The sequence below is a fragment of the Ruminiclostridium hungatei genome (assembly GCF_002051585.1).
Classification (GTDB): domain Bacteria; phylum Bacillota; class Clostridia; order Acetivibrionales; family DSM-1351; genus Ruminiclostridium; species Ruminiclostridium hungatei.
On record NZ_MZGX01000003.1, the window covers coordinates 173,015 to 230,685 of the forward strand.

Consider the following 57,671-nt stretch of genomic DNA (forward strand, 5'->3'; position numbering starts at 1 on the left):
CTGTTTTTGCTTCGATGCCATTCCTGGCCTTTTTCAGTTGTTCATCCACCTCTGCTATGGCCAAGGCCTTTCGGGAATACTGAAGGGCAGTTTCTTTGTGTACATACTCCAGAGCGCCCTCCAGGGCAGTGGCATAGTCAAGCCTTAAGCGCTCCCTGGCTTCAAGCTTTTTGTTGTTTTCCTGCTTTTTAACAATGTCCTCTTTCAGAGTTCCCAGCTTCTCAGTGTTCAAAGCCAGCTCCGCACCGATTTTACTCATTCTGTTTTTGTCATTTAAGGATTCATTTTCAAGCAGCTCAATAAAAAGCTCAAGATTTACAGCTTTAGCCTGTCTGGCCTCTTCCAGGCTTTGGTTTCCGCCTGAATCCACATGTCTGATGTGGGTTTCAAGCTGTGTCTGTATATCGTGCACAGCCTTGTACAGCTCTCTGCTCTCATCCTCCAGCCTTCTTTGGATTTCAGCAAAGCCCTCCGTTCCGAAAATTTTCCTGAATATCAATTCTCTGTCGGCGCTGTCAGCCTCCAGAAGCTTTCTGAACTCACCCTGGGGCAGCATGACAATCTGTTTGAACTGAGCTTTGTTTATCCCCAGCAGCTCATTAATCTTTTCATCAACATTCGCAATTTTAGTTATAAGTGCACCGTCAGGAAGCAGGAGTTCAGCATCGGCATTTCTGACCGTATACCCTTCCCCCCTCTGTTTTTTTTGCTCCTGTTGGGGAGCTCTCTTTATTTTGTAGCACAGCCCTCTGAGTTCAAATTCCAGTTCAACATATGTTTCAGTGTCCGAAGAAGCAAAATCGCTTCTGAGGCTGTCCCTGTCCCTGCTGCTGCCTGAGGCCTCTCCGAACAAGGCAAAGCTGATGGCATCAAATATGGTGGTCTTGCCTGCTCCTGTAGGGCCTGAAATAACAAATATCTGCTCCTGCAGAAGGGTAAAATCAATGTGCTGCTCTTTGGCATAGGGGCCAAAGGCACTCATAGTCAGTTTCAACGGTTTCATTTTAACAACCTTCCGTACAGCTTTTGCCGCTATACTCCTTCCTTTTCAACTTCTCCTATTATTCTTGCAATAACCTTTTCCGCTTCCTCTCCCAAGGTTTCTCCCTGAATGGAATTATAAAATTCCCTGAAGAGCTCCAGTTTTGATTTTGATTTATAGCCCTGAGAGGCGGAGGTTTTTGACCCTTCCCTGGGGCCTCCGCCTTCTCTTGAGAGCCCCATGACATTGGGATATACCGCTCTCAGCTTTGACATGGGGTCAATCAGTTCACCCTTATCTGTTATAATTGCATATATGTAGTCCTCAGTATTTGCACTCTTATATACCTCAGGGCTTATAAGTTCATTTACAGGCCCTTTTATTATTCTCATATCTCTTCTGGGAACAAGCTCTATGTGTCTTGCAGCCGCATTTCCCTTCTGATCCAGTTCTGCAACGGTTATGCCTTTTTTATGGTTTACCTCAGAAAAAGAGTATTTGAGAAGTGAGCCGGAATATCTTACATTATCATAACCGGCCTTTTGCGGCGCATGAAGATGCCCCAGCGCCGTATAGTTGAAAATGCTGAAATAATCCGAGCTGACAAAATCCGTCCCCCCGATGCTTAAAGGCCTCTCCGAGTCGCTGATGTACTCCGCCGGGCCGCCCAGCCGTGTAATATAGCCATGGGTGACCATTACATTCCTCTGTTTCGGAGCAAAAACCTGTCCTATCTTTTCTATTATTTTTTTTGCCGCCTGGTCATGGGTGCATATCTGATCGTCCTTATATATGTGACGTATGTTCCTTGGGTCGGTATAGGGCACAAGATAGAAATTTACAGGTCCGAAGGAATCCTCCAGCGATATGCAGGATATATTGCCGTCAAAGGTCCCCTGTATGTGTAATCCGTTGTTTGTGAGAATCCTGTTGGCAAAGGAAAGTCGTTCCGCACTGTCATGATTGCCCGCAATAGCCAGGATGGGCACCTGCATTTCCATGAGCAGCCTGTAAAAAATCTCGTCTACCAGTTCCACCGCCTCCACGGGCGGTATGCTCCTGTCAAATATATCTCCTGCAATTACCAGGGCATCCGGCTTCTCCTGTTCTACAACCGATATAAGCTGCTCCAATATATACTTCTGATCTTCCAGCATGCTGAAATCATTTACAATCTTGCCTATATGCCAGTCTCCCGTATGTATTATTTTCATGCCATTCTTCCTTCTATCTTTTGATTTTTGCATATAGCTTGAACCCTGCTGCCGGCGTGAAAAGCCTAGCAGGGCAGGATAACCCTTATGCCCGACTGGATTATTTCAAAATCGGCGCATTTGGCGGTTAATATTTCCCCGTCAATATTCAGACTGAACTCTGTTTCACTCAGAATTTTAACTTTTTTGCATTTTTTAAAGCTTACCTGCTTTATAACTCCATGCCGCCCTTTAATATACTTTGGGAACAGACTCAGTATCTTCAGACGGCTTACCTCACTTACCAGGCACACATCCAGCAGCCCGTCGTCAAGCTGGGCTTCAGGTGCGGGCATAATCCCCCCGCCATAGTATCTGCCGTTGGCAACAGCCACCAGCAAGGCATTCATGGCGGTCTTTTCTCCGTCAATGTCAACTTCTATGCTGCAAATCCTGTGTTTGAAAACAGTGTATATGATGGAAAGAAGGTATGCCATGCTGCCGGTAATTCCGGGCTTTTTCTTGAATAATTCCGCATTGTACACAACATTTGCATCAAAACCTATGGATGCTATGTTTATAAAATATTTATCATTTACCCTTGCAAGGTCTATGCTTTTCTCCATTCCTTCGATTGTGCGGGTTATAACCGTTTTTACATCTGTCTCCGAATGCAGGCTGCGTATAAAATCATTTCCGGAACCGGTTGGTATAACGCCAAGGGCAGATGACGACCCTGCCATTCCGTTGACAATTTCATTTACCGTACCATCTCCTCCGATGGAGTATATCCGGCAGGGGCCGGCTTCAGAATGTTTCCGTGCAACTTCCGCCGCATGCCCGGGATACCGGGTCACTTCAATAAGCAGCTCCTCCTGTTCTCTGGCTTTGAAGTATTCCTGTATAAATGGAACCAGCTCCACGGATTTGCCCTTGCCTGCCGCCGGATTTATAATAAAGATATGTTTCATGGGACCCCCGATATATATGATAAATACAATATATTTCCGCGTTTACTCTGCTTATATATTCTATTATACAGCAATTGTTTTAGTAATAATATTATCAAAAACAGGAACAGGTGCAGGTCAAAAAGCCTGGTGCAGACGCACCGGGCTTTTTGACCATAATGATTATAAATTAAGCCAGTTTTTCCAATCTTATAACATTCCAGGACTGTCTGTTAAGTCCTGCCTTAACCTTTCCATCCTCCATTGCCGCGTTGCCTCCCGGAGCAGGTGCCACATTGAAAGGCTTCTGCCTTGTGTTTACGGCCTTGAGATCAGGGTGGTCCATTACTATGTGCTCCAGAACCCGGAAATTGCCCAGGCCGTTGAGTTCTATCTCCAGATTGATGCTTTCCTCCAGGTTTTTGTTAACAGCTAGTATTGTAAGCTCCTTTTCATCCTGGCTGATAACTGCGGCAGCATCAATATAAGGTACATCGGTAAATTCCTTTGTATCATGCAAAGGTGCTTTGACAGTGGCATTTAAAACCGTGCCCCTGGCAAATACGGAAGTATGCATGAACGGATAGTAAATGGTCTGTTTCCATGCAGCTCCGTTGTTTTCAGTCATAATGGGCGCAATAACATTGACAAGCTGTGCCAGGCAGGCCAGTTTTACCCGGTCCGCGTTTTTCAGCAGCGTAATAAGCATGCTTCCCACCATCAAAGCGTCTTCAAAATTATATTCATCCTCCAACTGGTGCGGGGCAACTGACCATCTCTCAAGCTTTTTATCCGCATCATTTGAGTGGAACCACACATTCCATTCGTCAAAAGAAAGGTTTATGTTTTTCTTGCTGCGTTTTTTTGCTTTTACATAATCACAGGTGGAAATAACGGACTTGATGAAGGCATCCATGTCCATTGACCTTGCAAGAAAGTTTGCCGTGTCATTGTCACGATTTCCATAGTAGGTATGAAGTGATATATAGTCAACATGTTCGTAGGTGTGTTCCAGAACTGTTGCCTCCCATTGGGGAAAGGTAGGCATGCCGCTGCCTGAACTTCCGCAGGCTACAAGTTCAATTGACGGATCAACCCATTTCATGACCTTGGCAGTCTCACAAGCCAGTCTGCCGTATTCCTCGGCAGTTTTTGAACCTATTTGCCAGGAACCGTCCATTTCATTGCCCAGGCACCAGGTCTTTATATTGTGGGGCTGGCTGTAGCCGTGTGCTTTTCTTAAGTCACTCCAGTAGGTTCCTTGGGGATGGTTGCAGTACTCTACCAGGTTTCTGGCCGCATCAGCCCCCCTGGTTCCCAGATTGACAGCCATCATTACCTCGGCGCCTACCTCCCTGGCCCAGGTACAGAATTCATCAGTACCTACGTGGTTGGTTTCAACAGTAGTCCAGGCCAACTCCGTCCTTCTTGGCCGGTTTGCGACAGGCCCTACTCCGTCCTCCCAGTTGTAGCCTGATACGAAATTTCCTCCGGGATATCTTACTATGGGGACCTGCAGCTCTCTCACCAGCTCTGCCACATCCTGCCGAAAACCATATTTATCCGCTGTAGGATGGTCCGGTTCATATATCCCCCCGTAAACCGCCCTTCCCAGGTGTTCTATAAATGAGCCGTATATTCTTTTATCCACCTCACCTATGATGTAATCCTTATTGAGTATCATTCTGGCATTGTTCATTAGTTTACCTCCCGACAAATTAATGTTTTTATTAATTAAGTAATCGTATTGTTAATAACTATATAATATCCTTCAACCCCCACCCTGTCAATACTAATAGGTCAATTCCACAAAGTTCAGCTATTTACAAACCCTCAGAGGTTATTTATACTTATATTAATTCTTATAGAGGAGCAAACTTTGATGAAAACGGATATATCAGAAAAATGGCTGCCGGTTTATGAAGCCCTGGGCAGTGACGTACGAATTAAGATAATAAACCTGCTGGCCGAAAATCCTTTAAATATCAAGCAGTTGGCACAGCATCTGGGCCTGAGCAGCGCTATTGTGACAATGCATGTTAGGAAGCTTGAAGGGGCCGGCATTATCAGGAGTGAACGCAAAAGCATTGATGGTTCCGTGCAAAAGCTCTGCCACCTGGCTGTGGATTCCATTGAAATCGCCTTCCCGGTCAAGCAGGCTAATATAAGAAATTATCATGAATTTTCCATGCCCATAGGGCATTACTCCGATTTCAGAGCTACTCCCACCTGCGGTATCGCCACTCCGGAAAAGGTTATAGGGCAATTTGACGATCCCAGGTACTTCCTGAACCCTGAAAGGGTAAATGCCGGCATTCTTTGGTTTACGGAAGGGTATGTGGAATACAGAATCCCTAACTTTCTGCTGTCGGTCCAGCAGCCGGAAGAACTGGAAATATCAATGGAACTCGGCTCTGAAGCTCCCGGTGTAAACAACAACTGGCCTTCGGACATAACCTTTTTCCTGAATGACCATAAGCTTGGTTTTTGGACCAGCCCGGGTGATTTCGGCTACAGCAGGGGAAAATACACCCCGGAATGGTGGAGCCTGCAAGTGGGGCAATACGGCCTTTTCAAGGCCATACGCATAAATCACTCCGGAACCTACATTGATGGCTTGAAGGTTTCCGATATATCTCTTTCCACTTTGGATATCCGCCAGAAATACTGGACTTTCAGAATAGCCGTCCTGCCTGACGCAATAAATGCCGGAGGTGTGACCTTGTTTGGAAAGGGCTTTGGAAACTACAGCAGGGACATTATGTTTAAGTTGTTTTTCAGCCGGTGAATAATGTGAGCTGTCTTTTTTCCTAAATGCCTAATGCTAACGCATTTTCAGTTGGCAAATAAAACAAACTGTTGCATTTTTCCCGGATATGTATTAATATATTTAGTGCACCGTGAATTTCACGTGTGGAGCGTGCGCCCGTAGCTCAATTGGATAGAGCGTTTGGCTACGGACCAAAAGGTTGTGGATTCGATCTCTGCCGGGCGCGCCAACATTAAAACCCTCAAGTCAAAAGGCTTTGAGGGTTTTATATTTTCTCTAAATATTTGCGTGATAATTTTAGTTTGACACCATTTTGACATCATATTGTTCCAAAGCATAGGAAATTTTCCATAACCGGATATGCAAATTATCATACAATTATCCATTTTTCTAATTAAGCAATATATTAAGACGAAAATAAAAATAAATATGAATAGAATACTGTAAATAACGCACCCAGCGTTATTCCAAATATCGATCTTGGTATACCATGTTTGTTTTTATTTTTCTTAATATCTCTAATAGCAAGAACACCGAAGATTATTGCAAACGGTGCAGGTACCAATAAGACAGAAACAAGACCTAAGTAGCCGGCAGCAATAGCATATGCAGATCTGCCAACCGGCAACAACATCCTCGTTACAGCATCTGTTTGATTCACATCTGTAGGTACTCCACAACGGACACATATAACTGCTTCATTACTAATTTCTTTACCACATTCTCTACAAAACATCTGTCTCTCCTTTTAAAGTAAGTAACTTTTTTGATACAACTTTTTACATATAATACCATGCATGTATATTATTTTACAATATTAATCATTTTAATGTATATTTTTGTGTGGTAACTTAAGCATACACTGCTGGATGGATATTGTTGATTTTGTTCGCATTTTGGCATATAATGTTTGAATAATTATATATATATAAGAACAGTAATATTAGGCAAATAAGGATAGTGTGTTACAGACTTCAGAAAGAAAACAGAACATGCTAAAGTGAGTTGATTCAAACCATATTAAATGTTGCACAACTTCCTCAGATACTCTGTTCTGACGATTTTTTTTTGTTAACATTAGATAGTGACTTGGACTCAAAATTGGAGATCAAATTACGCATCATGAGTTCAAATAGATAGCTCAATTATGGAGGTCATGCAATGCCCACACTAAACGAGATTTTCTATAGACGGAAAATAACGCTATATCATAATGAGAACCTTGACCTCGACCATTATTATCAAGAGCCATATCAGGATCAGGGCGACGAAATAAAAGAAATGGATGAGCCTTATGAAACGGATAAATTAAGGAAAAAGAGACGAATAAATCTTAACTTTGAAGATAGACAATATTCCAGTTTTTCCTATTTTATGGATGGTTCAAGACGTACATATAAAATCGGGGATATGGTGTTAAATGGAAGAGAAATCTTCCCAGTTGTTGTAGCGCAAGTCAGAGCAGGTTGTACTGAGAGAAATCAATCTAGAAAAATACAGTCACATCAAGCTGTGTACAGAAAGAACTTGCTGTTACTTAGTTCCAGAATGAATGAAGTTGATTTTGAAGAAATTCGCCAGAGAATTATAAAAACTGAAGTTGCACGTAATCTTAATCTGGAAGTCGTGCAATATAAGTTTGATCATCAAAAAGATAATGTTCCGGTAAATGCAGCCATTGCCAAAGCGAATACCATCATGCACAGTATGGAAATTGATATTTTGGAGAGTATGGTTCACTCTGGAGCCTTGGAACCAGACCAGATGCTCATAGTTGATGGTCCGCTACAATTTATTCGGCAAGATACTGGGAAGCCGGATTTTGCAGACTTATTTTACAATGTAGTAGGGGTATCTAAAAGTTTTGACCCAATGTTGCCAACATCCGGGAAAGCTCGACGTGGTGGTACTCAAATTGGTGCTGAGTTATTGAAACTTGAGCATGGAGAACGAACGCCTGTGTTCCTGAAAATCAATTCAAGAGGTAGAAAATTTGGATGTTGGTATCTTCGTATACGTCCTAAAGACAGAGTGTCTAACCCATTAGAGGGGATTGTCAAATTGGAAAAGATGGCCCTAGTGGAAGATGAAGAGGGCTTACATAGCTCCGTTGTCGATAATATATCGCTGTCCATTTTAAACGAGGGTTCTCCTACTTGTTACGGACGAGACGAGCGTTGGTCAAGTCATTTATACCCTGTTTATTTAACCGAGGCACTGATTAAATCATCTTTTGAAAGTGATCTTGTTTTTATAAATAACTTCAAACGTGACTTTAGATAGGAGGTTTACAAATGAGCGTAAGTAAATTGATTGGTAAAGTTTCAGCCACTGAGAAATATCCCTCGTCTTGTGATGAATTTCAGTTTTGGCTCTCTGATGATACCATTCTGAGCCCTTTTGATATAGTAAAGGTTGTTAACAAAGCTGATGACTCCGTTACCTATGGTGTCGTACAAGATATTTTGCACATCACTGATGGGATGGGACATATCAGCAACTACGTATCCTCTGATTTTGGGAATGTTGAAACTATGCCGCTTACCAGAAGACTTTCACTCTCGTACGCAAAAGTGTCGGTGATTCATAATACAAAAGAGAATTTTATGCCTGTTTTTGAAGGGGTGCCTGTCTATACGGCTGACATTGAAGATATACAGATTGCTCTTGGACTTGATACTATTGATGATAAAACCGCGATACCTGCGGGACTCATGAAAGCTGGCAATAATGTTTCGGTGCCAATTAAGTACAACGGAGACTTTTTAATTGGTCCTGAGGGTGCTCACATAAATATATCCGGTATCTCAGGGTTAGCTACAAAAACTAGCTATGTAATGTTCTTATTAAAGGCAATTCAATACAAATGCAAGGACGATGTAGCAATTATCGTAATGAATGTAAAGGGTGATGACTTATTGCACATTCATCAGCCCAACGCAAAAATTACCGAAGCTCAAAAGAAAGATTGGGATGACATGCAAATTCCATGTGAACCTTTTGAAAATGTAAAGTACCTTTATCCATACAGAAAACATAAGGATAAGCATTATGCAAATACAGCTCTGTCTGTTGATTATTTGATGGAGCAGTTTGAAGAGGGACAGGCATCAAATTTTATTTATACATTCGAGCATGATATAAGCAAGGTTGAAATGCTGTTTTCTAATGTTGATGATCCTAACTGGACGATTGAATCTATTCTTAGTTTTATCGAAACCGCACCGCAATTTTCCGGTAATATGAGTTGGGGCGATTTCAAGGACAAGTTAAAAGAGTTTGTTAACAAGGGAAATACCTCTAAGGAAATCCCTGTACAGTCATGGCGAAGATTCAGCAGGTTAATTAACAATTCAATCAATGATGATATCTTTATCAATTCAAAATCTAGCTCAAAGGAACAGCATCAGGTATACTTGTCTGACGAAGTGAAAAACATCAACGGGGGTGAAATGGTGGTTGTTGATATTGCTGGTCTGACCGAACAGCTACAATGTCTTGTCTTTGGAGATATTATTCGTTCTGTCTACGAGTTAAAACACGGCGATTTTGATCAAGAAAATAGAAAAAGTAAGAAGTCAGTTCCAAAGAAAATCATAATTTTTGTGGATGAGCTAAACAAGTATGCTCCAGCCACCTCAGGCAAGAATTCTCCGCTACTTGCGAATCTGTTGGATATCACGGAACGAGGACGTTCGGAAGGTGTAGTTCTGTTTTCAGCTGAGCAATTTAGAAGTGCAATCCATGACAGAATTAAAGGTAACTGTGGTACAAATGTCTATGGGCGCACAAACGCGATTGAAGTTTCTCGTCCAGATTATAAATTTGTGCCTACGGTTTATGCTAATATGATGACACGGCTTAAAAAAGGAGATTTGATTATTCATCACCCAGTCTTTAAGACTTTGCTGAAAATTCAGTTCCCCTTTCCATCCTATAACCAAGGAGGCAGCAAATAATGGGAGAACCTGTGGCTGGCAAGTTTTTGCTTGAGATACTTACCAAAGGCATGTACTCAAATCCTATGCATGTCTATAGAGAGTATATTCAAAATGCATCCGATTCGATTGATAAAGCAGTAAAAGCTGGCGTTCTCGAACATTATAATGCAGAGATACATATTTATATTGAACCCAAAGATAACCAAGTTATTATCAAGGATAATGGTCTCGGCATTTCTTGCAAAATAGCAGAAACAAAGCTGTTGAGCGTAGGCGATTCCGATAAGGATGGAATTGTTGAGCGTGGCTTTCGGGGCATTGGCCGATTGGGCGGATTGGCTTATGCCGATAAGGTGCAATTCATCACTTCAGCTCCAGGTGAGTCTACTAAGACAATTATGACTTGTGACTGTATTAGAATGAGGCAATTACTTCAGAAATCTAATAAAGAAACATCAAGCATAATGGAGACATTTACTGCTATCAGCGAATTTGATTTTTTCAATGAACAAACCAATGCACATTATTTTGAAGTAAGAATGTTTGGTGTTCCTACCGAGTCGGGACTATTGGAGGAAAACTCGGTAATTAGATATTTAGCAGAGACAGCACCTGTAGACTTTGATGGACAGGCTTTTTCTCAAGCCCGGAAGATCAAAGAGTTTTTTGAGGGAAAAGGTTATCCGATACCTTGTTATAAAATTTATCGTGGCTCAAGGAAAATACCGGTATACAAACTATATTCACGTAGCATGAGTACAGGTCTGCAAGCACGAACGAAGGAAACAGATTATGTTAGAGATGTTGAGTTTATTTATCAAAACGCCTCTGACGGAAAGCCGCTATATATAGGATGGCTTGCTATTACCGATTTTTCAGGAAGCATAGCAGATGAAGTACTTCAGGGCATTCGCTTTAGAAAAGGAAATATATTGATTGGAAATAATGCAACTTTTGCAAAATTCTTCCTAACAACCGAGCGAGAGGGGCAAAACGCAAACAAAATGTTTGCCGGTGAAATACACATATTGCATGAAGCCTTACTTCCGAACTCTCAGCGTGATGATTTTGAACCCAATGAAATCTATAATGAATTGCGTTCCATACTTGGTGAATGGGCTCGTACTATCAATAAAAATTACCGCAGAGGTACTTCTGAAGCAAATTCTGCACTTAAAAAATTGGCTGAAATCAATGAAGAACAGAATCAGCTAGAGGTTCAGGTCAATTCTGGTGCGATCACTTCTGACGCAAAAAGAGAGAAGATTGCCGAAGATTTGGAAAGAATCGCCCACCGCAGACAAACAGAAGAAAATAAAGTAAGAAAGGCATTGGAACAAGGAATTTTTGATAGTGAACGTAAGAGCACAATCGAAAAGACTTTATCGCAAACAGAGACGGCTACCAAAAAGATCTCAGTCCTCTCAACGAAAATTATAAATGCCGATTATGCAACAAAGAAAGATCTTCCAACTTCGTATAGCAGGGATGAAAGAAACCTCTATCAACGCATTATAGCTGTTATTGATGACTTCTTTGCCTCAGATCCTGAAACTGCCGTAAAGTTAAGAAAAACTATAAAATCCGAACTGAGTGTGAAGAAAAAATGAGTCGTATCCTTTTGGTAGAACCAAAATATAAAAATAAATATCCCCCCATGGGATTGATGAAAATCAGCACCTATCATAAGATGCTTCAAGATGAGGTACATTTTGTAAAAGGAATTAACCACGATGCAGCTTTAATGGTATGGGATCGAATCTATGTTACAACCTTGTTTACATTTGATTTTGCTATTTCAGTTAAAACAATAAATTATTATAAGCAGCTTGTAGACGATGTTGATAACCTCTATGTCGGCGGAATTATGGCATCATTGATGCCAGATAAAATCGTAGAAGCTACAGGTATTGACCGTTCTCACATTTTGACTGGACTCTTCACCGACGCATCAGTTGTAGGTGATCATGACAGGGTTAACATTGACCAATTACATTTGGATTATGATATTCTGGAGGAAATCGACTACAAATATCCCGCAGGTGATAACTATTTCGCTTACACTACAAGGGGTTGCCCTAATCATTGTTCATTTTGCGCGGTTCCTATTTTGGAACCAAATTTCAATGTGACAAATAATATTATTCAGCAAATAGAGACGATTAACCGGAAATATGGCCCAAAGCAACATCTTTTGTTACTTGATAACAATGTATTAAATGCACCGGATTTGGAAGCTTTGGTTAACGATTTGTGTACTGCAGGATTTGGAAGAGGGGCCAAATATCTTGACCCTGGTGAATACAATATTGTGATGATGCGTTACCACAATGGTGAAAGAGCTACATTTTTAGATAAAAAGCTTCAAGCGTATTTGGAGTCTTTTAAAAATCGCATTAAATCAAAAGAGATGCTTGAGACCTTTTTGCAGGTTATAATTGGTGCGGAAGATGCGGAGGACTTTGCTGAATATATGCTGGAGCACGAGACGAAGTTGTCACCCATCATAGAAAAATATCGCAGCAAAGCTGCAAAAGCAAGGTATCTGGATTTTAATCAGGGAGTCGATGGCAGGAAGATCAACGATAAAAATATGGCACAGTTGGCCCGTCTTGCTATACGTCCCCTCCGAATTGCTTTTGATGATATTAAGTTAAAGGACAAGTACTGTGATGCTGTACATACAGCTAAGAGACATGGTATCAAAGAAATATCAAACTACATTCTGTTCAATTATAAAGATAGACCAGAGGATTTATATGAGCGTCTTCGTATCAATATAGACCTCAATCGTGAATTGGGAATCCAAATTTTTTCTTTCCCCATGAAGTATTCTCCAATTGACAGAACAGACCGCGATTATGTTGGTGTTTATTGGTGTAAGAAATCACTCAGAGCGATTTCGGCAATTCTTCAAGTTACAAACGGAGTGGTTGCTGCTGGGTCAAGCTTTTTTTATAAAGCATTTGGAAATACGCTTGAAGAATATTTTGAACTTCTTGCAATGCCACGTGAACTAATAATGTTCCGTTCTTATTTTGAAGAGAACGGTACAACACAAAAATGGCAACAGTTCTATAGAAAACTTGATGATGAGCAAAAAGAAAGATTGATGCAAATAATATCAAATACTGTCACGGAATTGCGTAAAGTTGAATGGCCAGATGACCTCAAGGAAATCCTTCAATTCTATCTAATAAAATATAATGGCAGAAAGGAGATTTTAGGCGAACATGCGCAATTATCTTTAATGGATGATAGTGATATTGTGATTGAGAAGGAATAAAATCTTATTCAACCTGACATTCGTTATCAGGTTGAATAAGATTAAAAAAGATATGCGTAATATCAACAGCCAAGTTTTTGTACTTAATAAAAGCGAAGTATACACAGATTACATATGCCACAGAGAGACAAGCCATAAGTTTATGGACTTGTCTCTCTGTTTATTGAATAGAATTTTAGCCTCCCCTCATATCTCCCTATCCTGACTAATCTCCCTTGCAAACACCTTTGGCGAGATTCCATATTCCCGCTTAAAGGTTCTGATAAAATTTGAATAATCTCCAAAGCCGCACAACATGCTCACTTCACTTACCTTAACATTTTCCTTCAGCAGCATTCTGGCCATTATAAGCCTTTTTTTCTGAATAAATCTATGAATGGTAAAACCGGTATATTTCTTGAATTCTCTGAGCAAATGATACTTGCTGATGTAAAATTGGGCAGAAATATTTTCCAGTGTCAGCTCACTTTCCAGATTTGTATTGATGTATTTAATGATATTGCTTATTTTTTGGTTATACTCAATATCCACCTCGATTTCTTCATCCTTTGTATAGAGGTAGGCCTTGTTCAAATACACGATAAGCTCGTTTATATATGCATTTTTCAGGACTTCACTGCCAAACCCGCTGTTATAGTAGGCCTTCTCCAGTTTCTGCACGATGGTTTTAAGATATGCCACGGTCTCAGTATCGGGTCTCAACAGATTGTACTTCTTCCTGGCAGATGACTCAAAGCACATGGTAAGATCGGTGCTGTCGGTATTGAGGTTGGTAACATAATCCGGCTTCACCCACAGAACTATCCTCTCATAAGCTTCCCCGCCCTCAATGATGGTTCTGTGAAGCTCCTTGTTATTTATCAGGATTATATCCCCTGGCTTCAACCTGTAGAACTTTCCTTCGATTATATAAGTAACCCTCCCCGACATATAAAAGAAAATCTCGTAAAAGTCGTGGTTGTGATACTCTACGTTGGGCGGGAGTTCGTCTTTTGTATGAAAGAATTCAAAATCATTCTTCACCATATACTGTCTTGCTGTAAATTTATGTTCCAAATTAAGCCTCCCATCCTGCATCTGATATAATAAAGTGCAGAGCGCAGCCAATAGTCAAAGCACTGAGCAATTTTTGCATCAAAACCAGCAATATATGATATGTTTATGGCAAATAGGCAGTATTATAATTGTATTATGAACTGAATTGCTACAGAATTCAAGTTTTGAGTTATGTTGTTCCAAAGGTACTTAATACCACCTAAACGCTGCCTGTCAGGTGATGCCACAGGGCCTTGCATTCAGGCACCAATAAATAGAGGAATCACACTTCAAATTTATTTACAAGGAGACCCACCTATGAAAGAATTTATGAACGAAGATTTTCTTTTGGAAACTCAGACCGCTGTCAGGCTTTATCATGAATTTGCAGAGGAAATGCCCATATTTGATTACCACTGTCATATCAGCCCCAGGGAAATTGCCGAAAATAAAAAGTACAGAAATATAACCGAGTTATGGCTTGGAGGGGATCATTACAAGTGGAGGGCCATAAGAAGCAATGGCGTTGATGAAAAATTTATCACAGGTGACGGAGACGATAAGGAAAAATTTCTCAAGTGGGCCGAGACCATGCAAAACTGTATCGGTAACCCGCTCTACCACTGGACCCATCTTGAACTCAGACGTTATTTCGGCATAAAGGACATATTGTCACCCAAAACCGCAGAAAGCATTTGGGAGCGCTGTAATGCAATGCTTCGGCAGGAGGATTTTACAGCCAAAAATCTCATACGGCGCTCAAATGTGAAGGTTGTTTGCACCACAGATGATCCGGTAGATTCACTGGAATACCATAAGGCCATAGCGGAGGACAAGTCCTTCGAGGTTAAGGTGCTGCCGGCCTTCCGCCCCGACAAAAGCATCAACATCGAGAAAGAGGGCTTTATTCCCTGGCTTTTAAAACTGGAGAAGATTACAGATACAGAAATAGCAACCTTCCAGGATTTAAAAAATGCTCTTATTTCAAGGCTTGAGTTTTTCCACCAGGCAGGCTGCAGGATTTCCGACCATGCTCTCGATCCTCTTATATTCCAGGCAGGAACAGAGGAAGAGGCCTCAATAATCCTTCAAAAGGCTTTAGCCGGTAAAGCCTTGAATCAGGAAGAAGTTGCAGTGTACAAAACCCAAATTTTGATTTTCCTTGGAAAGCAGTATTCAAGGCTGGGCTGGGTGATGCAGCTACATATGGGCACGCTTCGCAACACCAATTCCAGAATGCTTCAGAAGCTGGGGCCGGATACAGGGTTTGATTCCATTGGAGACTGGACCTTTGCCTCAGCGCTGTCCTCCCTGCTGGACTCACTGGATAAATCCGACGAATTGCCCAAAACAATACTTTATCATTTGAATCCCAGGGATAATGAGATACTTGGTACTATAATCGGCTGCTTCCAGGGCGGCAAGATACCTGGAAAGGTCCAGTTCGGATCGGCCTGGTGGTTCAACGACCAGAAGGACGGAATGGAAAGGCAATTGACAACCCTGGCCAACCTCGGTCTCCTCAGCCGATTTGTGGGCATGCTGACCGATTCAAGAAGCTTTTTGTCCTATATAAGGCATGAATACTTTAGAAGAATTCTTTGCAATATACTGGGCACCTGGGTTGAAAAGGGTGAAATCCCTGACGATATGGAGCTTCTGGGCAAGATGGTCCAGGATATCTGCTACAACAATGCAGAAAGTTACTTCGGAATTGAATAGCTCCCGGCCTCGCGATTGGCTGTTCCTCACAAGATGTCAATTTAAGCAGCAACCAGGCAGCTTTCTGCCTGGTTACCATATTTTTAACCGGTACAACAGGTTAAATTATTAAATGTCGGAATTAAAAAACGGCTCATCATTGAATTACTACCTTGAGTGGTAACTTTCATATGATGAGCCATTTTAAATTTATTATATACTTTAGCTGCTTTATACGGTTAAACAGCAGCAATGTCATGCAAGCTTTTTTCTGTTTCTTACAAGGTCACACCATTTTTAAATATTGCTATTTCCCTGTACCCGTTTGTTTCGTTTTTGGCCTTTAACTCTCCTGATGCCAGCCTTATGACATACTCCAGCAGTTCATCAGCCGCTTCACTCATTGGAGTTCCGTCAAGGATTCTGCCCGCGTCAAAATCTATCCAGTTTTTCTTTTTAACTGAAAGTGCAGTATTGGTGGACAGCTTTACAGTGGGTACCGGTGCCCCCAGCGGAGTTCCCCTTCCGGTAGTGAACAGGATTATCTGCGCACCTGCCGCCATCAGTGTCGTTACCGCCACTATGTCATTTCCGGGTCCCTGCAGCAAGTTCAACCCGGGGTTCTTCACCTGGCCGCCATAGTCAAGCACATCGGTAACATTGGCTGTCCCACCCTTCTGAGTACAGCCCAGGGATTTTTCCTCAAGGGTGGATATCCCCCCCTTTTTGTTTCCGGGCGAAGGGTTATCATAAATGACCTGGTCATGCTGGATATAGTATTCCTTAAAATCGTTTATAAGACTTACCGTGTCCCTGAAAACCTCCTCATTGACACATCTGTTCATGAGCAAGGTCTCAGCCCCGAACATTTCAGGCACCTCTGTCAGAATTGTAGTTCCCCCCTGGCCTGACAGCCTGTCCGAGAGCAGCCCTACAAGGGGATTTGCTGTTATACCCGAAAAGGCATCGGAACCTCCGCACTTCAGCCCCACTATAAGCTTTGAAACCGGCTGCAGACTTCTTTTGAAGCTACCGGCGTATCCCGCAAGCTGACCTATAAGCTTCAAGCCCTCTTCTATTTCATCTTCGGCTTCCTGGGTTACAAGAAACTTGACCCTGCTGCTGTCATATGGACCCAAAACCGTTTTAAAAGCATCTATATTGTTGTTTTCGCAGCCAAGTCCCAGGACGAGCACTCCCCCGGCATTAGGATGTCTCACCATTCCGGCGAGGATTTTCTGGGTATTTTCCTGATCCTCCCCCATTTGTGAACAGCCATAGGGATGAGGAAAGGCATAAATCCCCTCCACAGTTCCCCTGAAGCTTTCATTTGCTCTTGCAGCAAGTATTTCTGCGGTCTTGTTCACACAGCCCACGGTATTTACTATCCATATCTCGTTTCTTATTCCCACTGTTCCGTCAGGCCTCTCATAACCCCGGAAGCTTTTGGGAGGCAATGTACTTTTCTCTGCCGGAACAAGCCCGGGTTCATACTTGTATTCAAGCAGCTCTCCCAGGTTTGTGGCAAGATTGTGCGTGTGTACGTGCTGCCCCGGCTCTATCCGGACTGTGGCATGTCCAATGGGATATCCGTACTTTATGACATTGTTCTTCTCAGGGATATGGGCTATAGCTATCTTATGGCCTGACAAGATGTTTTCTGCCGCAGTTATTACCTTTCCGTACAGTTCTACCTCATCACCCTTTTCCACATCTTTCAGCAGAACGGCAACATTATCCCCGGGATGAATTTTCAAAGCTGTTAATTGGCTCATAGTTGTTCTCCATTCGTTAAGTATTCCAGCCTGTATTGACACCCTACGCCATAGCTGCACCATCTCCGGCTTTCTCTCCGGAAGAAGGGCGCCTGAATATTCTAGTACAACATTCGGCAAATGGGGTGCATAAGTTGGAGGAGATTTTTTTGAAATACAAGGCGGAGGAGTGCGGAATAATTGCTTTATTCCAATCAACGACAACGATGTAGTTCAAAAAAATATACCCAAAATATGTACCATAATTTACCGAATGTTGTACTAATTTCCTATAACAACCCTCTTTAGCGCAGTCTCCACTCCGTGTGCAGTAATACTGAAAAGCTGCTCTGACACCTTCTCCGGCAAGCCTGCTATCTCATTGAGGTCACTGCCCCACCATTCAGTCCTGGCCAAAACCCCGCTGACTATGGAATCAATTTCTGCCTTTGTTCCTTTAAATTTTGACCAATAGCCCTTGAAAGCTTCAAGAATATTCATATCGTCGCATATCCTGTAATCCTCAGCACCCCTTTTTCCCATGAGGCAGTTTTCCTTTATCTCATTTCCTCTATAAAAGGCAATAAGGCTGGCAAGAGAGAAGGTCAGTATTTCCGGCAACTTGCCTTTTCTAAGTATATATTCCTGCAGGGAAGGAAGTACACGGGCCTTGAACTTTGATACGGAATTAAGCGAAATACTTAAGAGGTAGTGTTTTATGAAAGGATTTGAAAACCTCTCAAGAACATCATGGGCGAACCTGGCAAGTTCCTCTTCTTTTAAATCAAGAGTTGGAATAATCTCATCAAATATTCCCTTTTTCATGTATGTGTTTATAAGCTTGTCATCCAGGCATTCCTTTACGGTTTCAAGTCCATAGAGGTATGCTGCCAGGACGGTCATGGTATGCGCTCCGTTAAGGATTCTTACTTTCCGGTCTCTGTATGGCTTCATGTTATCGGTCCATATTACATTAAGTCCTGCTTCTTCAAGCGGGAGTTCCTTTGCCAGCTTGCTGTCCCCCTCTATTACCCACAGGTGGAATATTTCTCCCGTATCGAAAAGGTTATCCTTGTAGCCCAGTTCTTCCTCCAGCGACTGAATTTCTTCTTTGGGATAGCCTGTTACTATTCTGTCTACAAGTGTGTTAAGGAAGTAATTTGCTCCCTTTATCCACTTTACAAAATCCTCTCCCAGCTCCCATTCCTGGGCAAGCTGCAGCACTATTCTCCTAAGGTTGTCTCCGTTCCTGTCTATAAGCTCGCAGGGTATTATTACAAGCCCTTTTTCAATATCTCCGCTAAAGACCGTGAATCTTCTGTATAATAACGCAGTCAGCTTGCCAGGGTAGGATGCAGGCGGTTCATCCTGAAGCCTGTCTTCAGAGTTATATGAAATTCCCGCTTCTGTGGTATTGGAAATTATAAATCTCAGTTCGTTACTTTCAGCCATTTTCATATATTCCTCATAGTGAGCATATAAATCAATTCCGCGGCTGATGGAGGTGATAACCTCCTTGCTGTTTACAATTTTACCGTTTTGAACGCCCCTCAGGATAAGAGTATAAACCCCACCCTGTTCGTTTATTTTATCTACCAAGCCGCTTTTTATGGGTTGAACCACCGCAACGCTTCCATTAAAGAGGCCCTTGCTGTTCATGGTATTTATCATCCAGTCCACAAAACCTCTCATAAAGTTGCCTTCTCCAAACTGGAGTACTTTCTCCGGATATTTAGCTATGGGACCGGCGGGTATACTCACCGCATCTTTTCCTTTTTGCTCAATAAGGGCTCTGCTTATTGTCTCCATATATGCCTCCTGAAAATAAACTGTAATTTTAGTTGATTCATAAAATAATTTTATTAAAAATATTTGCTTATTTCTTGGCGTATATTGCAAAAAGATATGCAGAAATTGCTGAGATTAAATACCAGCCCCTGCTGAGAAGAATTGTATTTATATATTTTTGGAAGCCTTCCTGCAGTTCAGGGGCGAATAGCCTGTTACCTGCTTAAAAACCCGGTTGAATTGGGATACGCTTCCAAAGCCCGACTTTTCTGCAATCTCAATCACCTTTAACCCGGTATTTATAAGCAGCTCCTCCGCCGCCTTGACTCTTGCCAGATTTATATATTCCAGCAGGGTAAAACCTGTTGTTTCCTTGAAAATACGACTGAGATAGTAGGGGCTGATATAGAAGCTTTCCGCAAGGAGGGGAATGGTCAGCTCCTCAAGGTAATGCTCATTAATGTACCTGACCACTTCAGATATCTTTTCGTGCTTTGGACTGCTTGAAAGAAAATTATCCGCATCAGTCAGCCCGGTATACCTGCCTATATTGGCCAGAAGCCTCAGCAGCAGTCCCTGAAGACATATTTTATAATAGTCTGCTTTCCCTTCTGCTTCCTGGAACATTTCAACAAATACGTTCTCAGCAGTCCGTTGTTCCTTTATGGATAATTCAGCAACAAAATAGCTTTTACTGTCCAGTAATTCAAGTATGCTCAAGGTGGATTTATTAACCGTTTCTATAAATGATTTTCTGAAGTAAATCAGTACCCTCTCATGGTCGGGCTTTTCAGCATCGGTGGTCTTATGAAGCTGGCCTTCCTTTATAAGAACCAGGCAGCCCTTCCTGATGTGAAAAACCTTGTCCTTTACAAAATAAAATCTTTCCCCTGCTCGAAGGTAGTATAATTCATACTTGTCATGATAGTGTCTTTCAGACATGGAAAAATAGCCCTTCACCTGGGCGCTTGAAATGGAAAAACCATCATCCCCGCTTGTAAAACTGTTTGTCTTCATACCCATCTCCTAATGCAGTTATTTTGCATAGTGCTTGTTCCTGTTAATAAAAACGCTATTTAAGCCGCACCTTCATTATATAATGCATATACAACAGAAGCAACATTTGCTATATACTCGCTTTTTACAGCCATTTTTGCGCAGATATTGCCCGATATCAGCGGTATAATAAGGCAAGGAGCAATACGCATGGAAAATAAGCATAAAACAGAGAGGAAGAAGTTGCTATGACAGAAAGTAATTATTTACATAATATTTTAGACTTCGGTGCAGTGGAGGGCGGCAAGGTTTTATGTACGGACGCCTTTGCAGCCGCGGTCCAAAAATGCACACAAAAGGGAGGCGGCACCGTATATGTGCCTGCCGGAGCCTTTCTAACCGGACCTGTCCGGTTGGAAAGCAATATAACACTGCATCTGGCCGCCGGTTCCAGGCTTCTTTTCAGCAGCCGTACAGAGGACTACCCTCTCACGGAAGTCCGCTGGGAGGGCGCCGAACAGAAAGGTTATATGCCTATGCTCTATGCCAGGGCCGCCCAAAACATCTGTATAACCGGCACCGGCACTGTGGACGGGCAGGGCGGCTTCTGGTGGAGGATCCACCTGGAAGGGAAACTGGCATATTCCCGCCCAAGACTGCTCTATTTTGAGGACTGTGACAGGATCATCATAGAAAAGGTGCAGCTTGTAAATTCTCCTGCCTGGACGGTAAACCCAGTCCGCTGCCAGAATGTAACCATAGATAACATATCCATAGTCAACCCGCCCGATTCACCAAACACCGACGGTATAAACCCGGACTCCTGTAAAAACGTACGGATTTCCAACTGTCAGGTGGATGTGGGAGATGACTGCATCACTATAAAGTCGGGTGTGGAAACCGGAAAGTACCTTATCCCCTGTGAAAACGTAAGCATAACCAACTGCACTCTTCTCCGCGGCCACGGCGGCGTTGTCATAGGAAGCGAGATGAGCGGCGGCGTGAGAAATATAGTTATTTCAAACTGTATTTTTGAAGGCACCGACCGGGGTATCCGGCTGAAGACACGCCGGGGCCGCGGAGGTGAAGTTTGCGATATAAGAGTCTCAAACCTTATAATGAAGGATGTCATGTGTCCGGTTGTAATGCATCAGTACTACTTCTGCGGAGAAGGCGGCGACAGGAAACAGGTGTGGGATAAGGCGAGCTATCCTGTTGCCGCCGGGACTCCCCAGTTCAGAGGTATCCACTTCAGCGGTATTACTGCCGTAAATGCTCATGCTGCCGCCGCCTTCCTATACGGACTGCCTGAGATGCCAATATCTGATATAACCTTTGATAATATAAGTATAATCATGGCAGATAATGCTGTGCCCGGAGTGCCGGCCATGATGAAGGATGTTTCCGCCACCTCAAGAATGGGAGTGTTTTGCGCCAATGTCACCAACGTGACCTTCAGCAATGTTTCGGTCAGAGGTGCTGAAGGTCCGGTTTTCCAATTGACAGGCGCAAAGCGGGTGACTTTCCATTCCGGCACTCTTATGGGCAATAGCTCCATTGTCACGGAAAACTGCAGTGAAATATACATTGACGGAAAGCCCGTATAATATAAATCGGAAGCTGCCATTGAGTTTACAATAATTCATTGGCGGCTTTTTTTATTTTCAGGAGCATCACAATATATGAGTATCTAATTAAAGCGTTAATGCGCTATCCCAATAATGGTTATTATTTACAAAACCATGTGTCGATTTTTGTTAAATAATGATAAGTCTCTCTACCCCTTATAAATGCAGCATTTGGCAAAACAACTGGAAGTATTAAATTGTTGAATTCACCTTCCATTTGTAGTATAATGCGACATTGTAGTATTATTTTTTTTACTACTTTTATATATAATTCGACATATCTTTTTCACTGTAAAATACATGCAATTATTTATTACAAACCATGATAATAATAAACTTAACACACAATCGGAAAAGTATAGCTTATTCGATTTATACAGATAAAAGAAATAAGAACCAAATTATAACAGGCTGTGTTGGTAGGGTTACAGCCAAATGGAGGTCGTATGTTCAAGTATGTTTTAAAAAGGTTGGTAGTCTCATTACTTACATTATGGATAATGTTTACGTTGACTTTTTTCCTAATGCATCTAACCCCAGGAAATCCGTTTTTGGGGGATAGAAAAATAACTCCTGAAATACTGGCAAATCTTGAGGCAAAGTATGGTCTGGACAAGCCGCTTTTAGTCCAGTATGAAATGTATGCCAAAAACGTGATTCAGGGAGATTTGGGTGAGTCCATAAAGCTTGCCGGTCAAAGTGTAAATGAAATCATAGCCAGAAAATTCCCCTACTCTCTTAAGCTGGGACTTTTCGCAAGTGCTATAGCAATTGTAGCAGGAACCATCCTCGGAACAATAAGCGCACTCAAAAAAAACACCGGCACCGACAGGGCCATAATGTTTATTGTTACCATAGGCATAGCTGTTCCGAGCTTTGTAGTTGCAACGGTCAGCATGGTCCTTTTTGGGGTAAAACTTCATCTGTTCCCCACAGTCAGCAACCTGGATACCTTGTCCAGCTTCATCTTGCCCGGCTTTGCACTTTCCTTCTTCCCATTGAGCTTCATAACAAGACTGATGCGTTCCTCAATGCTGGATGTTATTAATCAGGACTATATCAGAACTGCCAGGGCAAAAGGGCTTTCTGAAAGAGTGGTTATCTTCAAGCACGGTCTCAGAAACGGAATACTTCCTGTTGTGACCTATGCGGGGCCAATGGTGGCAGGTGTTCTTACAGGTTCTTTCGTCATAGAGTCCATCTTTTCCATACCCGGACTTGGCAGCTCCTTTGTAACAAGTATTACCGCAAAGGACTACCCCACCGTTATGGGTGTCACCATCTTCTTTGGTGCCTTGTTGATTTTTATGAACTTTATGGTTGATATATTATACAGATTTGTTGATCCAAGAATCAATATAACAAAATAGGGGTAGGTGAATAGCAAATGAGAGATACGAATAATACGGAAGTTTTAGACAGCAGGTTGTTTTTACCTGCCACCGAAAGTGAAAAGACTACGGCAGAAATTATGCGTCCGTCGGTGGGTTATTGGAAGGATGCATGGAAAAGGCTCAGAGCAAATAAGGTGGCCATGGGCTCGCTGATTGTTATTCTGCTGGTTTTTCTTGCAGCTATAATCGGCCCTATGCTTTCACCATATGCATATGATCAGATAAATAAGGGCAGCGAGAACCTTTCTCCCAACGCCCAACACCTCTTTGGCACCGACAGCCTTGGCAGGGATCTTTTTACCAGAACCATGATAGGTGCCCGTATATCATTAGCAGTTGGTATTGTGGCTGCATTGATGATATCCGTTATCGGTATTTTATATGGGGCAATATCCGGCTTTATCGGGGGCTGGGTGGACATTGTCCTGATGAGGATAGTAGATATTGTTTACTCCGTACCCACCATTCTGATAGTTATTCTGCTGCAGGTTGTTCTGAGAGAGCCTTTGGTCAAGTTTGTAGAATCCGGCCATGCTCCGGAATTTATAAGCAAGCTGGGAGTTGGCCTTATAAGCATATTCTTCGTACTTGCACTTTTATATTGGGTTGATATGGCAAGAATTGTACGCGGTCAAATCCTGGCTCTGAAAGAACAGGAGTATGTGCTGGCTGCCAAGGTGCTGGGCTCCAGCAACAAAAATATTATTTTGAAGCACCTGATACCAAATTGTATTGGTCAGATTATAGTTGTAACCACGCTGAAAATACCTGAGGCAATATTTGTAGAATCCTTCTTAAGCTTTATCGGCCTTGGCGTATCCATCCCTATGGCATCTCTGGGTTCCTTGTCCCAGGTTGCTCTGAAGGGAATTTATTCATATCCTTATATGCTTATTTTCCCTGCTGCAACAATCAGTATTATTATACTGTCCATGAACCTTTTCGGAGATGGCTTAAGAGATGCTCTTGATCCAAGAATGAAGAAATAATATGCAGCTTTCGGCACTTTTGTATCGCTGTAAGGCGGCGGAATGGAGATAGATATGAGTAAAGAATTACTTAAAATAAATGATTTAAAGGTTTCATTTTTTACACCTGCAGGTGAGGTTAAGGCTGTTAATGGTGTAAGTTATACTCTTGAACCGGGAAAGGTTCTGGGTATAGTTGGAGAATCCGGCTCCGGCAAAAGCGTTTCCTCCTATTCAATTATGGGCCTTATAGACAAGCCCGGGAAAATTGTGGGCGGCAGCATTTCTTTTGACGGCAGGGAGATTTCTTCCATGACTAAGGCTGAAAGGCTGAATTTTGCCGGTAACGAAGTAGCTATGATATTTCAGGACCCAATGACCAGCCTGAATCCTGTTTTTACAATAGGCAATCAAATAGCGGAATCCCTGTATCACAAGTACGGAAAAATTTCAAAACAGGAAATTAAGAAAAGGTCCATAGAACTTCTGTCCCTGGTGGGTATAAATGAGCCTGAAAAGCGGCTCACCCAATATCCCCATGAGTTTTCGGGGGGAATGCGTCAAAGAGCCATGATTGCAATGGCACTGGCAGGAGCACCAAAGCTGCTCATAGCCGATGAGCCCACTACGGCACTGGATGTTACAATTCAGGCCCAAATCCTGGAATTGCTCAAGGGCATACAGAAAAAAACAGGAATGTCCATCGTGCTTATCACCCACGACCTGGGAATAGTTGCCGACATGGCTGACGATGTCATAGTCATGTACGGTGGAAAAATTGTTGAACAGGGCTCGGTGTACAGCATATTCCACAATCCCCGCCATCCATATACCAAGGGGTTGATACGCTCCCTGCCTGATTTGAACAAGAAGGGCGAAAAACTCATTCCTATAAAGGGAAATCCCATAGACCTTTTGAACCTTCCAAAAGGCTGCGCCTTTGCGCCACGCTGCGAGAGCTGTCTTAAGGTCTGTATAAATCACATGCCCCCCCAGCAGGAGGAGGCTGACGGCCATAAAACGGCCTGCTGGCTGTATGATGAAAGGGCTACTAATAGCAGGGAGGTAAAAGACAATGGCTAATATGGAATCCAAAACTTCTGCCGGAGACAAAAATGTTCTTGTGGAAGTCAACAACCTTAAACAATATTTCCACATACGTAATCACCTGGGGGAAAAGGCCTTTGTTAAAGCCGTGGATGATGTCACCTTCAAGATATACAAGGGTGAAACCCTTGGTCTTGTTGGAGAGTCAGGCTCCGGGAAAACAACCCTGGGCCGGTCCATTTTAAGAATATATGATCCCACCGAGGGACAGGTAAAGTTTTCAGATGTGGATATAACAAAGTTCCAGAAGGGCAAGCTTCTGCCCTATAGAAAGAAGATGCAGTATATATTTCAAGACCCCTATGCATCACTTGACCCCCGTATGACCGTGTCGGATATTGTTGGCGAAGCACTGGATATACACAGGCTGACCAGTTCCAAAAAAGACAGAGCGGATAAAGTCAGAGAGCTTTTAAGACTGGTAGGCCTGAATACCGAGCACTCCTCCCGTTATCCTCATGAATTTTCAGGAGGTCAGCGTCAGAGAATAGGTATAGCAAGGGCCATAGCTGTCGAACCTGAATTTATCGTCTGCGATGAGCCTGTTTCCGCACTTGATGTATCAATCAGAGCTCAAATTATAAATACTCTTGAAGAAATGCAGGAGAGATTGAATCTCACATACCTTTTCATTTCTCATGATTTGGGCGTGGTACGCCACACCTGCGACAGGGTGGGTGTTATGTATCTGGGTCATATTGTTGAGTTGGTTGAGTCGGAAGAACTTTATAAAAATCCTTTACATCCTTATACCCAGGCGCTTCTTACAGCAATACCCGAGCCTGACCCTGAACTGGCGAAAAAAAGGAATAGAATTATTCTGAAGGGCGAAATCCCTTCACCTGTAAACCCACCCTCCGGCTGTAAGTTCAGAACCCGTTGTCCTTTTGCAAAGGATATTTGTTCACAGCAGGTTCCGGAATTTAAAGAATATGATAACGGGCACTATGTCGCCTGTCATTTTACCGGAAAGCTCTAGCGTAATTTAGCCATATTACAAGAAGATACCGGTTCTCTTGTTAGTTTGATGAGGTCGACATTAGATTAATAATTAAGGTATAAAATTTTTATACTAGAAGAAAATATTTATATTGTAATAATGGACTTTATTAATATCAATTCAATAAAAAATAAATAATAGGGGGTATGAAAAATTATGAAAAGAATATTATCACTTGTTCTTGCTATCGCAGCTATCATTACCGTATTTGCCGGCTGCGGAGCTACCGGAAACACCGGAAGCTCGGTAAAAGCCATCAGTGCGACCATAGCATCCGAGCCTAAGACTCTTGATCCGTCACTTAACAATGCTGTTGACGGAGGAAACTATATCTTATGTGCATTTGAAGGCTTGACTACTATAGGAAAGGATGGAACTATCGTTCCAGGTGCCGCTGAGAAGTGGGAAACCAGTACAGACGGCCTTGTTTGGACCTTCCATATCCGTAAGGATGCAAAATGGTCCGACGGAAAAGATGTGACCGCAAATGATTTCGTCTATTCCTGGAAAAGAACCGTAAATAAGGACACTGCCGCAGACTACGCATATTACATTTATTTTGTCAAAAATGGTGAAAAAATCAACGCCGGTGAAGCCGATGCCAACACCTTGGGTGTTAAAGCCGTTGATGAAAAAACCCTTGAAGTAACTCTTGAGAATGCATGCCCATTCTTTACCGAAATTGTTGCATTCCCTGCGCTGGTTCCACAGAGAGAGGACATAGTAACAAAAGACGCTACAAAGTGGGCTCTTAATCCTGACACCTATGTTGGAAACGGACCATATAAGCTCACAAGCTGGGAGCATGATTCAAAAATCACTTTTGAAAAAAGTGAAACCTATTGGGACAAGGCCTCTATAGTTGCTCCGAAAATCGAATGGTATCTTATGAACGATCAAAATGCCATATTAAGCGCATTTAAGAATGGACAGGTTCAATATGCCAAGAACATTCCTACAGATGAATTTGCTGCTGAAAAGGCGGCTGGCACACTTAAGATATTGCCACTGCTGGGAACCTATTACGTTGACCTTGTAAACAGTAAGCCTCCTTTCGATAATCCGAAGATAAGAAAAGCTTTCTCACTTGCAGTAGACCGCAATTACCTTGTTGAAAAGGTTAAAAAGGGCGGAGAAACTCCGGCTTCTGGCTTTATCCCTTACGGAATTGCAGATGTAAAGCAGGAACCTGACTTCCGTACAACTGCCGGCGAGTATATTTCAACAAAAGCCGAGGATTACGATAAGAATGTGGCAGAAGCCAAAAAGCTTCTGGCAGAAGCTGGATATCCTGACGGAAAAGGATTCCCGAAAACCACTTTCGGTTTAAATTCCGGTTCAGGCCATGAACCTGTTGCTGAAGCATTGCAGCAGATGTGGAAGGAAAAGCTTGGCGTCGAAGTTGAAGTTCTCGCTCAGGAATGGAATGTTTTCCAGCAGTCAAGAAAAGACGGAGTTTATAATATAAACAGAAACGGTTGGATTGGTGACTATATGGATCCTTCAACCTTTATGGATATATTTACAACCGGAAACGGACAGAACAATGCAAAATACAGCAATCCAAAATATGATGAATTCATAGCCGCAGCAAGAAAAGAAACTGATGGTGCAAAACGTATACAATTATTCCATGATGCTGAAAAAGTTCTTATGGATGACGCTGCAATTGCCCCACTCTATTTCTACACCGAGCCTGTTGACGTGGCAAAGAATTTGGATGGCGTTGTAAATACAAAGCTTGGCTTCGTATTATTTAACTGGGCATCCTTCAAATAGTACAATACCCGGTTATAAAATACTGTAAATCAAACACTCTGAAAAATGTAAAGTAAAAAGCCCGCTGAATTTTGATTCAAGCGGGCTTTCTCTTACCGGTTTCAAAGTCTGTTTTCAGGGTTTTCAAGTGAAACTTGTGAATAAGACAAATAAATCAAACGATTTAAATGGTTCCTGCCGCCGGAGGAGTATAAACCCTTTGAGCAAGTTCTGCATCCAGCATAAGCAGTCCGTTTGGATCATTTTTAATCAATTGGAGCTTCCTAAGATACTTTTCCATGGTTGCCTCTTCTTCAACCTGTTCCGTAACAAACCATTGCAGGAAGGTATTTGTAGCATGATCCTTTTCGTCAAGTGCTGCATTTACAATATTGTATATGGATTGGGTTACAAACTGCTCATGCCCCAGGGTAAGTGCGAAGATTTCCTCCGCCGACTCAAAATTTGCTTCGGGTGCATTTATCTGAAGCAGTTCAACCTTTCCTCCCTTTTGATTTATATAGTTAAAGAATTTCATGGCATGGTCCCGTTCTTCCTGAACCTGAACTCTGAAAAAATTTGCGAAGCCGTCAAGGTTTAAGCTTGTAAAATACGCCTCCATACCTAGATACAGATAGGCTGAAAAAAATTCTTTTTGTATCTGTTCATTTAAAATTTTGTTAATCTTTTCGCTAAGCATGTATACCTCCCACCACAATTATTATTTTTATTATGATATAGTTATACCCTGGCATCTGTAAATTAAACATACATTATGAAATAGTACACGCTTTTATTAACCTTTTTGAAAAACAGGCTGAAAAAAGCCCTTGTGGTTTTCACAAGGGTCTTTTTCCAGGTTAAATGTGTTTATAGGAAACCGACAGAATCGGTTTTACGCATTTTAAAAACACGACTCATTTCTATTCATCGTCCTGAAGTGCATCATAGCCTTCTTCACCGGTGCGGACCTTTACTACATTTTCCACATCATAGACAAAAATCTTTCCATCTCCGATTTTTCCGGTATACAGCACCCTTTTTGCAGTATCTATGACTGTTTCCACCGGTATCTTGCAAACAACTATTTCAACTCTTACCTTGGGCAGAAGCTTGATTTCAACCTCAATACCCCTGTAATACTCAGTACTGCCCTTTTGCATACCGCAGCCAAGAACATTTGATACCGTCATACCTGTAATGCCTATGTCATTTAATGCAACCTTAAGTGCATCAAACTTATTCTGCTTGGTTACTATCTCTATTTTAGTCATTTTTACATCTGAAGCTGTTAAAGTGTCTGCTTTCCTATATACTGTAGGAACGGCAGCATCAATATTGACTTCACCCTCTTCTCCTGCTTCTGTTACCAGCAGCGTGGGCATAAAATCCGCATATGAGCTCGTAAGGCCATGCTCCCCAATATCCAAGCCGGCAATTTCTTCTTCGCGGGAAACTCTGAGGCCCACGGTTTTCTTAATTACAGTAAATAGAATCAGCATTGTACCGGCTACCCATGCGGCTACTGCCAGGACACCCAGTGCCTGAACACCCACGTAGCGGAGGCCGCCTCCGTATACAAGCCCCCCATCTGCGGCAAATATACCCACCAGTATTGTACCGGCGGCGCCGCAAAGTGCATGTACCCCTATGGCACCCACAGGATCATCTACCTTAAGAACCTTGTCAATGAATTCTATGCCAAATACTATAACTACTGCAGCTATGGCACCTATGGCCACGGCACCTGCCGGGCTCACCGCATCACAGCCTGCAGTTATAGCCACAAGACCCCCCAGAGCTCCGTTTAATGTCACAGAAACATCAGGTTTCTTATATCTGACCCAGGAAATAATCATTGTAACCGTTGCAGAAGCTGCAGCAGCCAGGTTTGTGGTAACAAATATGGAGCCCATTTTTACAAGTGTGTCGTCGCCTGTAGCAGATATGGTTGAACCGGGGTTGAAGCCAAACCAGCCAAACCATAATATAAACACACCAAGTGCTCCCAGCGTCAGGCTATGTCCAGGAATGGCCCGCGGCTTACCGTTGTTGTCATACTTTCCCATACGGGGCCCCAACAGCATTGCCCCGATAAAAGCAGCGATACCGCCTACCAGGTGTACTGCTGTCGAGCCTGCAAAATCATGGAATCCTATTTGGGACAGCCATCCGCCACCCCATATCCAGTGTCCGGATACCGGATAAATCAAAGCACTTATAACTACACTGTATATGCAGTAGGCTATAAACTTTGTTCTCTCAGCCATGGCACCTGACACAATTGTTGCGGCAGTCGCACAAAATACTGTCTGGAAGATCAGGAATACAGGCCCCGGGAGTGAAGGTACCACACCGCCGCCTGTTGCAAAAAAGCTGGGCACACCTATTATTCCTGCCTCGCTCGCTCCAAACATAAGGCCAAACCCTATTACCCAGAACACCAAGGATCCCAGTGCAAAATCCATTAAATTTTTCATTATGATATTTCCTGCATTCTTTGCCCTGGTAAAACCTGTTTCAACCATTGCAAAGCCTGCCTGCATAAAGAATACCAAAGCTGCAGCCACCAATGTCCATATCACGTCTACCGCCTGGAACATATAACCCATCTCCCCTGTGCAATTTTAAATAAAAAAGCGCATACCCGCAGAAAAATCCTTCTCAGGTACACGCCCTCGTGTAATATGCCCCTCCGTCCGAACTCCGGCATAGAGCCTTAAATAAAAAAACACCGCAGAGTTGACCTCTGCAGCGTCTTTGCTTTTGATAACATTAGTTTACCACTCTGATTTGTCCGGTGTCAATATGATTTGCATAAAATAAAAATAATCCTGCAAAAAACTCCTTTTTTGTCTTTAAATCTTGCATTTATCAACTGTTTTTAAGTATTTATGAAACCGTGCATCATGGCGTTATTCATTTTTTAATGTATGACCGTCTTATATGCCCCATATTCAGAATAGACGTATAAATGATTTTTAATTATATTGAAAAACAAATTCAATATAATTCATTCTTTCTATGTTATAATATTTACAGCAGTTACTTTGATTTTCAGGAATAATAATAAAATTATAACAACACTATTTGTTTGTGTGCCCACTTCCTTGTTCAGGCGCACAGATAGGAGCATTAATGTATTTTGAGGACTTTAAGTCGATTTTATATTCTGACACCGCTGTGTCAGATATTTTTATCAGTCAATATATGCCATCCATGGACAGTACCTGCATAAAAGTCTATATTTATATCTTATTTTTATGCAAGCATAGTAAAAAGGCCACTACCGATGAGCTGGCCAAAACACTTAACCTGCCCCTCGATGAAGTAAAAGCGGCGCTTACAAGCCTGGATAATCTGGAGGTGATTAACTGGGTAGAGGACAAGATACAGATTATTGACTTGAAGGATGCCGAAACCAAGCGTATTTACAAGCTTAAATCCGTCTCTACACCTGAGACGGCAAATGAAAATTTTGAGAAGAACAAGAGCAGGAACAACACTCTTTCCGCCATAAACTCGAAATTTTTTCAGGGCCTTATGCCTCCAAACTGGTATTTGACCATAGACACCTGGTTTTCAATTTATAAGTTTGATGAAGATGTCATGTACACGCTTTTTAAGTATTGTCATGACAATAATACCTTTCACAAAAGCTATATAGAGGCAGTTGCATCAAACTGGCACCGTCGCGGAATACAAAACTTCTTTGACCTTGAAAAATACTTTGAAGAAATGTCCCAGGTAAGGGGCATAAAGGGTACCATAATCAAAAAACTTCGGCTGCGCAGAGCCCTTACCGAATACGAGACTGAGTTTGTTGAGAAATGGGTTATAGAATATAAGTACAATATGGAGGTTATAGAAATTGCACTTAAGAAGACGGTTGGAAAAACCAACCCGGACTTCAGATTCCTCAACAATGTACTCAAAAAATGGTATGAACTTGGCCTGACCAATGCACAGGAGATTAATGGCTATGAGGCAAGCGTCAGGGCACAGTATCAAAGCAGCCAAAATGGCCCATCAGCTTCAAAACCTGCTTCCAGGGAGTCACAGAGAGATAACTTCGACCAGAGAAAGTATGATGAAGACTATTATGACAGCTTTTTCACCAATACCAATAAGACTTGAGAAAGCTGCAAATTAACGGGGTTTGTATGAACAGAGATATACATAATGTTATAGCAAGAGAATACGAGAGAAGGCAGAAGCAGTCGGCAAGCCTTGTGAGCCAGCGAAAGGCCCAACTGTACGCAGATATACCCAGATTATACGAGATTGACAGCCAGATAAGCCACATGGGACTTAGGTATAATCGTTTGATTCTTGGTGCAGGCGGTTCCTCTCCGGCACTTATAGAGGAACTTGACGGGCATCTGAAGTCGCTTTCTGCTGAAAAACAGGCTATACTTGAGGCGAATAATATCAGTCCCGATTTCTTCAGTCCAAGGTTTGAGTGCGAAAAATGCAGGGATACAGGTTATATTACAGGGCCTTCCGGATCACAAAAGTGTTCCTGCTACAAGCAGCAGGTAATCAACCACCTGTTTGCTCTTTCAAATGTAAGTCTTAACGGGGACGAATGCTTTGAAAATTTTAACGAGGCCTTATACCCGGAGGAGATAGATGCTGAGAAGTACGGTCTTTCAATATCACCCCGCGAGAACATGCTGAGCATTAAGAAAATCTGCCTGGATTTTACCGAGAACATAGACAACCCGGAATGCAAAAATCTGTTTTTCAGTGGCCGCACAGGTGTGGGGAAAACCTTCCTTTCCCTGTGTATTGCCAGGGAGCTTTTAAACAGGGGCAGAACAGTGCTGTACTTAACCGCACCTATCCTGTTTGATATTATTACAGAGCACAAAATGCGGGCTTATAAAGAAGAAAATTACAATGACGATAAATATCAAAGCATATTTACTGTTGAGCTTTTGATTATAGACGATCTGGGAACTGAGACATTAAGCGATTCCAGATATGCTGAACTTCTGAACATACTCAACACGCGGCAAGCCAAAAACAGCAAGACCGCGTGCAAAACCATCATATCTACAAATCTCGGTCCCAAAAAGCTTTTTGATTTGTACACCGAGCGGATTACCTCCAGAATCATGGGACACTTTGACAGACTTGTGCTGGCAGGCCAGGATATCAGGAGTCTTAAGGGTTAATTCAACCCCAGGGTTTTTAAAAAGGAAAATATAAGGCCTGATTTTATATTCATGAGTTCAAGGATTTGTCCCACAAATACCAAAAATATCAGAAGTATACCCGGCAGCACACTTATAAGTGCTGCCACACTGAAGCGGCTTTTTTTCTCCAGGTGTGCCGTCAGACCCACAGGACTTTGCTCTGCAGTATTATTTAAAAGCTGGCTCAGGTGGGAAGACGCTTTAAAATTTTCCTCTGTTGTTTTCATAAAGGCATAAAATAGGCCAATAAACCCTCCAAGGCAGCCTATAAACAGTATTCCATAAAATACTGCAACAATTACCAGAGACGCTGTGGGTATTTTTGAAAAATCAAAGGTTTCCATTTGCTCGATACCCATATCATTCATTCTTTCCAGCATTTTAGCTGATGAATATGTCAGCAGTACAGCTACCGAGTTATTGGTAAAATGTGCGATCATGCCGGCATATATGCTTTTTGTCCTGTATACCATGAACCCGAAGAGAACTCCAAGCAGGACGGTGCTCACAATCTTCTGCAAATCCCTGTGAAGAATTCCAAACAGTACGGAAGTCAGTATAATGGAGCCCACTGCCCCCATCCTTTCATAGCCCTTGCTTATCAAGCCTCTGAACAGGGTTTCTTCACAGACGGCCGCTGAGACACCAATGACCAGCAGTGCGATTAAAAGCGTAGGAAGGTCGGGTATAGCCATTTGCGGAACAGGAAGGTTCCTGCCAAAAATCAATTTTATGAGAAGCACGACCACCGCATTCAATACTCCCGCCACCGGCAGCCCAAATATGGTCAAAAATACAAGTATCACGTAGTTTATGGGCTTTGTCTTCCTGAGCTTCAGCGTATCCTTCAAATTGTATTTTCCTATAAGCAAGAAAACCAGTACCGGCAACAAGACAAACAGAACTTCACCTACCCCACTTTTAAGGTAGTTGTTCTTGAAAGGCAGAATATTTCCTCCATACGACAGAAATACCGTAGTCAGTGAGAAAAATAGTCCTGCTGCAACCGGCCCCGGATATTTTTTATTTGTTATGGGCTGTTCAATATTGTCCATTGTAAATCCTCCTGAAAGATTATTCCAATGTTACCTATTTATAATACTATTACGCTGAAAATATTTCAATTCATTTATAAATCCTGTAAAAAATAAACGGAAAATCCGCAGCCTTAAACATAGTTCTGCGAATCCCCCGTTATTTCTCTGTCCTTATAACACCTTGCACTTTGCATTTCGCTGCAGGTATTCTCTCTTATCTTTAGCTGCCTTATCTCAGCTTCATTTCATATCCGTCGTCCCTGATTATAAATGAATCTGATTTGCCTATTACATATGCTTTCATATATGCCATCCTGTCCTTTATTTCCTTGAACTGCTCCCCGGTCAGAGTATCTCCCAGCTCCAGGGTCTTTCCCGGTTCTATGACAGTACTTGTAAGTGCCATTGTAAACATCTTGTCTGCCGACCATCTGTAAATAACCTTTTTGTCTGCATCCAGAATGGCAAAATCGAACTTCTGCCCGGAAGAATGGTTTAAAACCACTTCTTTTTCAGTGTTGTTGATTATATCGATTTTCATTTCAATGGCATCCTCTGTTAAAATGGCATCCGGGCTTACAACAATCTTTTGGAGCTGCTCATCCAGAACCTTTGTCAGCTTGCTTACAACAACGGCGGCTTCAGCACGGGTTGCTGCCTTTTGTGGATGGAACAGGTTGTTGCCGGAACCTTCAATCAGCTTGTACAATTGGGCTCTTGCCGCATCCGCACCATATCCGGGAGTTATCTCATCAGCATCCGCAAAGGTTGCGGGGCCTATTTTAATTAATGCATACAAATCTCCCATCTTGTACTTGTATGCCTTCATTATATAGTGGACCATCTCTTCCCTTGTCAGCGAAGCCTGGGGCTTGAAAGTGCCCTTTCCTTCAAAGACGCCGGCGGTAACAAGATCAATCACAGCGGGTGCATACCCCTCCTCCTGACGGATATCTTCAAAGTAATCCTTTATTTGAGGCTCCTTGAAATATGAAATCTGTATTTCAAGCGCCTTGTGCAGCATTACAGCAAATTCAGCCCTGGTTATGGCCTTCCCGGGAATAAACTTATCCTCACTGAAAGGTATCGCACCTTGACTTACAAGAGCCTGAACAGCTCCGTCGGCCCAATGGCCTGTTATATCGGAAAAATTCACTTTAACAATATTATCAACTTTAATTGCAGTCTGAGCAAAAGTAACTGAACCGGAAAATAAAATAACTCCGGCGAGTAAAATCCCTGAAATTCTTTTCTTCATGCTAATCTCTCCTCCCGCGCATATCTTAACGTACACGCGCACTCGTAATATATGGTATTGCTATCAGCCGGCTTATATAAACTTAGACTGCCCTTAAATGAAAAATGTTCCAATATTATTCAACAGGCCGTTTTTTATTTACAGTTTATATAAAAGTTCATATTTTTGTTAGTGTAATGTTTTTATTTATTGAAAAACTAATATTGCAGTTCTTTTAAAATTGGCGGGAGAAAGGAGATGCCGTATGAAACTTGGAACCAGAATTACCAGGGTCAAAAGGAATGACGACGGTGTTATTACTGAAGTTATGTTTGAAAACGGTAATACCTGCTCTTTTAATTATGCCGTGCTGATGGCCAAACAAGGCGTTCTCGAAGGCTATAATGTTGTCAGAGGAAAGAACGGCGGAGAATATCTGAGTGCAGATCCAAATAATCCTGATGCGGAGAATCTGGATGATATGCCAAGATTCAGGTAACCTGGCAGGGGGGCTGTTCACAGCCCCCCTGTTCTCACATATCCGGTATTCAAGTTTTCAAGAGTTCTCCGGGCCTGACCTGGCATCATAAAATCTCTGATAGATGTATATAACAGGGGCTTGCATAAATATCAACAAAAACAATATGAAGTGATTTATATTAACCAGGCTGTACAGTCCTGCCTTTTCAAAAACAAAGGGGCTTATTACGAAAGCCTGTATTGCATCAAAAACAATGTTCGTTCCCAGATACAGCCACAACTTAGGATAGGTAAAATAAAATACCAAAATCGTCGTAACCGGAGATAATCCATACACAAAAGAAGATATATCCGTTAAAAATACAAGGTTATCTGTGATTGTCCACCAGTTCCACACGTGCGCTGCCTGAAAAAGTGTGGAGCCCATCAGGGATGTGAAAAATGCAACAGATAAAAACTTTTTCATCTTCCTGCGTTTTAAAGGGATGAGCAGCAGCCAGGGCGGAATAAATAACAACCAGGATAATAATTGTCCCATTTTATCTCCTATCTACGCGCATGGCGCGTACACAAATAGTAATGAAAGACACGTAGTGGCTTTCACTGCGTGAAATCCACTTTGACTTACCACATGTATCTTTCACGCTATTACCTCCATAATTAATATTAATATTATGAAGATAATGTGTTTTAATTATTCTATTATCGCGTATAGTACCTGCTCTGCACGTTAAAATTAATTTGTTCCGCTGTCATTTTGCAGCAGGCCGCTTTCCAATGCATTTTCTATGGCTTTTAATATAACCTTGCTGCTGTTCGTGGCTCCCGATACCGTGTCAACCTGAAGAGACTGGGCTTCCACCACCTTTTCCGGAATCACCTCTGCACCCGTACCACGTTCATTTTTGTGTCTGAGCAAATCAACGCTTTCTATCTTGTGATCCTTTACGATGACTTTTACTTCGGCGGCAATCCACAAAACCTCTGCTTTTCCCACATATATGCCGTCCTGGATATGCGCCAGATCAACATTTTCTACCTCAATATCCTTTACCTGCTGCTGATATTTCCTCAAATCAATATAGGACTGGATTCCCTTCAAGCCAAAATACCCCGCAAGTATGATTCCCACAATAACCATTGCCGCTACAAGCTTTTTCATATAGCCTCCCCCGTTTACCCTGCCAGGCAGCCTTAAACTGTATACCTATCAAAGGCAGCCATATTCCTCTGCCCTCCTCACATTAATCTGCAAGTCCCTTTAACTGCTCCTGGCTTAAATTTCCGTACTTTACAAAAGTATATGGTTTTTGAAGCATTTCCGCAGTCACTGCCTTCCATTTTTTAAAGTGCTCAGTCTCCCTGTGTTTTAGCTGATCCCCAGGGGTGCGGTAGACCTCGCAAAGTAAAAAATTCCCCGGGTTATCCACCTGCTGAAGCACATCAAACCTGGAAACCCCTTCTTCAAGCAGGCTACACCGGGAATTCTCCATTGTGGCCGCTTTAAATGCTTCAATATATTCTTCCTTTATCTCCATACTTACATGGACTATATACATAATTTAAATCTCCTGATTAAAAGTTGAAAGTCACCTATTCAAATTAATTGTATTATCCGGTAATTCAGGTGTCAACCTGCACTCTCCTCCATGCCCGTCTGGCTGATTACCATACGGAAATATACACCGTTTTTCTCCATAAGTTCAGCATGTGTACCGGCCTCAAGAATTCCTCCGCCGCCAATAACCAATATCTTATCCGCATCTCTAATGGTGGAAAGGCGATGTGCTATGAGAAAGCTGGTGTGATCTTTCATAAGCTTCAGAAGTGCCAACTGGATTTCCTTTTCTGTTTTTGTATCCACACTGCTTGTGGCTTCATCAAGTATGAGTATGGGTGCCTGGCAGAGAACCGCCCTGGCAATGGCTATGAGCTGACGCTGCCCCTGGCTCAGATTGTCGGAGCTTCCTGACACGGGAGTTCCATATCCCTTGGGCAATCTTGATATGAAGCCGTCGGCATGGGCCATACCCGCAGCCGCCTTTACCTCTGCATCTGTAGCTTCCGGCTTTGAATACCTTATATTGTCTGCTATACTCCCCGTAAACAGGCAGGTATCCTGCAGAACCACGGAAAAGCAATTTCTGAGATCTTTTCTGGAAATGTCCCTGATATCCGTACCATCTATAAGTATATTACCTGCATCAGTTTCGTAAAATCTGGTCAGAAGGTTCACTATAGTGGTTTTTCCTGCCCCGGTTTCACCTACAAGAGCAATAATCTGACCGGGCTGAACCTGAAAGCTGACCTTGTTCAGCACCGTCTTTCCCTTTGTATATGAGAAAGTCACTTCCCGGAATTCCACCCGCCCTTCACTGCACACGAATTCCTTAAGGTTATCCCCGTCGGGTGTCTCCTCCTGCTCGTCCAGTATCTCAAACACCCTTTCTGCCCCGGCAAGAGCAGATTGTATGGTGTTAAACATTCCTGCAATATTGTTAAGAGGCATGCCAAACTGTTTGGAGTAAGTGAGAAAACTTACTACCACTCCTACGGATATATATCCTCTTACCGCCATGAGCCCTCCGGAACAGGCTATCAAAGTATAGCTCAGATTATTTATGACATTCATAAATGGCATAAGAAAGCCTGCCCATATCTGCGCTTTGATTGAGGAATCCCGCAGTGCTCCGTTTACATTTAAGAAGTTTCCCAAAACCTTTTGCTGCCTGTTAAAGGCTTTTACCATTTTAAGGCCGAGAATGCTTTCTTCAATTACTCCATTAAGGGTGCCGAGTGATTGCTGCTGGCTTAAAAAATATTTCCTGCTGCGGTTCGCTATGGTTTTTGTAAGCATAAATATCAGAGGTATGGTTATCAGTGCCACCAGCGTAAGCTTTATGCTTAATACAAGCATCATCACCAGTGAGCCGGTGATGGCAAAAACACTGGAAATAAGCTGTGTGGTTGCCTGCCCCACCGTACTGCTGATATTATCAACATCGTTGGTTATGCGGCTCATGGTATCACCGTGTGACCTGGTATCGTAAAAGTTTAAAGGTATTCTCTGGAGTTTTGAGAAAAATTCTGCTCTTATATGCTTTACCAGTTCCTGAGTTATTCTTGCCATAAGCAAACCGTTAATGGTGTCAATTATCCAGCTTGTAATGTAGCAGGCCACAAGGGCGGCCAGTATGGTCATAAGCATGGGATTATCCACCGTATTGGTCTTTATGCTGAAGGTGTTGATGGCCCTGCCCAGCAGGTAGGGAGTAAGCAGCGCGGCCAATGCCGACAAGATGGTAAGACCCGAGGCAATAAGCAGTGAATTCTTCCATTTGACAAACATTTTAATCAACCTAACCAGCGTCCCTTTTGTATCCCGGGGTTTTGCAGCAGGCTGGAATCTCTGGTGTCCCCCGCCCCACTTGCCCAGCTTGGGCATATTATCCATGTTATCGGTCGGATTCTTATCAGCCATGTTCTCCCAAGTCACCCCCTATCTGAGAATTGTATATGTCCCTGTATGTCTGGCAGTTTCTCAGCAGCTCTTCATGTTTTCCGAAGCCAACCCTTACTCCATTATCCAGAACAAGGATCTTATCCGCAGACATTGCCGTACCTATTCTCTGAGTAATCATAATAACAGTCTTCCTTTTATCCTGACATTTCATGGCCTTTCTTACCCTGGCCTCTGTAATTGCATCCAGCGCGCTGGTGCAGTCATCCAGTATCATTATCGAAGCATCTTTGGCCAGTGCTCTTGCAATAGACAGCCTCTGCTTCTGCCCACCCGACAGGTTGACTCCGTTTTGGCCCAGACTGCTGTCGTATTTCCCGGGCATGTTGCTGATAAAGTCATGAGCCTGTGCATCTTCGGCAGCTTTAACCACCTGTCCGGTCTCAATATTTTCTCTGCCCCAGGATATATTTTCAAAGATGGTTCCGGTGAACAGTATGGACCTTTGGGGGGCAAAAGCTATATTCTCTCTGAGTACCGTAGTATCAATGTCATTAATATTATTCTTTCCCAGATATATTGCACCTTCGCCCACGTTGTAAAAGCGCAGGGAAAGCAGGGCAAGTGTGGATTTACCTGCTCCTGTCGGCCCAATTACTGCAAGGGTTTCTCCTGCATCTATTTTGAAGGAAAGGTTTTTTAAAACAGGTATCCCGCTGCCACCCGGATATGAAAAAGTTACATTATCAAAGGCAAGCCCTTCCAAATCTGATACATCTTTTATACCTCCGCTTATAAAATCCTCTTCTCCCTTTAAAATTTCTTCAATTCTTTCGGTTGACGCTTTGGTGCGGATAAAGGTATTAAAAATATTTGTTATCATTATCAGGGATGTGAGTATCTGAGTCATGTAATTTATAAATGCCGCCACCTTGCCTACCTCAATCCGCCCACCTGCAAAAAGTATACTTCCCAGGTATAGGATAATTGCTATCCCGATGCTGACCGTCAAGGACATGACTGGTGAAAAATATGCAATGACCAATTGGGAGGAGACACTTTTTTTAAACAGGTCCGAGTTTGCCCCGTCAAATCTTTCCTCCTCTTCCCTGTGCCTTCCGAAGGCTTTGACCAGCCTTATCCCCAGAAGGTATTCCTGTACAACCGTATTGACCTTGTCTATAGCCTTTTGTACCTTTGAAAATCTGACATAACTCATTTTCATGCTGACGGTGATAAGTGCCGCAACGATAGCTATAGCAATCAGAAGTACAATGCTCATGAAGGGGCTTAATATTATAGCAAGCGTAATACTCCCTATACAGGTCAGAGGGGCTTTAAGAAATATGCGCATTATCCCGTTAACAAACTGCGTAACCTGGGAAGTGTCGTTTGTCATTCTTGTTATCAATGAGCCGCTTTCAATATTGTCAGCACTTGCTTCTGAAAAATTCATAATTTTTTTGAACACATCAAATCTTAAGTCGGCGCCGAAATTTTGAGAAACCTTGCTTGCCAGAATATTTCTGGTGGCGGCAAAGCCTGCTCCCAAAACGGTAATCCCCAGCATAACAAGTCCGAAGTTCAGGACTTCACCCATTTGCTTGTTTTTCACTCCCACATCTATTATCCGTGCCATAATAGTCGGCTGGAGCAAATCACATACTGCCTCAAAAAAAACACAGCTTACAGCACAAATAAACATAGTTCTGTATTTGTTGAAATATTTCCTGTACATATCCATTTGCAAGTATTCCCCCTATGCCGGCCATTCCTGCGGTTTACAGTCCAGCATATTTTTAAATATCCTTGTTAAAAAACTTCCGGCCATCTGCTTTTCTTCATCAGTAAATCCTTTGAAGCATTCATCAGCCATTGCAGTAAATATGGCATCCACATCCTTCTTTTTAGCCAGCCCTTTTTCGGTAAGCCACACTTCAAGGGCTCTTTTATCCCCTCTGTCCGGTTTTTTTTCAATGAGCCCGGACCTCTCCATACTGTTTAGCACACTGGTAACAGATGCGGGCTCAAGGTAGCAGGCTTCTGCTATCTCTCTCTGGATACTGCCGTTGTGTTCAAAAAGGTAATTGAGCATCCTTGGCTGCCCCGCTGTGAGGTCCTGTTTCATAAATTCATATGCGGACCTTCTTTTATGTACTGCTCCTACCTTTATAAGCAAAAGGTTCAATTCTCTTTGACTTATCATATAAAAACTCCCTTTCTTGAAATTATATCCCTTTTGGTATATAAAAATTTATAGTATAAACAATATAGTTAGAAGTCTAATTATTAGAATCCTAACTATATTTTATAGAAAAACTGTTTCTCAGTCAATATTTGATGCAGAATTACAGTAAGTTATTCAATCGTAAAAAAGAAAGAGATTTCAGTGCAGCACAAAGGGTACAGACATATTTTTGGAAAACCCGTCTGTACCCTTGGCTCCGTTTTCCTGGCTACATTGTCAAAGACCCCTCATCAGTGCTTACAAGCATCAGAATATCTTCCTCTGCCCCGGTCAAAGCATTAATATATAATAGGAATTTTTGATCTCCGACAGTTCCCTGAAACTCGTAGCAATACCTTTCGGTTTTAAAATCGGTCGGTATTATGGCCTTGCCTTGCTTTTCAATCTTAAGCCTGCCGTTTATCTGCTTTCTGGCCTGTTCAAGGGTAAGCTTGGTGGCAGGAATATTTCTGACCTTGTGATTGTAAAGATAGCCTTTTGATTCAACTCCCAGTACTTCCCCATTGTCAAGGGCTACTTTGACCTTTACCAGATCCGGATAGACAATTGCACCCTCCTGCTCATATGCATAGCAGATGGTCGCTATACCGTCAATTCTCATATAGTAGGTATCCTTCATACTGGCGAAGCCATTTTTTTTCAGAAAGCTCTGTGCCGCCTTCTTTGCCGCCTCCATGGAAAGCTTTGCATCCTGTACGCTTCTGTCCCTGAGCATCCAGTATAGCTGCCCTCCCTGCTGGGTTATATCTACCTCGGCACTTCCGTTATCATCAGAGTTCTTATATTTTACTTTGAAACGGAAGGTTTTAATACTTCCCTCATTATTATTTTCCAGCCGCTCAACACTTGCAATTTTGTCATTTCCTATGAGCTTGCGTACGATTTCTTCTGCCTTGCCGACCTCCACCTTTGTATCCTTAAGGCCTACAGGCTTGACTTTCAGCATGTGATCCGAATAAGGTCCGTCATATATCATAGACGGATACTCCTGAAAGTTCTTATCAACATTTTCAAACTGTGTGGTCTGAATATATTTACTGTTCTGGCTCTTGAGCTGTCTGGGCCCTCCGGCGGTACCCCAGCTCATTTTTCCGTTATTTATCTGCTCTTCTATGCCGTGGAGGCTGTTTTGCAGGGATAGTGCGTAACCATGCATTTTTTGAAGTATCCCGTATTCATCATCACTTAAAGGCATACCGTTCATTGTTTTGGTATTATATGCATAGGCCATATCCCCCACCTGAGTTAAAAAGTTTGAGGTTTTTTCAAGTATGGGAGGAGTTACCGGAAGCTGTCCCATATTTGTCTGTGCAAGATTAGCCTGTCTCCATACTTCTTCCAGCATAGTGGACGTACCTCTTGTGGTGGAGGTAACCATGGATTTAGCCAACAGCACCTCAAGATTGTCCACATATTCGTTAAGATCAAGAAATGCCCTGCTATATTGGTTTTCCATCATAATACGCAAATCCATAAGCTGCCGGTTTTGAAAATATCCCCATGTGGATACTCCCGCCAGTGCAAGAACGGCCACGATGGCAATGGGCAGCGCCCACGACATGCGCCTTCTCTTTTTCCATCCGTCATTATGATAGTTCATGTTTTCATATTCGCCCTGTTCCAACTAGATACACCTCCTCTTTCATATCCCAAACCAGTGCTTTCCAATTTTTAATTTGACTTTTCTGGACCATATCCACTTACTGGTAGCTGTTGCAGGATTCCAGTAATACAGGCAGCCATCCGTTGGATCCCAGCCTGCAAGTGCGTCTCTGGCAGCTTTTACTACGGTGGATTTCGGATTTATGGCCACATTGATCTGTCCGTCAGCTACGGCAGTAAATGCTCCTGGCTGGTATATGACACCCGCCATGGTTTTAGGAAACTTTGAATTTTTAACTCTATTGAGGACTATTGCTCCAACGGCAACCTGTCCTTCAAAGGGCTCTCCCCTTGCCTCTCCGTTTATAACTCTGGCAAGTAACTGCTCGTCGGTAACTTTTTTGGAGGCAGCATAGGCTGTTCCGGTTTCAACAAATTTGCCAAGTCCCATTGATAGAAGTGTGTTCCGGTCTGCTATGCCACTGGCACGAAAACCATAATTCCTCTGGTATTTAAGTACTGAAGCAAAAGTGTCATATCCAAAAAGTCCATTTACCTCTCCATCATAATAACCCCAGTTTTTCAATTCCTGCTGCATATTTTTTACATCCTGTCCCTTGTCACCCAGTTTCAAGTCTGAAGCGGTGCTGGTATAATGTATTGAGCCTTGACCCAGAAGAGTAAGACTGAAAATAACTACTAAACAAAAAGCAAAAAACTTTATGTGCCTTTTCAAGCTTGTACCTCCTTCCAAATTTACAATAGAGCTTAACAGTTTATTGATTCATTCCGGTACTTCAAGCAGAAAACACTTTAAGTCTGCAATGTTATTTTGAGTTAATGGCTGTTAAAATATTCGTAAACTAATATAAAGTACTAAATTGTTTTGTTAAAACCAATTTATGAACAAATCCCTTTTACAGATAATGATCTGTTAATTTGCTTATATTTGAATATCCGCGTATTAATCCAGGGCATAATGTTAAAAATCTATATGATATAGCTTTATATTTATTATTTATGTGGAGAACATTATGAGGGTATTGATACTGTACGTTTCTGTCGGAACAGGGCACATGAAAGCTGCCGAGGCCTTGAAGGAGTCAATCGAAAAGCAGTTTCCAGGCTGGTCGGTGGATGTTTTTGATACATTAAAATATATAAATCCTGTTATTGATAAAATTGTGGTGGGCAGTTACCTTGGAGCCCTTAAAAGAAGCCCCGGTTTATACAGCCGTTTGTATACAGCCTCCGGCTCGGGTACAGGCATTTATGATGTCAGTAAAGCCATCAACAAAGTTTTAGCCTTTAAGCTTAATAGCCTTATAAATGAATACAAGCCTTCTGCAATTGTTTGCACCCATCCTTTTCCAATGCAGATGCTTTCTACCCTGAAGGAGAGAAAAAAACTGTCTGTCCCTGCTGTGGCAGTACTTACAGACTATGTTGTACACTCTCTTTGGCTTGATAATGGTATGGATGCCTTTATTGTGGCAAATGATTTGATGAAAACTGAAATGATGGAAAGAGGCATTCCGGGAAACATAATTTTCCCCTATGGTATCCCTGTTTCTCCAAAGTTTTTAACGGGTTCGGACAAGAATAAGCTGAAGCTTGAGCTTGGACTTGATAATAAATTTACAGTGCTTGTTATGGGTGGTGGCATGGGCTTTGGCAATATAGAAAATGCCATGGCCTCACTTCTTGACTGTGACATAGATATCCAGATAATAGCCGTGACAGGTACAAACCAAAAGCTTAAAAACCAACTGGAGCAAAGTGCGGTAAAAAGCAAGAAAAAAGTCATCGTATTGAGCTATACAGATAAAATCAATGAGCTTATGGATATTTCCGACCTCTTAATAACAAAGCCCGGAGGTATGACTATCTCCGAAGCCTTGGTCAAAGGTCTCCCTATATTCATTATTTCTCCAATCCCGGGACAGGAGGAGGGAAATGCAAACTTTTTATTGAGGAGCGGCGTTGCAAATAAGATAGAAGATTCCAGCCAGCTTATAAACGTGCTGTCCAAGGTTGCCAACGATCCTGTAACGCTAAACACCATGCGTGAAAACTCCAGATTCTGGAGCAAGCCTCACTCTGCAACAGATATAGCCCGTCTGCTGGGTAAGCTGGTTTCAGGCTGAGCTTAAAAATTTCTGCGTATGACACAGATTCTATCCTTAAAATAGCTGTCTTCCAGGGTTTCCTCTATCACGCCCCTGGAGGTGCTGGAGTGAATAAACATATTCTCTCCCAAATATACGCCTACGTCATAAACATCCTTTTTAAGGCTGTCTGAACTAAAAAACAGTAAATCTCCCGGGCGTACATCCTGCATTGATACCTCAGCGCCTGTTTTGCTCATATTCTCAAGGTCTCTTGGCAATTCGGCACCATTTATCTTGCTGCATATATATATTAACCCGGGGGAATCAGCTCCCCACCTGCTTAAGCCACCAATAAAAAATATAGTACCTTCAAATTTTTTAACAGTTTGGACAAAATCCTCATTGCTTGTTTTCGGGATTGTATTATCCTTTATCGGAATAGCTATGACTCCTCCGTCTTCCAGCCACCCTCTCCTGTTATCGGGTAAAAGGACATCATAACCGGTTTTTGTCTTGCCGGTAGAATACAGCTCGGTTCCAAGCACCACCTGTTTATACTTTACTCTATTATTTGCACCGGTATAAATATCCACAGTTTTGGCTGTCACAATTATCCGGTTGCTGATGCTCCCATCTGTAACACTTTGGGTATTCCTGCTCACATATTTACTTTTTACCCAGCCTGAACTGCCATCCAGCAGCATGATATTGGTCCAGGAGTTCTCTTCCTTTACCACCTTAACCACCTGGTTGTATAGAACCTGTGTCAGCCTGACTCCCATAATATCAGGCTGATCGAACATATCAACAACTGCCTCGGTTATCACCGCAGCATTCTGCTCGGTAATGCCGCTCAAAAGCTGTTCATTTTTGGTTACGGGAATATCCCTGCTGCCACAGCCCGAAAGTAATAATATAAAAATAAGAAATATAATTCCTGGACGTATAATCCTTTGTTTCACCATATTGCCTCACAAAAACATTTATTAATTCTACTATATTTTTATTTTGCTGCTATGTCAATGAACAGATTTTGCATGCGCTCTGACCGCAGACATTGCTTATGAGCTCAACCTCTCTCTGCTTGCAGGTAAAAATTATTATCTGCTGTCTTTTGCCCAGTCTGTCAATGAGCTTTAGCGCATTTTCCGTTCTGCTGTCATCATATTGTGAAAATGGTTCATCCAGGATAACAGGCAGCACCTCGTTCCCCTTCATCACTGTTTCCGATATGGCCACTCTTAAAGCCAGATAAAGCTGATCTATAGTCCCGCTGCTAAGTGCGGATACAGGGATGACGGTTTTGCTCAAAGGGTCATTCAGCATGATGTTGAGATTGTCTCCCGCTCTGACATCTGAGTATTTGCCGGAGGTGATATCTGAAAACGTACTGCCGAATACCTTGCCCATCACCGGCAGATATTTTTTCTGAACCTCACGGGAAGCCTCTTCCAGGGTTTCCATGGCTATATTCAAGGCCTCTCCTCTTTGCTCCAGAGCCCTTTTCTGCTGTGTAAGTCCGTATATCTCCTGCTCCAGAGCATCAGCATTCAATTCCTCTCCGGAATCTCCAAGCTTGTACTCAAGTGCGGATTTCTCAAGCCTCTTGTTCTGTAGCTGTTCACTGCAGTACTGCTTTGCCAGGTCCAGGTCCAGCTCCCGTGCCAATATATCCGTGCTGCTTTCAATCACGCTATTTATCAGGCAGGCCTCGCTGCTTGTCAAACTCCGGGCCTTATCCTCAAGCAGCCGGATTAATTCAAATGACAGGGCATCAGCTTTTCCTTCCATTTCCGCCAGGTGCTGCCTCCCGGTAATTTGAAGCTTATCCTCAAGTCTGTTGATTTGCTGCTGGTACTGTACCTTTTGCACTTCCAAATGGTCTGTGGTCCTGTCCAGTTGGTTTTCTGCCGCTATTCTGCCTCTTTTGGCATTTTCCATCTGCTGTTCCAGCAGCTTTTCCCTGCCGGTCTCTTCAGCTTGCGCCCACTGCAGTTCCTTCAGGTTTCTTTTACGTGAGTTTCTGAATAAAAGTGCTGCAATAAGAGTTACTGCGGGTATGGCTGAAACAGATACAGGGATGAGTTTTGCCATGAAGCCCCCTATGACTGTACCTATCAATACCGCCAAAAGGACTATTTCACCTATGTCCATATACCTTATCTGCCTTTCCAGGGTTCCTATCGCACTCTCATTCCCATTATTCCACAATCCCCGCAATTCTTCAGAAAGCCGTTCCTCTTCCAGGGTTGTCCCGCGTATTTGCGTTTCCAGCTCTTCCTTTTCCTTGGTCAGCTCTGAGATATTTTTTTTCAGAACTCGTAATCCCTCATTAAGAAAACGTATTTCTTCAAGTTTTTCTTTTTGAAGTCCTATTTCTTCCTTAACCTCGCTGAATTCCGACGCAAGGCTTAAAAGCCTTTCCCGGTCATAAAGAACAGCTATTTCCGCCTCAAGTTCCTTCAGCCTGTCTTCTGACTCCAACCTGAGCATAGCCTTATCTTTGCTCTGCCTTTGCATCCGGAACAATTCCTCAAGCCTTCTGTCAATCAAGTCCAACGGCCGGGTATAGCTTCTTCCTGTGCCCACCTGTGACTTCAGCGCTTCCTTCAGCGCCGAATGAGCCTTTTTGTAGGATATGTCTTCATAACCGCTTTGCCCCATATTGGATATCCTCTCAATCAGGTCCTTTGAAGAAGCCCCGTCAAGTCTGGTTCCCAACTGTCTTATAAATACGGTTCTTTCAAAAAGGCTTTCATTAATCCCCATCAGCTTTTCAGCCATCCCGCTTCCATCCTTGTTTCCTGTGAAAGTACCGGTGATATCATTAAAATCTTCATCATAAAGCTTTACACTGTTATTGTCAAAATCTCTTTCAAGCCTGTATCTTCGGGAATTCTCCAGCTCAATATTTATGTATCCTCCATATTTTTCACCGCTCCACGGCTTATATCTCTTAATTTCGGAAGGCATACCCTCTTTATCAGCTCTGCCGCCTTTCAATCCGAACAAGACAGCTTTTATAAAAGCCATCATGGTGGACTTTCCACTTTCATTGTCACCGTATATGACATTTATACCTTTTATGGGGTCAAATTCGAAATTTTCAAATTTTCCGAAACCCTTTAAATAAAGCTTACTGATCTTCATTAGTCAACCCTTTCGTTTTCCAGTGCCTGAAGCCCATACTGCATGGCCAGAAAAAGAGTATCCCGCTTTTCCGCAGAGCTCTCAATATCCAGTCTGTCCAGGATTCTCCGGATAAACGCTCCCTTTATGCCAGGGTCCTCCAGAAACTGTTCGTAATCCAGCCTGGCAGATGTAAGGTTTTTTAGTTTAACAAAAAAAAGCTTCTTCTCCAGCTTTTCATGTATATATGCCAGGTCAGGGGAATAACTTCTGCTGGTAAATCCGGAAAGTGCTATTGAATATAAGTCCCTGCTGCTGCCCTGCCTTGCACCTGATGCATCACTTTTCAGAAGCGGAAGCTCTTCCCCGGTGCGCAGGTGGCTGACCCGGCCCTGCCGGAGGTACTCCTCAATCCTTTCAACTGCCTCTGCATCACTTGTGCAGTCACTTATATTTATCTGAATATTATGATAATGCCTTAAAGCCAGAGGAATGAACTGTATTTCCGTATGCTTGCTGCTATCCTCCGAAATGCTGATTGCTCCCTTAACACAGCCATGCTCCCCCTCTTCGTCGAAGCCCAAAGGCTCAGGGCTGCCGGGATTGATCATAGTAGTTTTTTCATTCCCGTATCTGCAATAGCAATGCATGTGCCCCAGAGCAACATAATCCATATTCAGGGCCAGTAATTCCTTTGAAGTAATGGAATTATAGTCGTCCTCCCCGAAGGGCATATCTACAGTACCGTGGAAAACCAAAAGGTTGAACCTGTCCCGGCGGATATTCATATCAAGAATCTCTTCATAGTCCAGCCTCAGATCCTTCTTTACTCCAAGGCTGTATATACAGGTATTGTATTTTTCCAGATACAGAACCTTCCGTGAGTCCTCCAGTATGTGTACGTTGCTGCCCCAAAACGTGTTCTTATAACAGGACTTCTCAGTAATGGGATCATGATTTCCCGGGGCTATAACAATTTCAGTTTCATATAGTTCGGAAAACACATTTTTTAATTTTGTAACTGTTGTACCTTTTATATATTTATCCTCAAATAAATCTCCGCTTATAATCAACAGATTTATTTTTTCTTCCTGTATCTTCCTTGCCATCCTGTCCAGGCTGGATTCAATCTCACTCCTTCTCAGTTGTGCCTTCTCATCACTTCTCAGCGATGAGAACGGCAAATCAAGGTGCAAATCAGCCGTATGCAGGAAAGAAATTTGTTTCACGTGAAACCACCTCTTCCGTAAATCAAGTCCAAACCCCATATTAAACAAGAACTTCCCGGAATACGCCTCCAGAAAGTCTATAAATAATTATTATTTATCTATTGTAATTGTTGCATAAGCAACCGCATACTCCTTGCAGTGGGATAGTGTAATGGAGATGGAGGCCGCCCCAAGAGTTTCAAAATATTTTTTTGCTCTGCCGTACAGATTCACATATGGCTTGCCCCACTTATCATTTAATATCTCTATCTCATTAAAAAGAGCATTTTCTCCTATGCCTGTTCCAAATGCCTTTGAAACAGCTTCCTTACCTGCAAATCTTGCAGCATAGCTCTGATATTTGGATGCACTTTTACTTTCACAGTACTTGACCTCCTCAGGTGTAAAAACCCTGGCTGAGAATTTACCGTTCAGTTTGGTATCCAATGAAGCCCGTATCCTTTCGACTTCAATTATATCGGTTCCTATGAGTATTTCCAATGTCACACCTTCCATCAATTGCAATTATCTGTATAACTCGAAAAAGCCTGCAAAACTCTTGAATTCAGTTCCAAGCTTCATTTTCCTTATAACAAGCTTTTTCCCATTGGTACAAGTGGAAATTTTGTCATCAAGTTCTTTATCTCCGTTATTTTCTATGACAAAAATATTGTTTGGAGAAAAGGGATAGACGTTTTTGAAACAGGTTTTCAAATTATTTATTATGGAATTCCCCTTAAATACAGAGCCATTTTCATCCATTATCTGAAGCACGGTTAAATCCGTCTTGTATTCAATTGCCTTTTTTACTTCTTCCTTAAGATCTTTTTTGAACATTTCAATATAGTTAGGGAGCATAAATCTTTGCTGTAGCTGCATTATGAGAAGGTTGTTCAATACAGGCGCAATATTTCCGGCTATGGTCTCCATAATCAGCATGTTCTCTTCGTTGTCAAGCTGGGTATCCTGGTATTTAAATATTGCCATTACCCCAAGCACTTCTATTTCCAGCATATCAACATAAACCGGTATAAGCAGAACACCCTGTGCTTCCCCGATTTCACCGGCCAAACCGTCTCCCATATACTTTTTTATGTTCTCCTGACCCATGGCATAAACGGTATCGCCCTCGAAAAGCCTCTTCCAGTACTGGTTCGGAATAACGGGCTTGGTGCTGCAGCTCTCAAGATTTATAGTATTTGCTATTTTGAACTGGTTGGCTTCCTTTTTATAAAGGCACAGCATACCCTTTGAAACATTAAAGGATATTTCAAGGGTCTTTGCACAAGTCTCCAGCAAGGTGTCAATCCTGATTGAACTGCTGATATTCTTGGACAAATTGTTCAAAGAGATCAGCTTGTCCAGCTTCTTCTGAATCAGTGCCTTCTGTTCATTTACCATTGAGAAAAGCTTTGCATTGCTCAGGGCAGTGAAGGTAGACGATGCCAGACTTTCAATAAGCTCAAATATACCGGCACTGTATTCACTTTCGGTGACAGTTTCGCTCAGGGTAACGAACCCCAATATCTGCTGCTCCTTCAATATCAGAACAATGTACTTTGCCTCCAACTGTTCCAACTGGGCTGTTGCACCGGGAAACAGGCTATCTATATAATTGCAGTCCGCCTCCTTGGTCAGGTCTATAATTAACTTGTTCTGATTGACAACCGAAGCTTCTTTTAAAGTCAGGTCTATATGAATATCCTTCAATTTATAAAAAACATCCTTGAAGGATTTTAAGGCAAATTTCTCGGCTCTTTCATCAAAAAGTACAAAACCGGTGACCTTGCTTCGCGTGAGCTCAGAAAAAACATCCACCGAAATACTGTACAGAACATCCATCCGCAATTCACTGAGCAGTATCTTTGAGGACTGATTTATGGCAAACAGGTTAAAAATCTTTTCATCCAGCTCGGAGTTTACCCTGGCAAGCTTTTCATATCTGCTGAAGTTCTCAAGGGCATTGTTTATCAGCCTCATTAAGGCCTCGGATATTATATAATCGTCTTCTCCGATATTTTTGTTATGGAATAATATGAAGCCGTACAGATTTCCTTCGATTATGAGCGGAACTGCAGCATTTACTTCAAGTCTGTCTATGCTTTCGGGATTGAAAAACTTTGTGACCTTTTCCCTCTCATAAAGAATATTCCCGTTGAAGGTTGCCAGGTTTTCCAACTCTGTGGTCTTGGGCATGTTTTCCAACGTACCATTAAAGCCTTTAGCCTTTTTAATGCAATACGCCCCGTCTTCCAAGACAAATATTGCTGATCTGTCAACTAAAAGCAATTCATTTATAAAGTCAAATGCAGCATCTATAATCTGCTCAAAAACCAATTTCTGCGAGAAATAGTCAATTGCTTGCACCAAACCTGTATACCTGTATAGCTTCGCTGATATTGCTTCGTCTTTTTTTTCATCTTCTATTCTCTTTAAAATAGATTGGTACATCATATGGCTTTTACCCCCTTAAGTTATCCTTTATATCTCCTTGATAGAACCTTCATGATAGTAATAACTTACTCTAAGTACTGGCTTTTGAATCTCCTTTTGCATCCTTTTGATTTCAAGCATGGTATTGGGGAAGGCTTTTTTCAATATGGTTATTTCACCTTCGCCCTTGGCTTTCAGGTAATTCACCATGTTCTTCTTGCTTTCCTCCGCCTCGGACAGGCTTGCTTTTAAGGCACCGTACTTTTCGTTTATGCTGTCAAATTGCTCTCTGCGGAGCTGCCCCACATCAAAGAGATTTGAAAATATGGATAACTGCTGCTTGTATTTGGCAATCTCACTTTTAAGATCATCTATCTTTTCATTTAACTCATCGAGTATATTTTTAAAAATATTCCTGTCAAAACCGCTGACACTTACTATCGTCCGCTTCTCGCTGGGTGATCCCACAACTGCCGATACTACCCTGATCTCGGCATTTATGCTGCCTCCCATTATTTGTCCCTTCATGGAATCCAGAATAACTTCCCTGGCAGTAATATTGCTGTTGAGGCAATAGAAGCCAACATGCACGCTCCCGTCGCAGATTATGTCTGCATCTGCCACATACTTCAGATACAGGTTCTTCTTGCACCTGATAGTGGTCTTTCCTCTTCCTGCAATACCGCCTTTTATGTATATGCTTCCTTCGGAGCTGCTTATCTCCTTAACACTGCCCACGCCGTACTCACCCAGAATTTCAATATCCTTTGTGGAACTGACGGAGTAATTATCCTCAACAGTTCCTTTTACCGTAAGGTAGCCGTCAAAATCCAGGTTCCCCGTCTTTACACCGATATTCTCTTTAATTTCCAGATGGTTGGACACCCCCACACTTTCTCCCTGAAAGAAAACCGCCCCCGTTCTCAGGGCATACAGTGTCGATTTATTTCCTTCCACAACCTCTGTTACAGTCTTCTTATCATATAGCAGGGGATAATTTTTTCCCGGCATCGGCTTAAGGGGAGTTCCCTTTACTGTTTTTCCTTCTACTCCGGGAGTTGCATGTATTTTTTCACCAAGCCAATCTCCCTTTTGTATCATGTTAATGAGGTTTAACTCATAATGGTCAACATTACCGTCTTCCTTGACCTCCGGCTTTATCTCCTTCAGTTGATAATATGTATTCTGAGAGTCCTTGCCATTTTCCGGCGCCAATCCTTCTGCTATAAGGATTGGCTTCCCTGAGCATAAATTTAAAAGGGCCTCCTTTTTTATTCCGTAAACAACGCCCTTTTCATTCAGCTTCACTACAATCTCTTTAATTATGCCCGGCCCGTCCAGTTCTTCCTGTCCAACATTAAGTGTCATGAATGCCTTTAAGCCATCCCCTGAAATGTCCACGGCAATCCGCTCTTTTGATAAGGCAAATTTCCTGGAGGGCTGGGGAGCAAAAACCAGAGCCTCTTTAATCACCGTAAAATTATTTATTTGTATTTCAGGGTTTGCACCTATTATCTTATTGAATTCGTCTACATTTAGTCCTTTTTTAAAAGATTGCAGATAAAAACCATCAGTTCGCCTGGTAATTTCAATAAACGGAGAAGAATAAATAGTGGTACCTTCCATGGGTCTGCCCCCTCAAATTGTTTTGATCATAGAATGATCCGGCTGACAAGCATTCTGTACGATTATCACATTCTAATCTGATTACGCCTTCTTTCCTGCAATACGTTGTCAAGAGCCGTTGCCTCATTTACGGCAGTTTCCAACTTTTCAACCATTTCTTCCGATTCAATGCTTGAAACAATTTGGTGCTTGAACATGCTTAACATGCTTTCTATATAGTCCAGTCTGGCATGTATTCTTTCCAGTTCATTTTTTTCATCCTTAACCCTGTTGATCACCTGCTCATCCATTTCAATAATGCTTTTTATATCGTCGTACATTCTATCGTCTTTCATAAAACTCAGCTTCCTGCGGTTTGCATTTATCTTGTTCATCCTGTCGCTGATATTTATTTCAGATAATTCCTTGCTTCTGATTGAGTAATTGGTCATGAGCCTTGTATATGAAATAACAAGATTAAGACTTTTTTCAACAATTTTTTCTTTGAGATAGCTGTGACCGTCTCCACGCTTCAAAGAGTTGAAAATATCATCCTTATCCTGCATTATCTTTCTCAGCTTTTGTCTCTGAATTGGGGAAGCATAATTTCTTGTCTGGGAATACATTCTTGAGCACTCCCTGTTTAATCTGTTTATTTCCCTTTTCTTTTCCTTACGCTGCACTTCTTCCTTGAAATTGCTGCTAAACATGCTTTGAATCACCAGTGCGGCATATACCAAAGCCCCGGCACCATATGCTCCGGTGGCCAGGGTATTTATATCAATACCGCTGATACTTGTTCCCTGAAGGTCAGGCGCTCCGCTGACAATAAACACCAATGCGCTCCAGAAAATTAATGTAGTAATGTTCCTAAATCTGAATATTGAACTATAAAATAAATTTCCGTTCATATTTCCCTCAACTAACCTTTATTTGATATCAGTAATACTTTATAAAAACAACTGATAAAATAAACAATCCAAATATTTACCGAATTTATGGCCTGACTCCTTTAAGTGCCCGCACAGCTCAAAGCCATACCTTTCATGCATTTTTATGCTTACCTCATTATCTGATGTAATACATGAGATTATTACATGAAACCCCTTTTCCCTGCCTGCTTCTATTACCTCTTTCATGAGCTTCCAGCCTATTCCCTGTCTCCAGTATGCAGGGTCAACATACAAGGAAAGCTCGCAGGTATCCTTGTAGCCTTCCTTTGCCCGGAACTCCGACAGACAGGCATACCCGGCCACATTGCCATCAAGCTCGCTGACAAGCAAAGGATGCCTGCCGTTATAATGTGAAAACCAGGAAGCCCTCTGTTCAAGTGTTTGAGGGCTAATATCAAATGAGGCAGTTGTGTTCTCAACCGCCCAATTATAAATCTCAGTAATTCTAGCTAAATCGGCTTCTTTTGCTCTTCGTATAAGTGATTCCATCTTAAGCTTCATTCCTTGGCAATTTTTTTGTCTTCCTGCTGCTATATTAGTTTGAAGCTTTATTTTCGGTCTTTTCCTTTACCTCAAAGCCGCCGTTATCTCCGCCCAGCATGGCTTCAGCCCTGGCTTTGGCCCTGTCTCTCGCAGAATTCATATCCAGCCTTTTAAGCTTCATGTCAATATTGTCATTGTTCAAAGACTCAACGGCATTTGCTCTTGCCGTCTTTTTATTGACTATCTCACGGGCTCTGTCCAGATTGTCGTTAACACTTCCAACACGGCTGTTTTTTGAGGTATACTGTGCATTCACAGAGTTTATATTCTCACGGAGATTAGCCATTTTAGCCTGTGATTTGAGAGTTTTGAGTTCATTAAGCTTTGCATTCATTTCAGATTCAAATATCTTATAATCCTCTCTTATCTTTTCAACCTGTACCATTGCATTTTCATAGGTTGCCTTATGGGTTTCAAATACTGTCTGATATTCCTCTTCCTGAACCAGAAGTTCCACAAGCAGCTCCCTGTCGCCGGTTCTCTGGGCAGATTCAACCCTGGCCTTTATTGCATTAAGATTTCTTTCTGCATTTTTCATTTCTATTTTTATCATTTCCGCACTTGTCTGAATTTCAATTATCTGCTGCTCTGCTTCACGTCTTGCCTTATCAATCTGGTTTTTAATATCTTCAAACAATGCTTCGGGATTTCTCTCTTCCAATCCTCCGACAAATAATCCGAAGAACCCTCTGAACATCTGTCCAAGTCTGCTAAATAAACCCATAGCGCTTCCTCCTTAAAATTGGTAAATGTATTTAAAAGCTTAACTTACATTTCAATAGCATTCCTACTTTAAATTTATAATAAAAATATCCTAAAGTAAATATCATTTTAACATAATTATTAATAATTATGCCTGTTTTGACACCTTTTCAAATCTTACCCAGTACTTTTTAGGAAGCAGGTCTATATCATCGCACTCAGCTAAAGCCAACTCTGTCATAAACTCCACATCCTGGGTGCTGGGTCTGCACTTTTTCAGGGCGTCTTTCAAAATTGGTCCGGTAATCACAGGGCGGTCTTCCTTTTTGTTGCAGGCCAGCTCATATGCCTTCCTGACAACAGTATCAATCTCAGCCCCCGTATAGTTTTCAGCCAGCTTTGCAAAAGGCAGAAAGTCCTGAATATTTGTAGATATCCTGTATTTGTCAATAATAATCTTGAAAATCTGCGCCCTCTCCTCCTGCTCAGGTAAGAGAACAGGTATTTTCTTATCAAATCTTCCGGCACGTTTCAATGCTGCATCAAGCAAATCCGGCCTGTTCGTTGCTGCAATAAATATAATTCTACCCCTATTATTTGTATTACCGGTAAACTGTAAAAATTCACTGAAAATATTTCTGCCCACTCCGTTATCTCCGGCTTCTCCTCTTCTGAAGGCAGTGTCTATTTCATCAACAAAAACTATGACCGGCTCCTGGGATTTTGCACCCAAAAGGCATTTCTTGAAGTTTTTTTCACTTTCACCTACATACTGCCCCAGTATCCTGGACATATCTATTTTTACACAGTTAAAACCGCTCGACTTTGCCAGGGCCTCTACCAGAAGGGTCTTTCCCGTACCGGAGGGTCCACATAAAAGTATTCCCATGGGAACGCGTCTTGAATCCCCTCTCCTGACAGGTTCTATAATATTCTTTGTCAGATATGCCTTGGCTGCATCCATACCCCCCAGATCTTCAAAACCTATTTCCGGGTATATGAATTCAAGTACGTCTCCATACTCCTTCTGCAAGACATCATGCTTCTTCTGCTTTATAAATTCAAAGGTAATCGGGACTCCCTCTGCCTCTGCCTTTAACTTTATATCCTTTATGCTCTTCCGGTTTAGTCCTGATGACAGCTTTGCAAACTCCTCCAGGGAGATTTCAGAGTGCGTGGTCTTATCCTCCAGAAGGAAGCTTATATAGTTTTTTCTTTCTTCTTCCCCTGGCAGTTCCACCAGAATGGGTTCAATGCGGTAGGCCGGCTTCAGAAATTCCCTGCTGATATCTGCAAGGTTGTCCGCCAGCATGAAAATGGTGCTTCCTACAGAAGATATCCTTGCATTAACCGACCATTCAGACAGCCATATGAGAGCCATTCTCTCTTCAAGAGTCATGCTTCCCAGGTCGCCCGCCGGCACGATTTTTTCTGCATGATCAATGAATAGTGCCATTTTAGTATTTTTCAA

The 57,671-nt window shown here is 42.3% G+C and carries 47 protein-coding genes and 1 tRNA gene (2 of these 48 running past the window's edge); 17 read left to right on the forward strand and 31 right to left on the reverse strand.

Annotated elements, in window-relative coordinates:
* The 4 genes from CLHUN_RS03305 to arfA all read right to left on the reverse strand — a co-directional run.
* Positions 1-1,003, reverse strand: partial view of an AAA family ATPase gene (locus CLHUN_RS03305; RefSeq protein WP_080063138.1) — the start only. 2,210 nt of this gene lie to the left of the window's left edge; 1,003 of the gene's 3,213 nt are visible here — the first part of the coding sequence; the start codon lies at positions 1,001-1,003; its stop codon lies beyond the left edge, outside the window.
* A gap of 29 nt (positions 1,004-1,032) precedes the next feature.
* Positions 1,033-2,196, reverse strand: coding sequence for an exonuclease SbcCD subunit D (locus CLHUN_RS03310; RefSeq protein ID WP_080063139.1), 1,164 nt, complete (start codon positions 2,194-2,196; stop codon positions 1,033-1,035).
* Between the two features lie 65 nt (positions 2,197-2,261).
* Positions 2,262-3,146: a diacylglycerol/lipid kinase family protein gene (locus CLHUN_RS03315; RefSeq protein ID WP_080063140.1), complete on the reverse strand. Its 885-nt coding sequence runs from the start codon at positions 3,144-3,146 to the stop codon at positions 2,262-2,264.
* A gap of 169 nt (positions 3,147-3,315) precedes the next feature.
* A complete protein-coding gene (arfA, locus tag CLHUN_RS03320; protein WP_080063141.1) occupies positions 3,316-4,824 on the reverse strand; it encodes an arabinosylfuranosidase ArfA in 1,509 nt (502 codons plus the stop codon).
* Positions 4,825-5,007: 183 nt separating this feature from the next.
* Here arfA and CLHUN_RS03325 point away from each other — a divergent pair, with 183 nt between their 5' ends.
* The gene (locus CLHUN_RS03325; protein ID WP_080063142.1) at positions 5,008-5,913 is read left to right on the forward strand and encodes an ArsR/SmtB family transcription factor; all 906 of its coding nucleotides are present in this window, start codon (positions 5,008-5,010) and stop codon (positions 5,911-5,913) included.
* A gap of 134 nt (positions 5,914-6,047) precedes the next feature.
* Positions 6,048-6,124, forward strand: a tRNA-Arg gene (locus CLHUN_RS03330).
* A 177-nt stretch (positions 6,125-6,301) separates the two neighbouring features.
* Here the strand turns inward: CLHUN_RS03330 and CLHUN_RS03335 are convergent.
* On the reverse strand, positions 6,302-6,631 hold the full coding sequence (locus tag CLHUN_RS03335; RefSeq protein WP_080063143.1) for a DUF4190 domain-containing protein: 330 nt from the start codon (positions 6,629-6,631) through the stop codon (positions 6,302-6,304).
* 425 nt (positions 6,632-7,056) lie between these two features.
* Here CLHUN_RS03335 and CLHUN_RS03340 point away from each other — a divergent pair, with 425 nt between their 5' ends.
* The 4 genes from CLHUN_RS03340 to CLHUN_RS03355 are packed head-to-tail and all read left to right on the forward strand — an operon-like array spanning position 7,057 to position 13,122.
* On the forward strand, positions 7,057-8,178 hold the full coding sequence (locus tag CLHUN_RS03340) for a hypothetical protein (protein WP_080063144.1): 1,122 nt from the start codon (positions 7,057-7,059) through the stop codon (positions 8,176-8,178).
* 11 nt (positions 8,179-8,189) lie between these two features.
* Complete coding sequence (locus CLHUN_RS03345) at positions 8,190-9,854, forward strand: ATP-binding protein (RefSeq protein ID WP_080063145.1); 1,665 nt, start codon at positions 8,190-8,192, stop codon at positions 9,852-9,854.
* Positions 9,854-11,446 carry an ATP-binding protein gene (locus tag CLHUN_RS03350; RefSeq protein WP_080063146.1) on the forward strand — a complete coding sequence of 531 codons (1,593 nt, stop codon included), beginning with the start codon at positions 9,854-9,856 and terminating at the stop codon, positions 11,444-11,446. The genes CLHUN_RS03345 and CLHUN_RS03350 overlap by 1 nt, the downstream gene beginning before the upstream one ends.
* 11 nt (positions 11,447-11,457) lie before the next feature.
* Positions 11,458-13,122: a hypothetical protein gene (locus tag CLHUN_RS03355; RefSeq protein WP_133051083.1), complete on the forward strand. Its 1,665-nt coding sequence runs from the start codon at positions 11,458-11,460 to the stop codon at positions 13,120-13,122.
* A 186-nt stretch (positions 13,123-13,308) separates the two neighbouring features.
* On the opposite strand, the gene CLHUN_RS03360 is transcribed toward CLHUN_RS03355, so the two are convergent.
* Entirely contained in the window at positions 13,309-14,178 is an 870-nt protein-coding gene (locus CLHUN_RS03360; protein ID WP_165755645.1) for an AraC family transcriptional regulator, read from the reverse strand.
* A 297-nt stretch (positions 14,179-14,475) separates the two neighbouring features.
* Between CLHUN_RS03360 and uxaC the strand changes: the two genes are divergently transcribed.
* Complete coding sequence (gene uxaC, locus CLHUN_RS03365) at positions 14,476-15,879, forward strand: glucuronate isomerase (RefSeq protein WP_080063149.1); 1,404 nt, start codon at positions 14,476-14,478, stop codon at positions 15,877-15,879.
* Positions 15,880-16,136: 257 nt separating this feature from the next.
* Here uxaC and CLHUN_RS03370 read toward each other — a convergent pair whose 3' ends face one another.
* From CLHUN_RS03370 to CLHUN_RS03380, 3 genes are all read right to left on the reverse strand, one after another.
* On the reverse strand, positions 16,137-17,633 hold the full coding sequence (locus CLHUN_RS03370; RefSeq protein ID WP_080063150.1) for a UxaA family hydrolase: 1,497 nt from the start codon (positions 17,631-17,633) through the stop codon (positions 16,137-16,139).
* 261 nt (positions 17,634-17,894) lie between these two features.
* On the reverse strand, positions 17,895-19,421 hold the full coding sequence (locus CLHUN_RS03375) for a tagaturonate reductase (protein WP_080063151.1): 1,527 nt from the start codon (positions 19,419-19,421) through the stop codon (positions 17,895-17,897).
* Positions 19,422-19,568: 147 nt separating this feature from the next.
* A complete protein-coding gene (locus CLHUN_RS03380; RefSeq protein WP_165755646.1) occupies positions 19,569-20,417 on the reverse strand; it encodes an AraC family transcriptional regulator in 849 nt (282 codons plus the stop codon).
* A 227-nt stretch (positions 20,418-20,644) separates the two neighbouring features.
* On the opposite strand from CLHUN_RS03380, the gene CLHUN_RS03385 reads away from it, so the two are divergent.
* The 6 genes from CLHUN_RS03385 to CLHUN_RS03410 all read left to right on the forward strand — a co-directional run bounded on the left by CLHUN_RS03385 (position 20,645) and on the right by CLHUN_RS03410 (position 28,272).
* Entirely contained in the window at positions 20,645-22,003 is a 1,359-nt protein-coding gene (locus CLHUN_RS03385; RefSeq protein WP_080063153.1) for a glycoside hydrolase family 28 protein, read from the forward strand.
* Between the two features lie 467 nt (positions 22,004-22,470).
* Positions 22,471-23,394, forward strand: coding sequence for an ABC transporter permease (locus tag CLHUN_RS03390; protein WP_080063154.1), 924 nt, complete (start codon positions 22,471-22,473; stop codon positions 23,392-23,394).
* A 17-nt stretch (positions 23,395-23,411) separates the two neighbouring features.
* Positions 23,412-24,407 (forward strand): ABC transporter permease, encoded by a 996-nt coding sequence (locus CLHUN_RS03395; RefSeq protein WP_080063155.1) that lies wholly within the window; start codon positions 23,412-23,414, stop codon positions 24,405-24,407.
* A gap of 54 nt (positions 24,408-24,461) precedes the next feature.
* Positions 24,462-25,469, forward strand: coding sequence for an ABC transporter ATP-binding protein (locus CLHUN_RS03400; RefSeq protein ID WP_080063156.1), 1,008 nt, complete (start codon positions 24,462-24,464; stop codon positions 25,467-25,469).
* Positions 25,462-26,472 carry an ABC transporter ATP-binding protein gene (locus CLHUN_RS03405; protein ID WP_080063157.1) on the forward strand — a complete coding sequence of 337 codons (1,011 nt, stop codon included), beginning with the start codon at positions 25,462-25,464 and terminating at the stop codon, positions 26,470-26,472. The genes CLHUN_RS03400 and CLHUN_RS03405 overlap by 8 nt, the downstream gene beginning before the upstream one ends.
* Before the next feature lie 177 nt (positions 26,473-26,649).
* Positions 26,650-28,272, forward strand: a complete 1,623-nt coding sequence (locus CLHUN_RS03410) for a peptide ABC transporter substrate-binding protein (RefSeq protein WP_080063158.1) — start codon at positions 26,650-26,652, stop codon at positions 28,270-28,272.
* Between the two features lie 163 nt (positions 28,273-28,435).
* Here CLHUN_RS03410 and CLHUN_RS03415 read toward each other — a convergent pair whose 3' ends face one another.
* Both CLHUN_RS03415 and CLHUN_RS22655 read right to left on the reverse strand, forming a co-directional pair.
* Entirely contained in the window at positions 28,436-28,951 is a 516-nt protein-coding gene (locus tag CLHUN_RS03415; RefSeq protein ID WP_080063159.1) for a ferritin, read from the reverse strand.
* 223 nt (positions 28,952-29,174) lie between these two features.
* The gene (locus CLHUN_RS22655; protein WP_080063160.1) at positions 29,175-30,854 is read right to left on the reverse strand and encodes an ammonium transporter; all 1,680 of its coding nucleotides are present in this window, start codon (positions 30,852-30,854) and stop codon (positions 29,175-29,177) included.
* A 535-nt stretch (positions 30,855-31,389) separates the two neighbouring features.
* Between CLHUN_RS22655 and CLHUN_RS03425 the strand changes: the two genes are divergently transcribed.
* The gene (locus CLHUN_RS03425; protein ID WP_080063161.1) at positions 31,390-32,388 is read left to right on the forward strand and encodes a DnaD domain protein; all 999 of its coding nucleotides are present in this window, start codon (positions 31,390-31,392) and stop codon (positions 32,386-32,388) included.
* Positions 32,389-32,414: 26 nt separating this feature from the next.
* Positions 32,415-33,431, forward strand: coding sequence for an ATP-binding protein (locus CLHUN_RS03430; RefSeq protein ID WP_080063162.1), 1,017 nt, complete (start codon positions 32,415-32,417; stop codon positions 33,429-33,431).
* Here the strand turns inward: CLHUN_RS03430 and CLHUN_RS03435 are convergent.
* Both CLHUN_RS03435 and CLHUN_RS03440 read right to left on the reverse strand, forming a co-directional pair.
* Positions 33,428-34,507, reverse strand: coding sequence for a type II CAAX endopeptidase family protein (locus tag CLHUN_RS03435; protein ID WP_080063163.1), 1,080 nt, complete (start codon positions 34,505-34,507; stop codon positions 33,428-33,430). The two genes, CLHUN_RS03430 and CLHUN_RS03435, sit on opposite strands and share 4 nt — an antisense overlap.
* Positions 34,508-34,718: 211 nt before the next feature.
* Positions 34,719-35,747: an S-layer homology domain-containing protein gene (locus CLHUN_RS03440; RefSeq protein WP_080063164.1), complete on the reverse strand. Its 1,029-nt coding sequence runs from the start codon at positions 35,745-35,747 to the stop codon at positions 34,719-34,721.
* Positions 35,748-35,991: 244 nt separating this feature from the next.
* Here CLHUN_RS03440 and CLHUN_RS03445 point away from each other — a divergent pair, with 244 nt between their 5' ends.
* Positions 35,992-36,225 (forward strand): DUF3892 domain-containing protein, encoded by a 234-nt coding sequence (locus CLHUN_RS03445; RefSeq protein ID WP_080063165.1) that lies wholly within the window; start codon positions 35,992-35,994, stop codon positions 36,223-36,225.
* 57 nt (positions 36,226-36,282) lie between these two features.
* Here the strand turns inward: CLHUN_RS03445 and CLHUN_RS03450 are convergent, their stop codons facing one another.
* From CLHUN_RS03450 to sleB, 8 genes are all read right to left on the reverse strand, one after another.
* On the reverse strand, positions 36,283-36,744 hold the full coding sequence (locus CLHUN_RS03450; RefSeq protein WP_080063166.1) for a hypothetical protein: 462 nt from the start codon (positions 36,742-36,744) through the stop codon (positions 36,283-36,285).
* Between the two features lie 198 nt (positions 36,745-36,942).
* On the reverse strand, positions 36,943-37,368 hold the full coding sequence (locus tag CLHUN_RS03455) for an FMN-binding protein (RefSeq protein ID WP_080063167.1): 426 nt from the start codon (positions 37,366-37,368) through the stop codon (positions 36,943-36,945).
* An 82-nt stretch (positions 37,369-37,450) separates the two neighbouring features.
* Positions 37,451-37,765: a putative quinol monooxygenase gene (locus CLHUN_RS03460; protein ID WP_080063168.1), complete on the reverse strand. Its 315-nt coding sequence runs from the start codon at positions 37,763-37,765 to the stop codon at positions 37,451-37,453.
* 71 nt (positions 37,766-37,836) lie between these two features.
* Complete coding sequence (locus CLHUN_RS03465; RefSeq protein WP_080063169.1) at positions 37,837-39,687, reverse strand: ABC transporter ATP-binding protein; 1,851 nt, start codon at positions 39,685-39,687, stop codon at positions 37,837-37,839.
* Positions 39,680-41,410 carry an ABC transporter ATP-binding protein gene (locus CLHUN_RS03470; RefSeq protein WP_080063170.1) on the reverse strand — a complete coding sequence of 577 codons (1,731 nt, stop codon included), beginning with the start codon at positions 41,408-41,410 and terminating at the stop codon, positions 39,680-39,682. Before CLHUN_RS03470 ends, CLHUN_RS03465 begins: the two co-directional genes overlap by 8 nt.
* A 15-nt stretch (positions 41,411-41,425) precedes the next feature.
* Positions 41,426-41,872 carry a MarR family winged helix-turn-helix transcriptional regulator gene (locus CLHUN_RS03475; protein WP_080063171.1) on the reverse strand — a complete coding sequence of 149 codons (447 nt, stop codon included), beginning with the start codon at positions 41,870-41,872 and terminating at the stop codon, positions 41,426-41,428.
* Positions 41,873-42,122: 250 nt separating this feature from the next.
* Positions 42,123-43,538 carry a germination protein YpeB gene (gene ypeB / locus CLHUN_RS03480; RefSeq protein ID WP_242656426.1) on the reverse strand — a complete coding sequence of 472 codons (1,416 nt, stop codon included), beginning with the start codon at positions 43,536-43,538 and terminating at the stop codon, positions 42,123-42,125.
* 18 nt (positions 43,539-43,556) lie between these two features.
* A complete protein-coding gene (gene sleB, locus CLHUN_RS03485) occupies positions 43,557-44,252 on the reverse strand; it encodes a spore cortex-lytic enzyme (RefSeq protein ID WP_080063172.1) in 696 nt (231 codons plus the stop codon).
* Positions 44,253-44,550: 298 nt separating this feature from the next.
* Here sleB and CLHUN_RS03490 point away from each other — a divergent pair, with 298 nt between their 5' ends.
* On the forward strand, positions 44,551-45,663 hold the full coding sequence (locus tag CLHUN_RS03490; protein ID WP_080063173.1) for an MGDG synthase family glycosyltransferase: 1,113 nt from the start codon (positions 44,551-44,553) through the stop codon (positions 45,661-45,663).
* Between the two features lie 2 nt (positions 45,664-45,665).
* Here CLHUN_RS03490 and CLHUN_RS03495 read toward each other — a convergent pair whose 3' ends face one another.
* The 10 genes from CLHUN_RS03495 to CLHUN_RS03540 form a co-directional block, all read right to left on the reverse strand.
* The gene (locus tag CLHUN_RS03495) at positions 45,666-46,592 is read right to left on the reverse strand and encodes a C40 family peptidase (RefSeq protein ID WP_080063174.1); all 927 of its coding nucleotides are present in this window, start codon (positions 46,590-46,592) and stop codon (positions 45,666-45,668) included.
* A 49-nt stretch (positions 46,593-46,641) separates the two neighbouring features.
* A complete protein-coding gene (locus tag CLHUN_RS03500) occupies positions 46,642-48,777 on the reverse strand; it encodes an ATP-binding protein (RefSeq protein ID WP_080063175.1) in 2,136 nt (711 codons plus the stop codon).
* Positions 48,777-49,985 carry a metallophosphoesterase family protein gene (locus CLHUN_RS03505; protein WP_080063176.1) on the reverse strand — a complete coding sequence of 403 codons (1,209 nt, stop codon included), beginning with the start codon at positions 49,983-49,985 and terminating at the stop codon, positions 48,777-48,779. The genes CLHUN_RS03500 and CLHUN_RS03505 overlap by 1 nt, the downstream gene beginning before the upstream one ends.
* Positions 49,986-50,075: 90 nt before the next feature.
* Positions 50,076-50,471, reverse strand: a complete 396-nt coding sequence (gene acpS, locus CLHUN_RS03510; protein ID WP_340148318.1) for a holo-ACP synthase — start codon at positions 50,469-50,471, stop codon at positions 50,076-50,078.
* Between the two features lie 18 nt (positions 50,472-50,489).
* On the reverse strand, positions 50,490-52,418 hold the full coding sequence (locus CLHUN_RS03515; protein WP_080063178.1) for a GAF domain-containing protein: 1,929 nt from the start codon (positions 52,416-52,418) through the stop codon (positions 50,490-50,492).
* 27 nt (positions 52,419-52,445) lie between these two features.
* Entirely contained in the window at positions 52,446-54,023 is a 1,578-nt protein-coding gene (locus CLHUN_RS03520) for a FapA family protein (RefSeq protein ID WP_080063179.1), read from the reverse strand.
* A 65-nt stretch (positions 54,024-54,088) separates the two neighbouring features.
* A complete protein-coding gene (locus tag CLHUN_RS03525; protein ID WP_080063180.1) occupies positions 54,089-54,913 on the reverse strand; it encodes a hypothetical protein in 825 nt (274 codons plus the stop codon).
* A gap of 39 nt (positions 54,914-54,952) precedes the next feature.
* Positions 54,953-55,444: a GNAT family N-acetyltransferase gene (locus CLHUN_RS03530; RefSeq protein WP_080063217.1), complete on the reverse strand. Its 492-nt coding sequence runs from the start codon at positions 55,442-55,444 to the stop codon at positions 54,953-54,955.
* Between the two features lie 46 nt (positions 55,445-55,490).
* Entirely contained in the window at positions 55,491-56,222 is a 732-nt protein-coding gene (locus CLHUN_RS03535; RefSeq protein ID WP_080063181.1) for a PspA/IM30 family protein, read from the reverse strand.
* 126 nt (positions 56,223-56,348) lie between these two features.
* Positions 56,349-57,671, reverse strand: the 3' portion of a protein-coding gene (locus CLHUN_RS03540; protein ID WP_080063182.1) for an ATP-binding protein. It continues 291 nt past the right edge of the window; 1,323 of the gene's 1,614 nt are visible here — the last part of the coding sequence; its start codon lies beyond the right edge, outside the window; it ends in the stop codon at positions 56,349-56,351.

Bases quoted from the DNA above. Each gene is read 5' to 3' on its own strand.
- CLHUN_RS03310 (WP_080063139.1), bottom strand. From the start codon at position 2,196: ATGAAAATAATACATACGGGAGACTGGCATATAGGCAAGATTGTAAAT.
- CLHUN_RS03315 (WP_080063140.1), bottom strand. From the start codon at position 3,146: ATGAAACATATCTTTATTATAAATCCGGCGGCAGGCAAGGGCAAATCC.
- arfA (WP_080063141.1), bottom strand. From the start codon at position 4,824: ATGAACAATGCCAGAATGATACTCAATAAGGATTACATCATAGGTGAG.
- CLHUN_RS03325 (WP_080063142.1), top strand. From the start codon at position 5,008: ATGAAAACGGATATATCAGAAAAATGGCTGCCGGTTTATGAAGCCCTG.
- CLHUN_RS03335 (WP_080063143.1), bottom strand. From the start codon at position 6,631: ATGTTTTGTAGAGAATGTGGTAAAGAAATTAGTAATGAAGCAGTTATA.
- CLHUN_RS03340 (WP_080063144.1), top strand. From the start codon at position 7,057: ATGCCCACACTAAACGAGATTTTCTATAGACGGAAAATAACGCTATAT.
- CLHUN_RS03345 (WP_080063145.1), top strand. From the start codon at position 8,190: ATGAGCGTAAGTAAATTGATTGGTAAAGTTTCAGCCACTGAGAAATAT.
- CLHUN_RS03350 (WP_080063146.1), top strand. From the start codon at position 9,854: ATGGGAGAACCTGTGGCTGGCAAGTTTTTGCTTGAGATACTTACCAAA.
- uxaC (WP_080063149.1), top strand. From the start codon at position 14,476: ATGAAAGAATTTATGAACGAAGATTTTCTTTTGGAAACTCAGACCGCT.
- CLHUN_RS03370 (WP_080063150.1), bottom strand. From the start codon at position 17,633: ATGAGCCAATTAACAGCTTTGAAAATTCATCCCGGGGATAATGTTGCC.
- CLHUN_RS03375 (WP_080063151.1), bottom strand. From the start codon at position 19,421: ATGGAGACAATAAGCAGAGCCCTTATTGAGCAAAAAGGAAAAGATGCG.
- CLHUN_RS03380 (WP_165755646.1), bottom strand. From the start codon at position 20,417: ATGAAGACAAACAGTTTTACAAGCGGGGATGATGGTTTTTCCATTTCA.
- CLHUN_RS03385 (WP_080063153.1), top strand. From the start codon at position 20,645: ATGACAGAAAGTAATTATTTACATAATATTTTAGACTTCGGTGCAGTG.
- CLHUN_RS03390 (WP_080063154.1), top strand. From the start codon at position 22,471: ATGTTCAAGTATGTTTTAAAAAGGTTGGTAGTCTCATTACTTACATTA.
- CLHUN_RS03395 (WP_080063155.1), top strand. From the start codon at position 23,412: ATGAGAGATACGAATAATACGGAAGTTTTAGACAGCAGGTTGTTTTTA.
- CLHUN_RS03400 (WP_080063156.1), top strand. From the start codon at position 24,462: ATGAGTAAAGAATTACTTAAAATAAATGATTTAAAGGTTTCATTTTTT.
- CLHUN_RS03405 (WP_080063157.1), top strand. From the start codon at position 25,462: ATGGCTAATATGGAATCCAAAACTTCTGCCGGAGACAAAAATGTTCTT.
- CLHUN_RS03410 (WP_080063158.1), top strand. From the start codon at position 26,650: ATGAAAAGAATATTATCACTTGTTCTTGCTATCGCAGCTATCATTACC.
- CLHUN_RS03415 (WP_080063159.1), bottom strand. From the start codon at position 28,951: ATGCTTAGCGAAAAGATTAACAAAATTTTAAATGAACAGATACAAAAA.
- CLHUN_RS22655 (WP_080063160.1), bottom strand. From the start codon at position 30,854: ATGTTCCAGGCGGTAGACGTGATATGGACATTGGTGGCTGCAGCTTTG.
- CLHUN_RS03425 (WP_080063161.1), top strand. From the start codon at position 31,390: ATGTATTTTGAGGACTTTAAGTCGATTTTATATTCTGACACCGCTGTG.
- CLHUN_RS03430 (WP_080063162.1), top strand. From the start codon at position 32,415: ATGAACAGAGATATACATAATGTTATAGCAAGAGAATACGAGAGAAGG.
- CLHUN_RS03435 (WP_080063163.1), bottom strand. From the start codon at position 34,507: ATGGACAATATTGAACAGCCCATAACAAATAAAAAATATCCGGGGCCG.
- CLHUN_RS03440 (WP_080063164.1), bottom strand. From the start codon at position 35,747: ATGAAGAAAAGAATTTCAGGGATTTTACTCGCCGGAGTTATTTTATTT.
- CLHUN_RS03445 (WP_080063165.1), top strand. From the start codon at position 35,992: ATGAAACTTGGAACCAGAATTACCAGGGTCAAAAGGAATGACGACGGT.
- CLHUN_RS03450 (WP_080063166.1), bottom strand. From the start codon at position 36,744: ATGGGACAATTATTATCCTGGTTGTTATTTATTCCGCCCTGGCTGCTG.
- CLHUN_RS03455 (WP_080063167.1), bottom strand. From the start codon at position 37,368: ATGAAAAAGCTTGTAGCGGCAATGGTTATTGTGGGAATCATACTTGCG.
- CLHUN_RS03460 (WP_080063168.1), bottom strand. From the start codon at position 37,765: ATGTATATAGTCCATGTAAGTATGGAGATAAAGGAAGAATATATTGAA.
- CLHUN_RS03465 (WP_080063169.1), bottom strand. From the start codon at position 39,687: ATGGCTGATAAGAATCCGACCGATAACATGGATAATATGCCCAAGCTG.
- CLHUN_RS03470 (WP_080063170.1), bottom strand. From the start codon at position 41,410: ATGGATATGTACAGGAAATATTTCAACAAATACAGAACTATGTTTATT.
- CLHUN_RS03475 (WP_080063171.1), bottom strand. From the start codon at position 41,872: ATGATAAGTCAAAGAGAATTGAACCTTTTGCTTATAAAGGTAGGAGCA.
- CLHUN_RS03490 (WP_080063173.1), top strand. From the start codon at position 44,551: ATGAGGGTATTGATACTGTACGTTTCTGTCGGAACAGGGCACATGAAA.
- CLHUN_RS03495 (WP_080063174.1), bottom strand. From the start codon at position 46,592: ATGGTGAAACAAAGGATTATACGTCCAGGAATTATATTTCTTATTTTT.
- CLHUN_RS03500 (WP_080063175.1), bottom strand. From the start codon at position 48,777: ATGAAGATCAGTAAGCTTTATTTAAAGGGTTTCGGAAAATTTGAAAAT.
- CLHUN_RS03515 (WP_080063178.1), bottom strand. From the start codon at position 52,418: ATGATGTACCAATCTATTTTAAAGAGAATAGAAGATGAAAAAAAAGAC.
- CLHUN_RS03520 (WP_080063179.1), bottom strand. From the start codon at position 54,023: ATGGAAGGTACCACTATTTATTCTTCTCCGTTTATTGAAATTACCAGG.
- CLHUN_RS03525 (WP_080063180.1), bottom strand. From the start codon at position 54,913: ATGAACGGAAATTTATTTTATAGTTCAATATTCAGATTTAGGAACATT.
- CLHUN_RS03530 (WP_080063217.1), bottom strand. From the start codon at position 55,444: ATGGAATCACTTATACGAAGAGCAAAAGAAGCCGATTTAGCTAGAATT.
- CLHUN_RS03535 (WP_080063181.1), bottom strand. From the start codon at position 56,222: ATGGGTTTATTTAGCAGACTTGGACAGATGTTCAGAGGGTTCTTCGGA.